This window comes from Bacillus paralicheniformis, assembly GCF_002993925.1.
GTDB classification, from domain to species: domain Bacteria; phylum Bacillota; class Bacilli; order Bacillales; family Bacillaceae; genus Bacillus; species Bacillus paralicheniformis.
Map to the genome: position 1 here is coordinate 2,221,104 of NZ_CP023665.1, position 57,671 is coordinate 2,278,774.

52 protein-coding genes, 1 tRNA gene and 2 pseudogenes (1 of these 55 only partly in view) are annotated in these 57,671 nt (G+C 44.4%); 16 read left to right on the plus strand and 39 right to left on the minus strand.

Features of this window, described 5'->3' with window-relative positions:
• The 3 genes from ppsA to CP943_RS11225 all read left to right on the plus strand — a co-directional run.
• Positions 1-2,547, plus strand: the 3' portion of a protein-coding gene (gene ppsA / locus CP943_RS11215; RefSeq protein WP_105981009.1) for a phosphoenolpyruvate synthase. It extends 48 nt beyond the left edge of the window; 2,547 of the gene's 2,595 nt are visible here — the last part of the coding sequence; its start codon lies off the left edge, out of view; the stop codon is at positions 2,545-2,547.
• A gap of 438 nt (positions 2,548-2,985) precedes the next feature.
• Positions 2,986-4,410, plus strand: coding sequence for an MDR family MFS transporter (locus CP943_RS11220; RefSeq protein ID WP_026579590.1), 1,425 nt, complete (start codon positions 2,986-2,988; stop codon positions 4,408-4,410).
• A gap of 146 nt (positions 4,411-4,556) precedes the next feature.
• Complete coding sequence (locus tag CP943_RS11225; RefSeq protein ID WP_023855732.1) at positions 4,557-6,596, plus strand: molybdopterin-containing oxidoreductase family protein; 2,040 nt, start codon at positions 4,557-4,559, stop codon at positions 6,594-6,596.
• A gap of 40 nt (positions 6,597-6,636) precedes the next feature.
• Here the strand turns inward: CP943_RS11225 and CP943_RS11230 are convergent, their stop codons facing one another.
• Positions 6,637-7,113 (minus strand): MarR family winged helix-turn-helix transcriptional regulator, encoded by a 477-nt coding sequence (locus tag CP943_RS11230; protein ID WP_023855731.1) that lies wholly within the window; start codon positions 7,111-7,113, stop codon positions 6,637-6,639.
• Between the two features lie 201 nt (positions 7,114-7,314).
• Here CP943_RS11230 and CP943_RS11235 point away from each other — a divergent pair, with 201 nt between their 5' ends.
• Complete coding sequence (locus tag CP943_RS11235; protein WP_051303789.1) at positions 7,315-8,772, plus strand: MDR family MFS transporter; 1,458 nt, start codon at positions 7,315-7,317, stop codon at positions 8,770-8,772.
• A gap of 4 nt (positions 8,773-8,776) precedes the next feature.
• Here the strand turns inward: CP943_RS11235 and CP943_RS11240 are convergent, their stop codons facing one another.
• The 7 genes from CP943_RS11240 to abc-f form a co-directional block, all read right to left on the minus strand.
• Positions 8,777-9,874, minus strand: a complete 1,098-nt coding sequence (locus CP943_RS11240; RefSeq protein WP_095292028.1) for a spore germination protein — start codon at positions 9,872-9,874, stop codon at positions 8,777-8,779.
• Positions 9,875-9,913: 39 nt separating this feature from the next.
• On the minus strand, positions 9,914-11,110 hold the full coding sequence (locus CP943_RS11245) for a Ger(x)C family spore germination protein (RefSeq protein WP_105981010.1): 1,197 nt from the start codon (positions 11,108-11,110) through the stop codon (positions 9,914-9,916).
• Positions 11,097-12,197, minus strand: a complete 1,101-nt coding sequence (locus tag CP943_RS11250; protein ID WP_105981011.1) for a spore germination protein — start codon at positions 12,195-12,197, stop codon at positions 11,097-11,099. Before CP943_RS11250 ends, CP943_RS11245 begins: the two co-directional genes overlap by 14 nt.
• 30 nt (positions 12,198-12,227) lie before the next feature.
• A complete protein-coding gene (locus CP943_RS11255; RefSeq protein ID WP_105981012.1) occupies positions 12,228-13,334 on the minus strand; it encodes a spore germination protein in 1,107 nt (368 codons plus the stop codon).
• 21 nt (positions 13,335-13,355) lie between these two features.
• The gene (locus tag CP943_RS11260; RefSeq protein WP_023855725.1) at positions 13,356-14,924 is read right to left on the minus strand and encodes a spore germination protein; all 1,569 of its coding nucleotides are present in this window, start codon (positions 14,922-14,924) and stop codon (positions 13,356-13,358) included.
• A gap of 1 nt (position 14,925) precedes the next feature.
• Positions 14,926-15,051, minus strand: coding sequence for a hypothetical protein (locus CP943_RS22835; RefSeq protein ID WP_023855724.1), 126 nt, complete (start codon positions 15,049-15,051; stop codon positions 14,926-14,928).
• A 146-nt stretch (positions 15,052-15,197) separates the two neighbouring features.
• On the minus strand, positions 15,198-16,925 hold the full coding sequence (gene abc-f / locus CP943_RS11265; RefSeq protein ID WP_105981364.1) for a ribosomal protection-like ABC-F family protein: 1,728 nt from the start codon (positions 16,923-16,925) through the stop codon (positions 15,198-15,200).
• Positions 16,926-17,389: 464 nt separating this feature from the next.
• Here abc-f and tlpB point away from each other — a divergent pair, with 464 nt between their 5' ends.
• Complete coding sequence (tlpB, locus tag CP943_RS23090; RefSeq protein ID WP_105981013.1) at positions 17,390-19,375, plus strand: methyl-accepting chemotaxis protein; 1,986 nt, start codon at positions 17,390-17,392, stop codon at positions 19,373-19,375.
• Positions 19,376-19,419: 44 nt separating this feature from the next.
• Here the strand turns inward: tlpB and csaA are convergent, their stop codons facing one another.
• The gene (gene csaA / locus CP943_RS11275) at positions 19,420-19,752 is read right to left on the minus strand and encodes a chaperone CsaA (protein ID WP_020451742.1); all 333 of its coding nucleotides are present in this window, start codon (positions 19,750-19,752) and stop codon (positions 19,420-19,422) included.
• A gap of 222 nt (positions 19,753-19,974) precedes the next feature.
• Here csaA and CP943_RS11280 point away from each other — a divergent pair, with 222 nt between their 5' ends.
• Positions 19,975-21,303, plus strand: a complete 1,329-nt coding sequence (locus tag CP943_RS11280; protein WP_101560970.1) for a serine protease AprX — start codon at positions 19,975-19,977, stop codon at positions 21,301-21,303.
• A gap of 50 nt (positions 21,304-21,353) precedes the next feature.
• Here the strand turns inward: CP943_RS11280 and CP943_RS11285 are convergent, their stop codons facing one another.
• The 3 genes from CP943_RS11285 to CP943_RS11295 form a co-directional block, all read right to left on the minus strand.
• Positions 21,354-21,764, minus strand: a complete 411-nt coding sequence (locus CP943_RS11285; RefSeq protein WP_101560971.1) for a DUF5367 family protein — start codon at positions 21,762-21,764, stop codon at positions 21,354-21,356.
• A 6-nt stretch (positions 21,765-21,770) separates the two neighbouring features.
• Positions 21,771-22,370: a TetR/AcrR family transcriptional regulator gene (locus tag CP943_RS11290; RefSeq protein ID WP_020451745.1), complete on the minus strand. Its 600-nt coding sequence runs from the start codon at positions 22,368-22,370 to the stop codon at positions 21,771-21,773.
• Between the two features lie 100 nt (positions 22,371-22,470).
• On the minus strand, positions 22,471-22,956 hold the full coding sequence (locus tag CP943_RS11295; RefSeq protein ID WP_026579582.1) for a MarR family transcriptional regulator: 486 nt from the start codon (positions 22,954-22,956) through the stop codon (positions 22,471-22,473).
• Between the two features lie 149 nt (positions 22,957-23,105).
• Between CP943_RS11295 and yqeK the strand changes: the two genes are divergently transcribed.
• Complete coding sequence (gene yqeK, locus CP943_RS11300; RefSeq protein ID WP_023855716.1) at positions 23,106-23,720, plus strand: bis(5'-nucleosyl)-tetraphosphatase (symmetrical) YqeK; 615 nt, start codon at positions 23,106-23,108, stop codon at positions 23,718-23,720.
• A gap of 69 nt (positions 23,721-23,789) precedes the next feature.
• Here the strand turns inward: yqeK and CP943_RS11305 are convergent, their stop codons facing one another.
• The 8 genes from CP943_RS11305 to CP943_RS11345 all read right to left on the minus strand — a co-directional run bounded on the left by CP943_RS11305 (position 23,790) and on the right by CP943_RS11345 (position 30,821).
• Complete coding sequence (locus CP943_RS11305; protein WP_020451748.1) at positions 23,790-24,275, minus strand: DinB family protein; 486 nt, start codon at positions 24,273-24,275, stop codon at positions 23,790-23,792.
• Positions 24,276-24,305: 30 nt separating this feature from the next.
• Entirely contained in the window at positions 24,306-25,952 is a 1,647-nt protein-coding gene (locus tag CP943_RS11310) for a YndJ family protein (protein WP_105981014.1), read from the minus strand.
• Positions 25,949-26,566, minus strand: a complete 618-nt coding sequence (locus CP943_RS11315; RefSeq protein WP_026579579.1) for a DUF4166 domain-containing protein — start codon at positions 26,564-26,566, stop codon at positions 25,949-25,951. The genes CP943_RS11310 and CP943_RS11315 overlap by 4 nt, the downstream gene beginning before the upstream one ends.
• A gap of 1 nt (position 26,567) precedes the next feature.
• Positions 26,568-27,467, minus strand: a complete 900-nt coding sequence (locus CP943_RS11320) for a DoxX-like family protein (RefSeq protein ID WP_039072779.1) — start codon at positions 27,465-27,467, stop codon at positions 26,568-26,570.
• A gap of 243 nt (positions 27,468-27,710) precedes the next feature.
• Positions 27,711-28,283 (minus strand): TetR/AcrR family transcriptional regulator, encoded by a 573-nt coding sequence (locus tag CP943_RS11325; RefSeq protein ID WP_023855711.1) that lies wholly within the window; start codon positions 28,281-28,283, stop codon positions 27,711-27,713.
• A gap of 7 nt (positions 28,284-28,290) precedes the next feature.
• Positions 28,291-29,004, minus strand: coding sequence for an MBL fold metallo-hydrolase (locus tag CP943_RS11330; protein WP_023855710.1), 714 nt, complete (start codon positions 29,002-29,004; stop codon positions 28,291-28,293).
• Positions 29,005-29,085: 81 nt separating this feature from the next.
• Entirely contained in the window at positions 29,086-29,832 is a 747-nt protein-coding gene (locus tag CP943_RS22675; protein ID WP_229105474.1) for a zinc ribbon domain-containing protein, read from the minus strand.
• 53 nt (positions 29,833-29,885) lie between these two features.
• On the minus strand, positions 29,886-30,821 hold the full coding sequence (locus CP943_RS11345; RefSeq protein WP_039072780.1) for a helix-turn-helix transcriptional regulator: 936 nt from the start codon (positions 30,819-30,821) through the stop codon (positions 29,886-29,888).
• A 208-nt stretch (positions 30,822-31,029) separates the two neighbouring features.
• Between CP943_RS11345 and CP943_RS11350 the strand changes: the two genes are divergently transcribed.
• On the plus strand, positions 31,030-31,509 hold the full coding sequence (locus tag CP943_RS11350) for a CcdC protein domain-containing protein (protein WP_189396870.1): 480 nt from the start codon (positions 31,030-31,032) through the stop codon (positions 31,507-31,509).
• 40 nt (positions 31,510-31,549) lie between these two features.
• Here CP943_RS11350 and czrA read toward each other — a convergent pair whose 3' ends face one another.
• From czrA to CP943_RS22680, 3 genes and pseudogenes are all read right to left on the minus strand, one after another.
• Positions 31,550-31,882 carry a Zn(II)-responsive metalloregulatory transcriptional repressor CzrA gene (gene czrA, locus CP943_RS11355; RefSeq protein WP_003182557.1) on the minus strand — a complete coding sequence of 111 codons (333 nt, stop codon included), beginning with the start codon at positions 31,880-31,882 and terminating at the stop codon, positions 31,550-31,552.
• A gap of 85 nt (positions 31,883-31,967) precedes the next feature.
• Positions 31,968-32,792, minus strand: a pseudogene (locus CP943_RS11360) (hypothetical protein).
• 140 nt (positions 32,793-32,932) lie between these two features.
• Complete coding sequence (locus CP943_RS22680; RefSeq protein ID WP_023855704.1) at positions 32,933-33,184, minus strand: YnfE family protein; 252 nt, start codon at positions 33,182-33,184, stop codon at positions 32,933-32,935.
• A gap of 152 nt (positions 33,185-33,336) precedes the next feature.
• Between CP943_RS22680 and CP943_RS11370 the strand changes: the two genes are divergently transcribed.
• Positions 33,337-34,674, plus strand: coding sequence for an APC family permease (locus tag CP943_RS11370; RefSeq protein WP_023855703.1), 1,338 nt, complete (start codon positions 33,337-33,339; stop codon positions 34,672-34,674).
• A 90-nt stretch (positions 34,675-34,764) separates the two neighbouring features.
• Entirely contained in the window at positions 34,765-35,415 is a 651-nt protein-coding gene (locus CP943_RS11375) for a lysozyme family protein (RefSeq protein ID WP_023855702.1), read from the plus strand.
• A 133-nt stretch (positions 35,416-35,548) separates the two neighbouring features.
• On the opposite strand, the gene CP943_RS11380 is transcribed toward CP943_RS11375, so the two are convergent.
• The 6 genes from CP943_RS11380 to CP943_RS11405 form a co-directional block, all read right to left on the minus strand.
• A complete protein-coding gene (locus CP943_RS11380) occupies positions 35,549-36,535 on the minus strand; it encodes a polysaccharide biosynthesis protein (RefSeq protein WP_020451761.1) in 987 nt (328 codons plus the stop codon).
• Between the two features lie 38 nt (positions 36,536-36,573).
• Entirely contained in the window at positions 36,574-37,221 is a 648-nt protein-coding gene (locus CP943_RS11385) for a DUF1796 family putative cysteine peptidase (RefSeq protein ID WP_025811320.1), read from the minus strand.
• Positions 37,222-37,596: 375 nt separating this feature from the next.
• Positions 37,597-38,139 (minus strand): hypothetical protein, encoded by a 543-nt coding sequence (locus CP943_RS11390; RefSeq protein ID WP_020451763.1) that lies wholly within the window; start codon positions 38,137-38,139, stop codon positions 37,597-37,599.
• Positions 38,140-38,145: 6 nt separating this feature from the next.
• On the minus strand, positions 38,146-39,363 hold the full coding sequence (locus CP943_RS11395; RefSeq protein WP_020451764.1) for a glycosyltransferase family 4 protein: 1,218 nt from the start codon (positions 39,361-39,363) through the stop codon (positions 38,146-38,148).
• 169 nt (positions 39,364-39,532) lie between these two features.
• Positions 39,533-40,066: a DUF420 domain-containing protein gene (locus CP943_RS11400; RefSeq protein ID WP_039072782.1), complete on the minus strand. Its 534-nt coding sequence runs from the start codon at positions 40,064-40,066 to the stop codon at positions 39,533-39,535.
• 152 nt (positions 40,067-40,218) lie between these two features.
• A complete protein-coding gene (locus CP943_RS11405) occupies positions 40,219-41,199 on the minus strand; it encodes a hypothetical protein (protein ID WP_020451766.1) in 981 nt (326 codons plus the stop codon).
• Between the two features lie 229 nt (positions 41,200-41,428).
• Between CP943_RS11405 and CP943_RS11410 the strand changes: the two genes are divergently transcribed.
• Positions 41,429-41,938 (plus strand): GNAT family protein, encoded by a 510-nt coding sequence (locus CP943_RS11410; protein ID WP_023855698.1) that lies wholly within the window; start codon positions 41,429-41,431, stop codon positions 41,936-41,938.
• Between the two features lie 44 nt (positions 41,939-41,982).
• Positions 41,983-42,948, plus strand: a complete 966-nt coding sequence (locus CP943_RS11415) for a S66 family peptidase (protein WP_020451768.1) — start codon at positions 41,983-41,985, stop codon at positions 42,946-42,948.
• 31 nt (positions 42,949-42,979) lie between these two features.
• Here CP943_RS11415 and CP943_RS11420 read toward each other — a convergent pair whose 3' ends face one another.
• The 4 genes from CP943_RS11420 to CP943_RS11435 all read right to left on the minus strand — a co-directional run bounded on the left by CP943_RS11420 (position 42,980) and on the right by CP943_RS11435 (position 48,263).
• Positions 42,980-44,569: a solute:sodium symporter family transporter gene (locus tag CP943_RS11420; RefSeq protein ID WP_020451769.1), complete on the minus strand. Its 1,590-nt coding sequence runs from the start codon at positions 44,567-44,569 to the stop codon at positions 42,980-42,982.
• Between the two features lie 160 nt (positions 44,570-44,729).
• Entirely contained in the window at positions 44,730-45,539 is an 810-nt protein-coding gene (locus CP943_RS11425; protein WP_023855696.1) for a 3D domain-containing protein, read from the minus strand.
• A gap of 236 nt (positions 45,540-45,775) precedes the next feature.
• Positions 45,776-47,557, minus strand: a complete 1,782-nt coding sequence (gene recQ / locus CP943_RS11430; protein ID WP_020451771.1) for a DNA helicase RecQ — start codon at positions 47,555-47,557, stop codon at positions 45,776-45,778.
• Positions 47,558-47,741: 184 nt separating this feature from the next.
• Positions 47,742-48,263: a hypothetical protein gene (locus tag CP943_RS11435; protein ID WP_079289251.1), complete on the minus strand. Its 522-nt coding sequence runs from the start codon at positions 48,261-48,263 to the stop codon at positions 47,742-47,744.
• Positions 48,264-48,363: 100 nt separating this feature from the next.
• Here CP943_RS11435 and CP943_RS22840 point away from each other — a divergent pair, with 100 nt between their 5' ends.
• The 3 genes from CP943_RS22840 to CP943_RS11445 all read left to right on the plus strand — a co-directional run bounded on the left by CP943_RS22840 (position 48,364) and on the right by CP943_RS11445 (position 49,102).
• Positions 48,364-48,498, plus strand: coding sequence for a hypothetical protein (locus CP943_RS22840; protein WP_023855695.1), 135 nt, complete (start codon positions 48,364-48,366; stop codon positions 48,496-48,498).
• Positions 48,499-48,727: 229 nt separating this feature from the next.
• Positions 48,728-48,904 (plus strand): YjfB family protein, encoded by a 177-nt coding sequence (locus CP943_RS11440; RefSeq protein ID WP_003182594.1) that lies wholly within the window; start codon positions 48,728-48,730, stop codon positions 48,902-48,904.
• Between the two features lie 124 nt (positions 48,905-49,028).
• Positions 49,029-49,102, plus strand: a tRNA-Arg gene (locus tag CP943_RS11445).
• A gap of 244 nt (positions 49,103-49,346) precedes the next feature.
• On the opposite strand, the gene CP943_RS11450 is transcribed toward CP943_RS11445, so the two are convergent.
• The 6 genes and pseudogenes from CP943_RS11450 to CP943_RS11480 form a co-directional block, all read right to left on the minus strand.
• Positions 49,347-49,703 (minus strand): MmcQ/YjbR family DNA-binding protein, encoded by a 357-nt coding sequence (locus tag CP943_RS11450; protein WP_023855693.1) that lies wholly within the window; start codon positions 49,701-49,703, stop codon positions 49,347-49,349.
• Positions 49,697-49,966 (minus strand): pre-toxin TG domain-containing protein, encoded by a 270-nt coding sequence (locus tag CP943_RS11455; RefSeq protein WP_025811318.1) that lies wholly within the window; start codon positions 49,964-49,966, stop codon positions 49,697-49,699. The genes CP943_RS11450 and CP943_RS11455 overlap by 7 nt, the downstream gene beginning before the upstream one ends.
• A gap of 96 nt (positions 49,967-50,062) precedes the next feature.
• The gene (locus CP943_RS11460) at positions 50,063-50,623 is read right to left on the minus strand and encodes a helical membrane plugin domain-containing protein (RefSeq protein WP_023855691.1); all 561 of its coding nucleotides are present in this window, start codon (positions 50,621-50,623) and stop codon (positions 50,063-50,065) included.
• Entirely contained in the window at positions 50,616-53,573 is a 2,958-nt protein-coding gene (gene fdhF / locus CP943_RS11465; RefSeq protein ID WP_103750505.1) for a formate dehydrogenase subunit alpha, read from the minus strand. The genes CP943_RS11460 and fdhF overlap by 8 nt, the downstream gene beginning before the upstream one ends.
• 601 nt (positions 53,574-54,174) lie before the next feature.
• Complete coding sequence (locus tag CP943_RS11475) at positions 54,175-54,639, minus strand: SMI1/KNR4 family protein (protein WP_080131423.1); 465 nt, start codon at positions 54,637-54,639, stop codon at positions 54,175-54,177.
• A gap of 15 nt (positions 54,640-54,654) precedes the next feature.
• Positions 54,655-56,543: pseudogene (locus CP943_RS11480) on the minus strand (T7SS effector LXG polymorphic toxin).
• Positions 56,544-56,852: 309 nt separating this feature from the next.
• Between CP943_RS11480 and CP943_RS22685 the strand changes: the two are divergent.
• Positions 56,853-57,062 (plus strand): response regulator aspartate phosphatase, encoded by a 210-nt coding sequence (locus CP943_RS22685; protein WP_224146215.1) that lies wholly within the window; start codon positions 56,853-56,855, stop codon positions 57,060-57,062.
• The last annotated feature ends 609 nt before the right edge of the window (positions 57,063-57,671 follow it).

Consider the following 57,671-nt stretch of genomic DNA (forward strand, 5'->3'; position numbering starts at 1 on the left):
TTGCTTGTCGGGGGAAAAGGGTTAAATTTAGGGGAATTATCAAAAATTCAAGGAATACAAGTACCAGAAGGCTTTTGCGTCACGACAGCAGGATTTCAAAAAGCCGTCAAGGGAAACGAAACGTTCCAAGCGTTGCTGGCTCAACTGGCCATGCTAAAAGTTGAGGATCGGGATCAAATTAGTGACATCAGCAGGAAGATTCGGCAAATCATTATGGAAGCAGAAATTCCTGCTGATGTTGTGAAAGCAGTTGCTCACTATCTCTCTCAATTTGGCGAGAAACATGCTTATGCAGTGCGTTCTAGCGCGACTGCCGAGGATTTGCCGCATGCTTCTTTTGCGGGTCAACAAGATACCTATTTAAATGTTATCGGCAAGGATGCGATCTTGCAGCATATCAGCAAATGCTGGGCTTCCCTGTTTACGGAGCGCGCGGTCATCTACCGTATGCAGAATGGATTCGATCACAGGCAAGTTTATTTATCCGTTATCATTCAAAAGATGGTTTTCCCGCATGCTTCAGGGATTTTATTTACCGCTGATCCGATGACTTCCAACCGGAAACTGCTTTCAATCGATGCCGGTTTTGGACTTGGAGAAGCTCTGGTCTCCGGCTTGGTCTCTGCCGATTGTTATAAAGTGCAAAACGGACAAATCGCCGATAAGAGAATAGCGGCCAAGAAATTAGCGATTTATGGACGAGCACAAGGCGGAACAGAGACAAAGCAGATCGATCCTGATCAGCAGATGTCTCAAGCACTCACTGATGGGCAAATTTTACAGCTGGCACGTATCGGAAGACAGATCGAAGCTCATTTCGGCCAGCCGCAAGATATCGAATGGTGTTTGGCTGATGATACATTTTATATTGTTCAGAGCCGGCCGATCACGACTTTATTCCCGATCCCTGAAGCGAATGATCAAGAAAATCACGTCTATCTATCTGTTGGTCATCAGCAAATGATGACTGATCCCATTAAACCGTTGGGATTGTCTTTTTATCTGTTAATTACTCCTGCACCTATGCGTAAAGCCGGCGGGAGATTGTTTGTTGATGTTGCGCCTAGGCTGACGACACGTGCCGGCCGGGAAGCTTTATTAAACACCGTGGGAGCAGATCCGCTTACAAAAGACGCAATCATGACCGTAATCGAGCGAGATTTTATAAAATTGATGCCAAATGATCAAACAGCACCGATTCCGGGCAACGGTCAAACAGATATGCCGGTGCAATTCGAGAACGATCCGACAATCGTTTCTGATTTGATGAAGCGCAATCAAACGTCGATCGAAGAGTTAAAGCAAAACATCCAAGCGAAATCGGGATCGGATTTGTTTGATTTTATTCTTGAAGATATTCAGCAATTAAAGAAGATCTTATTTGACCCGCAAAGTACGGCTGTGTTTATGGCTGCGATGAATGCTTCAGCATGGATCAATGAAAACATGAACGAGTGGCTAGGCGAAAAAAACGCCGCTGATACCCTTTCTCAATCTGTACCGGGCAATATTACTTCGGAAATGGGTCTGGAGCTGATGGATGTCGCGGATGTGATTCGCCCTTATCCAGAAGTGATTGATTATTTGCAGCATGCAAAAGAAGATAACTTTCTCGATGAACTGGTTAAGTTTGATGGTGGAAAGGAAATTCAAGACGCTATTTATGATTATCTCAGCAAATACGGAATGCGGTGTCCCGGAGAAATTGATATTACAAGACCTCGCTGGAGTGAAAAACCAATAACACTTGTCCCCATGATTCTTAGTCATATCAAAAACTTCGAGCCTAACGCCGGCAATCGAAAGTTTGAGCAAGGGCGGCGGGCTGCTTTGGAAAAAGAACAAGAGTTAATTGATCGATTGAAGCAATTGCCGGATGGTGAACAAAAAGCTAAAGAAACAAAACGAATGATCGATCTCATCCGGAATTTCATCGGCTACCGGGAATATCCAAAATACGGCATAGTCAGTCGCTACTTCGTATATAAGCAGGCATTGCTGAAAGAAGCCGAACAACTCGTACAAGCGGGCGTTATTCATGAAAAAGAAGATATATACTACCTCACTTTTGAAGAGCTTTACGAAGTCGCACGCACAAAAAAAATAGATAACCAGATCATCAGCAAACGGAAAGACGAGTACAAATTATATGAAAAACTAACTCCACCGCGTGTGATCACGTCTGATGGCGAAATCATTACAAGTGCGTACAAACGAGAAAATTTGCCGCCTAATGCGATTGCAGGCCTGCCTGTTTCTTCCGGGGTGATAGAAGGAAGAGCACGTGTCATTTTAAACATGGAAAATGCCGATCTGGAAGATGGAGATATATTAGTCACCTCCTTTACCGACCCAGGCTGGACACCATTATTTGTATCCATAAAAGGCCTGGTCACCGAAGTCGGCGGATTGATGACCCACGGAGCAGTGATCGCACGCGAATATGGCCTGCCGGCAGTCGTCGGAGTGGAGAATGCGACTGGGCTGATAAAAGATGGGCAACAAATTCGCGTGCATGGCACAGAGGGATATATCGAAATATTGTAATGGTGTCTGTTGCCCAAATAAATACGGGAGTCGACAGTGCATTTAAAAGAACTCTTCAGATTTAGTATCTATCAGGGAAAGGATCCGGAGATAATTTTCTTCAGTCAGAACAGCTGCCAGCAATACAGGTAAATTATACCTGTAATAATCGGCTGATTTGACTGAAAAGATGATCTATGTCCTTCCCTCCCTGTCTTTTCATAATCATCCATACGTTAACTTCAAAAGATGAACCTGACAATTTTATTGTAAATATGGGTGAAACCGAGTATACTCATATAGTTGCCAATCATGAAGAAAAACAATGAACGGCGGTGGAGACACGTTATTATATAAGATGAAAAACGAAAGAAACAAATTGGGACTCCGGATATCTGGGAATCCTACATATCATTTGTCGTCATGTTTTTGGGTAAATTGTATTACAGGAGGTTTGATATGGAGAAAAAGTTTAATTCCAAAGCAATATTAGTCACCTTCATGATTGGTGCATTTTTTGCAATATTAAATGAAACGCTGTTGAACATCGCATTAACAGAGCTGATGGAAGTCTTTCACGTTGATGCCCCGACTGTTCAATGGCTGGCAACCGGATTTATGCTTGTCATGGGTGTTTTAATGCCTATTTCCGCTTTACTGATTCAATGGTTCACGACAAGACAGATGTTTATCGGCGTCATGTCGATTTTTTTAGTCGGAACCATCATCGCCGCTTGTGCAGTGAATTTTCCGATGCTCTTGACGGGGCGCATGATTCAGGCGGTCGGTACAGGTCTCTTGATCCCTATTATTATGAACGCGCTCTTGCTCATTTATCGGCCTGAAGTCCGCGGGAAAATCATGGGGACGTTCGGTTTGGTCATCATGTTTGCTCCGGCGATCGGCCCCACTCTTTCGGGCGTCATTGTTGACATCCTCGGCTGGCGCTGGCTGTTTATTATCGTCATCCCTTTTGCAGTATTTTCAATCTTGTTTGCGGTGAAGTATTTGCAAAATGTCGGAGAAGCGACGCGCCCGCGGGCTGATTTTTTATCGATCGTTCTCTCAACCATCGGGATCGGCGGAATCGTATACGGATTCAGCAGTGCCGGAGAGGCTCCGGAAGGGTTTCAGTCCCCTCTGATCATCGGTGTAATCATCGTCAGCCTGATCAGTATCGTGTTGTTCGTGCTTCGTCAGCTGAAGCTTGAACAACCGTTGCTCGATGTGCGTGTGTTCGCCTATAAAAATTACACGCGCGGGGTCTGCCTATTTGTGATTGTCATTATGGCGATGTTCGCTTCCGAAATCGTGATGCCGATGTATTTGCAAGGACCGCTTGGTTTTACAGCCAAAGCAGCAGGGCTTTTACTTTTGCCCGGGGCCTTGCTAAACGGTCTCATGTCACCGGCCATGGGCGCTTTATTCGATAAGTTCGGGCCGAGAAAACTCATCATTCCGGGTACGATCGTTCTCGTCGGCGTGATGTTTTTCTTCAGCAGGATCAATCCTTCTGTGCCGGTCTGGGCGTTTATTATTGTGTACATCATCTTGATGCTGTCGATCTCAGCCATCATGATGCCTGCGCAGACGAATGCATTAAACGAATTGCCGAAACATTTATATCCTCATGGAACGGCAATCGCCAACACGCTTCAGCCTGTTGCAGGCGCACTCGGTGTTTCGGTGTTCGTCAGCATCATGAGCCAAGGCCAGAAAAGCTATCTTGCCGGACAAGAAGCCGCAAGCCCACAAATCGTGCATGAAGCGATGACACACGGTGTTCACCATGCCTACTGGTTTGCGCTTGCTTTATGCTGTATCGCTTTCTTTACCGCTTTATTTATTAAAAAAGCGGTCGCGCCTGATTTTGATAAAGAATAAACAAAAACTTAAAGGATGTCCTTCCAGGGGCATCCTTTTTTATCGTTGTTCTGCCGCGATTCTTTCGGCTCTTATTTTCAGAATTGACGAGATTTTGTGATATAATGCTAGAATCATATTCATTTTATCGGAAAGGAACGGATTCCATGGAGTCATTTGTTGATCAAAAAGACGGGATTTTCAAATCCGTATGTTCGCTCGACTGCCCGGATCAATGCGGGCTGCTCGTTCATAAAAAAGACGGAAAAATCGTTAAAATACAAGGCGACCCGGATCATCCGGTCACACAGGGCAATATTTGCAATAAAGTCCGCAATATGACGGAGCGTATTTATGATCCCAAACGGCTGAAAACTCCGCTGAAACGGACGGGTCCAAAAGGTGACGGGATTTTTGAACCGATCAGCTGGGATGAAGCAATTGAAACGATTCGCTCCCGCTGGCAGTCGCTCATTGAACAGGAAGGCCCCGAAAGCATTCTGCCCTACAGCTTTTACGGCAATATGGGGAATTTGACGGCTGAAGGAATGGACAGGCGCTTTTTTCACCGCCTCGGGTCGAGCCAGCTTGACCGGGCGATTTGCACTCCTGCCGGTTCTGTCGGCTATAAATACACGATGGGCGGAAGCATCGGCACAGACCCTGAAGATACAACGGAAACAAAACTGTTTATCTTTTGGGGAATCAATGCAGTCTCAACCAACATGCATCAAATCACTATTGCTCAAAAAGCCCGGAAAAACGGTGCAAAAATCGTTGTGATCGACGTTCATAAAAATCAGACAGGGCGGATGGCGGATTGGTTTATTCCGATTCGTCCCGGCACGGACAGCGCGCTTGCGCTTGGCATTATGCATGTCTTATTCGAGGAAAATTTGGCTGATGAACCATTTCTGAAAGAATTTACAGTCGGCCATGAAGAGCTCCGTCGCCATGTACTGCAATACGATCCCGCCACTGTAGAGGCAATCACCGGCGTATCCCGGAATGATATTATCGAGCTCGCCCGCTTGTACGGCCGCACCTCCCCTTCCCTGATCCGGATCGGCAACGGTCTTCAGCATCATGACAATGGAGGAATGATTGTTCGCACCATCGCGTGCCTGCCCGCGATCACGGGCCAATGGACGAAAAAAGGAGGCGGAGCGATCAAAGGCAACACGGCATTTTTGGCCTATAATACAAAAGCTTTGCAGCGTCCCGATTTACTAAAAGGCAGAACGCCGAGAGTCATCAACATGAATCAGCTCGGCAAAGCTCTCCTAGAAACCGAGCCTCCGATCCGTTCGCTGTTTGTGTACAGCAGCAATCCGGCCGTCGTCGCGCCGGAGGCGAACAAAGTCAGGAAAGGGCTTGAGCGCGAAGATTTATTCACGGTTGTTCACGATTTATTCCTGACGGAAACGGCACGGTATGCCGATATCGTCCTGCCGGCTTCTTCCGCTTTCGAAAATACGGATTTCTATACATCATATTGGCACCATTATGCGCAAATTCAGCAGCCTGTTATTGAAAAATACGGTGAGAGCAAGTCAAATACAGAAGTATTCAGACTTTTGGCTGAGGCGCTGGGCTTTGATGATGAACCGCTGAAAGATTCCGACGAAGAGATGATCAGACAGGCGCTTGACTACCCTGATAATCCGTGGCTCGACGGCATTGACTACGACAGCCTGACTGAAAAGCATTTTGTCAAAGCCAATCGGAAAACGATTTTTCCTGATAAACTGCCAACGCCCAGCGGAAAAATTGAATTGTACTCAAAACTGATGGAACAGCACGGCTATCCGGGCCTGCCGACTCATACCCCGCTTGTTGAAACTGACAAGTATCCGTTTTTATTTGTACCCGGACCGAATCATAATTTTTTAAATTCGACCTTTTCAAACAATGAAAAGCATATCAAACTAGAAAAGGAGCCGAAACTTCACTTAAATAGAAAGGATGCCGAAGAAAAAGGCATCGAAAACGGAGATTTGGTGAAGGTTTGGAATGACCGCGGATCATGTATCCTGCCCGCTGCGGTCGGAGAACACGTCCTTCCGGGTGTGGCCGTCAGCCAAGGATTATGGGCGGATGCAGATGGGAAGCATTATCTCGTCAATGCGCTGACGCCTGATCGATTAGCTGATATGGGCGGTGGAGCAACTTTCTTTTCCGGAAGAGTTCAAATTGAAAAAATATGAACGTGTACAAAAGACCGGTTGAAACAAAACCGGTCTTTTGTCACTTTGTCTTCTTTAAAGTTTTGGCATAATCGGCGGCGAACGCCGTGCTGTTTTTCAAAAATTTGATAATGGTTTGCAGTTCCCCCTCTGAATATCGGCTTAAAAATCCGGCAGATTCTTGCGCCAAGTCTTGAAAGATATGAGAGATCTTCTCCATGTTTTCCGGGATCAGCTCGACTAAAAGACGCCTTCTGTCGGACGAATCCCTGATGCGTCTGACATAGCCCGTTTTCTCAAGGCGGTCGATCACGCCTGTGATCGCTCCCGTTGTCAGCCCGCTTTTTGCGGCAAGCTCCCCCGCTGTTACTTTCCCTTCCCGCGCGATAATCTCAAGGCATTTATGATCCGTGGCGTTCAGTCCGATTTTCTCGCCGATCGCCTCGTGCAGAAAAATGGTTGCGGTGCTGTGAAATCTCAACTGCTGTATCAGCTCGTTGAGCAGCCCTTCTCCTTCAATATGATTTGTTCTTGACATCGGTAACACCCTTCTATAAAATCATTATGTCTTAGCAGCTAAGATATTTATTTCCTGATATAAATGATCATAACAGGATGAAGCGTCCATGCCAAACGCTGCTTTAGAACGAATTTATTTAAAGGAGAATAGATTGATTTGTCACAAACTCAAAATCGAAAATTAGGATTTGTTGTAGCAGGGCTTTTGCTTGCTATTTTGATGGCTTCGATGGACAATACCATCGTTGTCACGGCAATGGGAACAATTGTCGGCGATCTTGGCGGACTCGACAGCTTTGTCTGGGTTGTATCTGCCTTTATGGTCGCTGAAATGGCCGGCATGCCGATATTCGGCAAGCTGTCGGATATGTATGGAAGAAAACGTTTTTTTCTTTTTGGCAGCATCGTGTTCATGGCGGGATCAGCATTGTGCGGAACGGCTACAACCATTGAGCAGCTCAGCATTTACCGCGCGATCCAAGGAATTGGCGGAGGCGCGCTCATTCCGATTGCTTTTACCATCATTTTTGATATTTTCCCGCTGGAAAAACGCGGTAAGATCACTGGACTTTTCGGCGCTGTTTTTGGCCTTTCGAGCATTTTCGGACCGCTCATCGGCGCCTATGTCACTGACTACATCAGCTGGCACTGGATTTTTTATATGAATCTGCCGCTCGGTATGGTTTCTTTTGTTTTCATTCTTCTATTTTACAAAGAAACGAAACAGCATGAAAAGCATCGCATTGATTGGCTAGGGGCGATCACGCTCGTAGGAGCGGTCGTCTGCCTCATGTTTGCGTTGGAGCTCGGCGGCGAGAAATACGCCTGGGATTCGAATGTCATCCTTACTCTTTTCGGAAGTGCAGCCGTCTTATTGGTTTGCTTCCTCATGATCGAACGTAAGGCCAGTGAACCGATCATTTCGTTTCATATGTTTAAAAACCGGCTGTTTGCCGGCAGCACGCTTGTCGCTTTATTTTACGGCGGGACATTTATTTCAGCTACCATCCAGATTCCGATCTTTGTTCAGGGTGTTTACGGAGATTCTGCGACAAACTCCGGGCTTGTTCTTTTGCCGATGATGCTCGGCTCTGTCGTATCAGCCCAGCTTGGCGGATTCTTAACGACAAAAATGAGCTACCGGAACATTATGCTCATCTCCGGACTGGTTCTCGTCAGCGGGTTTTCTTTATTAAGCACGCTTAACATTGACACTCCGCGTTTATTATTAACCATTTATATGATTGTTGTCGGCTTGGGAGTCGGTTTTTCTTTCTCTGTATTAAGCATGGCGGCTATCCATCATTTCGGCCCGGAACAGCGCGGCTCAGCGACTTCTACGAGCAACTTTATGCGCTCTCTCGGCATGACGATCGGCGCCAGTATGTTCGGCATGATTCAAAAAAACCAATTTTCAGAACAGATGGAAGATATGTTTAAAAGCACAGGCGCTTCAAATCTCGCCTCACCGAATGATGCCAACCAGATTTTGTCTAGTGCCCGGGCATCAATGCCGCCGGATATTTTAAATCACATCACCGAGGCGCTTTCACATTCGATTGTTCATACGTTTACTTGGGCAATTTTCCCCGCAGCGGCCGCCTTTTTGCTCGTGTTTTTCATGCCGAATGACAGGGTGAAACCGAGAGCTAAGAAGCAAGTGAACAAAGCGGGCTGAACATCTAGCTTTGCAAAGGTTTCTTTTTCCTCATTTTCGAAATCAATAAAAGCGGAATCGGCACAATACCGAATAAAACAGCCGCTTGATAGCCGACCATGTCGCCGAGAGAAAATACATTATCGATATTTTTTGGCGTCATTGCGAGCAAATACATCACCGGAAGCAGACCGAACATGATCGGTCTGCTCTTTTTTTTGAAAATTTGCGACAACCCCAGCGATGCGGCGTAAAATGAGACGGAAAAAGTCGCAAACAACTGCATAATCCAGATGACAAGGAGCAGCGATTCAAAACGTTCAAATATTAAGCCGGGCATTTCAAAACTGCGGATGAGATCAAGCGTCGGCCATGTCAACGCGGTTACCCCGTCGACTGACAGCCCTCCGATCACGAATACGACCGTCGTTAAGTAAAAGAGTATCGCAATGCCGATTCCCATGACAACGACTTTGACACCATCTTTCGGCTTTTTCATAAACGCCAAAAGAAACATCATCACTTCTGCGCTGATAAATGAAAGCATTGTCGCTTTTGTCCCCTTTAATGCCGGCATGATGCCTTCCCCGAGGACTGGCCGCAGGTTATCCAGTTCGAATATGCCAAAACTCATAAATACGACGGTTAAAAAGAAAAGGATTGTAATCGGAAAAATGATTTCAAATAAACGGGCAAGCGATCCCATACCGTCTTTTATCGAATAAAATCCGACCCACATCATCGACATGACGATCGCCCAAATCGGTGTTTGCTGCAGCAAAAAAAAGGTGATGACTTCTGCCATAATTCTTGCTTCAAAAGCCGCAATCATCACAAAATGCTCAATAAACAGCAGGCTGATCACAATACTGAGCCACTTTCCGACAATGTTTCCCCCATATTGAAAAAATGTTTGCCCGGGATAATCCTGGCTTAATTTTGTCATCACCACTCCGGCTGCCATTGTGATAATTCCGCCTAATAGGACGGAAATCCATACATCCGGCGTACCGGCTTCTTCTGCAGCGGTTCTTGGCAAGGTGAGAATCCCGGCAGCCATAATATAACTGACTAAGACAATAATGGCCTGAGAAGTCGTAATTTTATCTTCGGAACGGATCATTGCGTATTTCTCCGCCTTTCGTGATTAGAAGTGCTTCTGTTACTGATCCCCAACGGTACCGTATTCTTTAATCGTGATTTGCACATGAAATGTAATCGGTATATCGGTAAAGGTCTCATCCCAATTTTTCTTTAGTTTTTCCCAAAGCCTCGGATGCTTGATCCTCAGCTCGTTTCCGAATCCGGCAAGATCTGCTTTGTATTCGGTTTTCATTTTTTTTGTAATGTCCTCCATCGTTTTTTTTACGGTTTTCGCGGTTGTTTTTTCGACTTTTTCTAAAAATTTGTTATCAAAAGCTTTTTCATTCGTGCTCCAGTTTTCCGCAAGATACCCATCTGACTTTACGTTCACTTCAAAAGAAAGACGGTTTCCTTTGACAATGGGCTTGATGTCGCTTTTAATCGTTTCGACACCAAATGCGGTCACTTTTTTTTCTTCCGGATCATAACTTTTAACCGTGCCTCCAATTCCCATTCCGGTGATCCACATTACCCCTTCTAAGTCATGTTCATCCAAATAACCGATCAGCTTATTGGTTTTTCCGTTGATCGCGGCTGCTCCTGCATATTTGACTTCCCCATCGGTACCAATAACATTTTGAAGCAGATAGCTCGTTCCTGACCTCATTTTGCCTGTCAGTTTGGCAAGTGTCACAGGAGGAAGAATTTTTTTCGCTTTATATTCATTTTCGACAATTTTGCGCAGTCGAAACGCCGGCATTTCACCGGTTTCCTTCAGCTCAAGCGTGTCTCTCGCCCGCCCTCTTGTGACGATCACCATACTGCTCGGCCTGATTTCATTATCGCGGAGAGGCTGATCAAGCAGTTCTGCCAGCGAATAGGTGCGGAGAAGCTCAGCGGCGATGACAATTACCTTTAAATGAGGACTGAATACAGGCCTGTCCTGTCTCAATGCTACTTCAGAGTTAATTTGCTGAAGCGAGTCCCCCGTTTCATAAACGTTAATATACGATTTTTGATCAGTGCTTCCTCCAGTCGATTTTGAACCGGCCGCCTGTTCGTTCACGTATTGATAGATCATCGTGATCCGATCTTTTTTCGGGTAATCACCTCCCATTTCGTCAAATTTTTTTTCAAGTTCGGTTTCTTTGCCTTTGTCAATCCCCATCGCAAATGTGAGACCCAGCTCTTCAATTTCGTGGCTGCTCCAGCATCCGGTTAATAAAAACAAAAGTAAAGCAATCGTTAAGTAGCGAATGGTGTTAATTTTTTCCAAACTTTCTCCTCCTTACTTTCGATATCACCAAAAACATGAGCGGAATGAGCCCGACTAAAAAGATGGCGCTGTTGCCGATCAGATCTCCCATTTGAAAGAGCTGGTCGATATTTTTAGGCGTCATCGCAATGAGATAAATAACCGGAAGCAAGCCGAATAATATCGGTTCCATCCTCCTCTTCAAGAGTTGTGACAGCCCTATAGCAGCAGCAAAATAGCTGATCGTAAAATTGGAGAATATTTGCATGATCCAGATGACCAGCAGCAAGGACTCAAATCGTTCAAAAATCAGCCCTCGTATTTCAAAGCTTCTCATTAAATCAATCGTCGGCCAGGTCCGGGATGTCACTCCATCGATCGACAGTGCACCGATGACCATAATAACGGTGATCATATAAAAGACAATCGGGAAAGAAATACCTATTAAAGTAGCTTTTAACGCTTGCTCGGGCTTTCTCATAAAAGGAACGATGATCAGCAGAACTTCTATGCCTGTATAAGCAAAAGACGTTGTCTTGACTCCTTGCATCACCGGCACGATCCCTTTCCCGAGAACCGGACGCAAATTGTCGGTCTCGAATATGCTTGCACTCATAAATATGACGACAAGAAAAATAAGAACTGTAATCGGAAAAATGATTTCATAAAGTCGGGCAACCGGATTGATACCGCCGGTTATTAAATAGATCCCGCTCCATAAAAAAACCATCGCCATCGCCCAAAGCGGCGTGTCTTCCAGTAAGTAAAATCCCATAACCTCTGTAACAGAACGGACTTGGAAACTCGACGTTGCGAGAAAATAGCAAATCAAAAGCAGGCTGAAAAGCCCTCCCGGCCACTTGCCAATAATATCGCGGCTGTATTGATATAACGTTTTTTCGGGGTATTCCATGCTTAATTTCACCATGATGAAACCTGCCAATAGAGCAATCAATCCTCCAAATACAACAGACAGCCAGACATCCGGCGTCTTAACCGCTTCCACAGATGTCCGCGGCAGTGTCAAGATACCAGTTCCCAGCAGAAAATTCGTGATGACGATGACGGTTTGCGAAACGGTAATTTTGTCTTGCTGACTCACCATCATGGAGAAATCCCCCCTTTCCTTTTTCAATCATCAGCCTCTGTCAGTTCCTTGTTTCCTCCTTTTTATTTTTGAAATCACCAGCAGGACGAGCGGTGTCATGCCGCCTAAATAAACGCCGCTGTTTCCAATAAAATCTCCGAATGCAAACATGTTGTTGATATTTTTCGGGATCATGGCCATGAGATAAATCACCGGAAGTAAAGCAAACAGCATCGGCCGAATATTTGTTTTAAAGAGCTGGGCCAGGCCTAATGCTGCACCATAAAAAGAAATGACAAAGGTGGAGAACAGCTGCATGATCCAGATGACCAGCAGCAAAGACTCAAACCGTTCAAATATCAGACCGGGTATTTCAAAGCTTCTCATCAAATCAATCGTCGGCCAGGTTCGTGATACCACCCCGTCTATAGACAGGGCGCCGATTACCATAACGACGGTGATCATATAGAAAAGCAAAGGGATGGCGATCCCGATCACAACCGTATGAATGGCCTTGCGAGGCTGATACATGAAGGGCATCAGGATCAAAATGATTTCAATACCTGAAAAAGACAATGCGGTCACCTTTATTCCTTTTAAGACAGGCCCTATTCCCTTGCCAAGTACAGGACGCAAGTTGTCCGCATCAAAAATTCCGATACCCATAAACACGACCAGCAGAAAAAGAATAAATGTAATGGGGAGCACGATTTGGAACAATCGGGCGATCGAACTTAAACCGCCAACGATCAAGTATAATCCCACCCATAAAAAAATCATGACAATGGCCCAGCGGGGTGTTCCTTCCAGTAAAAAAAAGCGGATGATTTCAAGCATCGAGCGGACCTGAAAACCGGAATGGGCCAATAGATAAGATACGAAAAACAAGCTGATCAGGCTGCCGATCCATTTGCCGATGATGTCCTGACTGTATTCATAAAAGGTTTTATCAGGATATTGATGGTTGAGCTTTACCATGATGACCGCGGCCAAGAGAGCGACTAAGCCGCCTAATATAAGCGTGATCCAAACATCAGGGGTTCCGACCTCGTCAACAGACGTTCGCGGAAGTGTCAGGATCCCTGTCCCAAGCAGGAAATTGGTGATGATAACAGCTGTTTGCGAAGTGGTAATGCGCTCTTCTTGCCTGACCATCATAAGCGTTTTCTCCTTTCTCTGCTACTGACGTGTCGAATCGTCTGTTTTTAGCATTTTCGGCCGCTTTTTCATCATCTGTATCGGCATGCGAACGATGAAATCTTTCCAATCTTGCAAACGATAAGGGACAGCCGGGCTTGCGTATGGAACACCAAAGCTTTTCAGCTTCACCGCGTGGCTGGCAAGCATGAGGAAAAACATAATCACCCCGTACAAACCGAACGTGGCTGCACAAAACATCGCCACAAATCTCAACATGCGCAGCGAAATACCGGCGCTGTATTGCGGAATGGCGAATGAAGAAATCGCGGTAACGGCGACAACAATGACCATAATCGGGCTGACAATGCCTGCCTGCACGGCAGCCTCCCCGATGATGATACCGCCGACGATTCCCATCGCCGGACCGATTGGTTTTGGCAGCCGGAGGCCGGCTTCGCGCAAAATTTCGATCGCCACTTCCATAATGAGCGCTTCGATCAGCGATGGAAAAGGTACACCCACCCTCGTTCCGGTAATGGAAATCGCAAGTTCACTCGGAATCAGCCCGGGATGAAACGAAATAAAGGAAATATATAAAGCGGGTCCAAGAAGCGAGATCATCGCTGCGCCAATTCGCATGATGCGGATCAGTGAACTCGGGAGCCAGCGTTCATAATAATCCTCGGGCGATTGCAGGAGCATACTGAATGTAACAGGAACGATTAAAACAAAAGGCGTCCCGTCCAATAAGATGGCCACTCTGCCCTCCATTAACGCACTCATCACCCTGTCAAGACGTTCAGTGCTTTGCACCTGCGGAAATGGACTGAGATAATTGTCTTCGATCAGCTGCTCGACAAAACCTGATTCGAGCACATCATCGATATCAATCTTTTCGATTCTTTTTTTGACTTCTTCCACCAGTCCTGGTTCAGCCACGTCTTTAATATAGGCGACGACAAGATTTTTGACAGCTCGCTTCCCAACTTGAAATTGAACCATAGACAAATTTTGATTTTTGCCGTGCTGCCTCAAAAGGGCTGTATTTGTGCCAATCGTTTCCGTAAAGCCGATGCGCGCCCCTCTGACCAAGGATTCAGATACGGGCTCTTCAATGTTCCTTGTATTTTTTTTAACGGTTCCCAGCAATAAAACTTCCGCTGAACCGTCGATCAGCAGTATGGCCGTACCCATCAACACTTCCGGCACCACTTCGCTGACATGCTTTGCCACTGATACTCCGCTGATTGATAAAATCTGCTTTTGGATTAAGTCCGGTATATTGCTGCTTAATGAAGAAAGCTCAATGTTATATTCTTTGGAGAAATCATCCATAAGGGATTTCATAATATGTTTGTCAATCAGGTCTTGATCTGCAAGCATTTCAACAAAAACAATCGCCGCCCGGATGCCGGTGCGCCCTAAGTTGAATTCTCGGAAATGAACGTCTGAGTTATTCTCCAAGGCTGTTTTGACCGCTTGCAGGTCGTGATCAAAATCGCCGGTCAAATACCCCGTTGATTCCAAAGCCGGCACTTCATTTTTAGGTTTTTCCGGCTTGTTGGACGATTGTATCAATCTGCGCGTTTTTGCTTTCCACCATCTCATATCAATCATCCCCTGCCGTACGAAGCCACAGAAATACTTTTGATATGGCAAACGGGACGAAAAAAACAAAAAAAGCCTGCATCAGGACCATCCAGTCCGGAAAATAGGAAACAATCGTTTTCCACATGTTGATCACCCTTTTTTATTGCTGTAGTAAGTCCATCATTTTTATCCTATTATTACCTTGGGTGCCATCTCTAATGGGTGGTAATTTAAACCACGTCAAACAAAAAAGAACCATCTGTGTTAAAAAACACAAATGGTTCTTTCCATTTATTCTTTTTCTAAAAACGCCCGTTTGCGTTTGGCCAGCTCTGAAAATTCCTGATCCAATTCATGATATCTCGGGTCTTGGGGGGTGAGTCCGGCTAATTCTCCGAGAACGGCGGTCATCCGATTTTCGATACGAAGCCGTTCCTCTTCATCGCGTTTTGCATGTCGCTGTTTCTTTCTGCTCCGATAATCTTTCAATCCGGTTTCGACGCGGGTGATGCGCCCATTTTCAAATACGAGAAGTTTGTTACACAATTGATCTGTAAAATACAGGTCATGCGACACAATGATGATCGTGCCTTGAAACTCAAGCAATGTCTGTTCAAGCTGCTCTCTGCTTGGCAAATCAAGGTGGTTGGTCGGTTCATCCAGAATCAGCAGATCATAATCCTTTAAAATCATACCTGCCAGTTTAATCCGGGTCCGCTCCCCGAGGCTGAATGTCCCGATTTCATTATGAAAGCGGTTTTCTTTGATTCCCATATTGGCCAAAATGGTCCGCGCATTTGCGATTTCGGCTCTGTCAGACAAATTCAGTACTTCAGCCACTGTTTGATCAACGCTTAAATCACTGACATCCTGGCTTAAATATGCGGCCTTTACAGATCGGCTCTTCCATAGCGTTCCGGCTGTTGCAGGTTCAGCATCCAACATCATCTTCACAAGGGTCGTTTTGCCGCAGCCATTGTCTCCGATAAGCCCTATTCTCTCGCCATGTTTGACATAAAAATGGCTGTCTTTGAATAAGGTGCGTCCGTCAAACGCTTTTGTCAGGCCTTTCGCTTCGATAATCCGCTTGCCCCTTTTTTCTCCCGATGAAAATTGAAAATTGACAGATTCTGCTTCTTGTGGCTTTTCCGCTTTGTTTTTTTCAAGTTCCTGTTCAAGGCGTCTAAGCTTTGATTTGACTTGGTTATCGAGCTTTTTGGCTTTTACCCGGTGGTATTCTTTAAAGCCCAGCTGCCTTCGTTCTGACCGTGATCCCTGTTTTGTTGAGTCACGGTGGGCTTTCTGTGACCAATTTTGGAGCGTTGCAATCTGTGACTCGATTCTTTCTTTTTGCTTTTGCTGGACTTCATATTGGTGCAGACGTTCTTCATATAACCGTTTTTTCTCCTGCCGGTATGCACTATAGTTTCCTTGATAAGTGTGCAACTTCCCATCTTCCAGCTCAAGTATTTTGGAAACGGATTGATCCAAGAAATAACGGTCATGAGAAATAATCAATACAGCCCCTCGATATTGTTGCAGTTCTTCAAGGAGCCAGCTGATTCCTTTTAAATCCAAGTGATTGGTGGGCTCATCTAAGATGAGGAGGTCAGGCATCGTTTTCCAGACGTGCGCCAGCGCAAGCTTTAGTTTTTCTCCCCCGCTCAAATGACTGAGCCGCTCGGAATTCCAGCTTTGAACCTTTGATAAGCCAAGACGGCTGGTCAACTGATATAATTTCCCGCCCTGATCGTCTGTTAATATGCTGTTGAAGTCATGAACGGAGTACTCAATCGACTGGAGCAGATAGCCGATTTTAAGCGTCCGGTCTGTTTGAACAGTGCCTTTGTCAGCTTTTATATGACCGCTCAATATATTTGCGAGCGTTGTTTTCCCCGCTCCATTGTATCCGACCAACCCAATCCGCTCTTGATTGGAAATGTCAAAATCGATGTTTTTTAAAATCGTTTGCTCTCCAAAGCTTTTTTGCAAACCTCTTATTTTCATTAAGATCGTCATACCGTTCACCTCTGTTTTTATTTTGGCTGACAACAAAAAACCTCTCGCGGAAACCCGGAGAGGATATCATGCCAAAATATGCACCGTGAAAGCGGTATGAACCGATCCCATTTCTTTGCACGACAAAAAACATGCAAATTTCAGAAATTGATGCAAGGTATAAAAGGGCATACTCATCCTATTCTCCAAGTTTCCGTTTTTTCATATTAAAAAAAACGATGGAAAATAAGATTACTGCTTCATGTCCCCTATACCTATTCCTTTCACTGTATTTACCGATTAGTATATAAACGAAGGTAAACTTTGTCAACAGTTATGCAGCCCTTTTTTCAGCCAATCCCGAAAACTGTTGCCTTCGCCTTAGTTGAGCATTTTATTTTGAAGTCTAAATTTTAAAATTTGATGCAAAAGTGTGAAAATTGTCCGATATTAATCTCGTAACCTATAAAAAGGAGTTTTGGCGAATGAAAAAAATAGTAAATTGGATCAAGCATCCATCTCTTTCCAAAAGATTAGCGGTCTCATTTTTATTGATTTTAACACTCCCTGTTTTAATCCTTTCAGGTGTTTCCTATTATACGGCGGGAAGTTCGATTGAAGATGAAATCATGAGAAGCGCAAGAAACAGCGTGGATCAATTAAACGAAACGATCGATCAAAATATCGAAAAAAAAGCGGATGCTATTACATATTTCAGTGAAGTGATCAAAGAAAAAACATACAAGGATAAAGGCCAGACTTCGTTAAGACAACAGTTTGAACAATACGCCAGACAAAATAAAGATGTAGAAGCCGTGTTCACAGGCTCTGTAGACGGTGTCTACGTGCAGCATCCTTATACGAAAATGCCTGACGGCTATAATCCCGCGGAAAGGCCATGGTTCCAAGAAGCGGTTGAGAAAAAAGGCGAAATCATCGTCACTGATCCATACACCTCTGCCGCTACCGGCAACACGGTCATTACCATCGCCAAGCAGAATGAAGACGGGTCAGGCGTCGCGGCGCTCAGCTTGAATATCGATGAGCTGATTAAAGCGACAAATGATGTCAAAGTCGGAAAAGACGGCTTTGCTTTTATCTCAAGTGCATCTAAAAAATATATCGCCCATCCGAAGATTAAAGCCGGAACTGAAGGTGAAGGCGGTTGGGTTGACCAAGTTTACGGCAAAGAAAAAGGTGAATTCAAATATACTTTTGAAGGAAAAGAAAAGCAAATGGCGTTTGCAACAAACAAACTGACAGGCTGGAAAATTGCCGGGACAATGTTTTCCGATGAGATAACAAACGCCACAAAGCCCGTCTTTTATATGGCTCTGATCGTCTTTTCAGGGGCTTTGGTGCTAGGCGGAATTCTCATTTTCTTTATCGTCCGCGCGATCAGTAAACCATTGAATCAGCTCGTTCAATCTGCAAAAAACATCAGCAGCGGCGACTTGACACAGCAAATTAAAGTCCGTTCAAATGACGAATTCGGGCAGCTCGGCACAAGCTTCAATGATATGGCGGAATCGCTCCGCACACTGATCGGCACCATTCAGGAATCGGTTGAGAATGTCGCCTCATCATCAGAGCAGCTGACAGCAAGCGCGGAACAGACGAGCCAAGCGACAGAACATATTACTTCCGCGATCGAACAGTTCTCGAACGGGGCAGAAAGCCAGAATGAAAAAGTCGAAACCAGCTCGCAGCAGCTCAGCCAAATGAATGATCATCTGAGCGAAATGACCGAAGTGTCGGAATCGATTACTGAATCATCGATCAAATCGACAGAAATCGCCGAAACCGGCGGAGAACTCGTTCAGAAAACGGTCGGCCAGATGAACTCCATCGATCGATCTGTCAAACAAGCTGAGAGCGTCGTCAAAGGTCTCGAAGGCAAATCGAAAGATATCACATCAATTCTCAGGGTCATTAACGGAATTGCCGATCAAACGAATCTATTGGCATTGAACGCCGCGATTGAAGCGGCCCGCGCCGGCGAGTCAGGCAGAGGCTTTTCCGTCGTCGCCGAAGAAGTTCGAAAGCTTGCTGCCCAATCAGCGGAATCGGCAAAAGAAATCGAAGCGCTGATTCAGGAAATCGTCAAAGAAATCGAACATTCTCTCAAGATGTTTCAATCGGTCAACCATGAAGTCCAATCCGGACTCAAAATTACCGAGAAAACAGAAACGAGCTTTCACGAAATCAGCGGCATGACGAATGAGATCGCCGGCAAGCTGCAAACGCTCAATGCAGCGGTCGAACAATTGTCGAAAGGCTCAGAGGAAGTCTCCGGTGCCGTTCAGGAAATCGCCGATGTTTCAAGGGAAAACACAGCTGGAATACAAGATATTGCAGCATCAGCGGAAGAACAGCTGGCTTCAATGGAAGAAATCAGTACGTCTTCTGCCACACTTGAACAAATGGCGGAAGATCTGCGAGATTTAACGAAAAAATTCAAGGTGAAATAAAAAAAGAGGCTTCCTTCTGGTAGAGGGAGCCTCTCTTTTATGTATCAGCTGATCTTCGTTCCATTGGGCGCTTCTTGATCAGGCGCCAGCAAAATAACGTCGCCTTTTTCCGGCACGCCGCCAAGAACGAGAACTTCCGATTTAAACCCGGCAATCCGCCGCGGCGGAAAATTGACGACTGCCGTCACCTGCCGGCCTATAAGCTTTTCAGGTGTATAACGCTTTGTGATTTGAGCGCTCGAACGTTTGACGCCAATCTCTTCTCCGAAATCGATCTCAAGCTTAATAGCCGGCACTTTCGCTTCAGGAAACTCTTCCGCTTTTAAAATTGTCCCAATCCGAATATCCAGCTCTAAAAAATCTTCGATTGTTGCCATGAATTCAGCTCCTTTGGCCGCTTTCTAGAGGGTGATATTGACATGTCTAGAATATCATGTATTTTGGTTCGTTTAAACCCTGGACTTCCGTTACCACTTTCAGAAGCGAATGGGAAACAGGCCTCTTTTGCCGCCGTTTTAGGACAGCCAACTTTACGGGAACCCCCTTTCATTCATAGATTAAGAGGAAGAATAAACTATAAGAGATGAGGTGGAACTAGGATGTTCGGTTCCTATATGGTTCAAATGGTAAGGTCCAACGCCCATAAACTGGACCGGCCGCTGAGAGAAAGCGTGCTGAAACTCTATAAACCTTTTAAATGGACGCCTTGCTTTTTACACGGATTTTTTGAAAAAATATTAATGAAGAACAAAAAAATACCGGTCATTATTGAATTTGAAAAAGACAGCCACCATAAAGGCTATCAATTAGTCAATGAAATGATCGGCAGCAAGAGAAGAAACAAAATCAAGCATCGCTTTTCCAACATTAGCTGCTGCAGCGCGGAAGTCACCCCTTCTTCTTTGCAATCGCTTCTATCTCAATGCGGTGACATTCGCAAAATTTATTTAAATCGCAAAGTGAAAGCGCTCCTCGACGTAGCGGTTGAATCAAGCCGTGCCAAAGAGGTGATCAGAAACAACCAGACGCTGACAGGCAAAGGTGTTACAATCGCTGTCATTGATACGGGCATATACCCTCACAAAGATCTTGAAGGCAGGATCAGGGCTTTTCAAGACTTTGTCAACCAAAGGACAGAACCGTATGATGACAATGGCCATGGCACACACTGCGCCGGCGATGCTTGTGGAAACGGAGCTGCCTCATCGGGTCAGTACCGGGGGCCTGCTCCTGAAGCGGAACTTGTCGGTGTAAAAGTATTGGACAAAATGGGATCCGGCACGCTGGAAACTGTCATTCAAGGGATCGATTGGTGCATTCAATTCAATGAGGAAAACCCTGATGATCCGATCGACATTCTTTCAATGTCATTGGGGGCAGATGCGTTACGCTACGAGAATGAGGAAGAAGATCCGGTCGTTAAAGCTGTTCATGCAGCATGGGACGCAGGCATTGTTGTATGTGCGGCAGCCGGAAATTCCGGTCCTGATGCGCAAACGATTGCCAGCCCTGGCGTCAGCAGCAAGATTATTACAGTCGGAGCTTTGGATGACCGGGATACAGTCAGCCGGGAGGATGATGATGTTGCCTCTTATTCAAGCAGAGGGCCGACGATCTACGGTCAAGTTAAACCGGACTTGCTGGGACCGGGCACAAATATTACATCGCTTCGTTCACCTGGATCTTTCCTCGATAAGATGCAAAAAGCAAACAGAGTCGGCACAGATTATATGATATTATCCGGAACCTCGATGGCCACGCCGATCTGCGCAGGCATTGCAGCCCTTATTCTTCAGCAAGCCCCAGGGACAGGACCTGATGAAATCAAACAACTGTTAATAAACGGAACCGATTTATGGAAAGATCGCGATCCAAATGTTTACGGTGCTGGATACATCAATGCAGAACAATCGGTTCCGCAAGATTAAAGACCGTTCGCCCGTTTTAGCATAAAGCGGGCGAATCTTACATAAAAGATTTAAACCGCAGACCTTCTTTTTTCAAGTATGAGCGGTATCGTCAAATACATGGCATACGCGAAGACCATCCAAACCGCAAATCCAATCACCTGGCCCTTTGAAAGCGCCGGGAAGATCAATGAATGATGCCATAAAGAAAATGTGTCGAGAAACAAACCGACTGCCGACCCTACAATGCCAAACTTAACCGCAGCAAACCTCGATTTGTCAACTCGCCGGTAAGCGAGGATCACGGCATATAGTAGGCCAAAAGTTCCGGCTTCAAGAAGCAAAAAGCGGAGCATAAAAGAATCTTGGCCGGGTTCGGCAAGAACCGCACTGCCGAACAGCATAAAAAACACGGTGGCGCCAAGCCAGACAACGAACGAAAAAACAAGAGCCAAACCGAGTTTTTCAGTTAACATCTCCATCTCCCTTTACTCCCCTCCATGCTGTTTTACGGCGGTTTCCGTCAGCATCTGCAGCACCGCCTCTAATTCCCCGTAGACTTTTTCAGAGGAAAATCCCGAAGACATCAGCGACTGAAGAGCAAGACCGTCGATTAGTGCGTTTAAAAGAATGCCCCACGTGCTGAAAGAAACCCCGTCAACAGGAGAACGCTTCCACATCTCGGAAAGCTGTTCTGCCAACACCGCATTTTCCTCTTCGAGAAGTTCTCCAAGCTGCTCGTTTATCTTTTCATTTCGAAAACCTAAAACGGCCAATTCTAAAAAAAGCTGATGGTAATACGCATCTTTTCGTGTTCTTGATTTCGCCGATGACAATCCGTCTTTTATCCTTTCGGCAGCGGGTCTATCATTTGCTTTCAACCGTTCCCACGACGCGCGGCAAAGGTCGCGAACCACTTCAAACACAAGCTGCTCTTTTGTCCGGAAATGATAGTAAACCGTTCCCTGTGTCACCTTTGCTTCTTCAGCAACCGCCTTTAACGTCAGTTTGTCCAGACCCTGTCCGGCAATGCGGCGCTTAGCTGCCTCAATCAACGTTTCTTTTGAAGTCACATTCGGCCTCGCCATTCACTTCACCTCTTAGTTATCTAAATAACTAACTCATTAATTCAACTATAATCTGGAAGGGGTTTCTTGTCAATCGCTCATTCAAGTTAACATAATACTATTATTGTTTCCTAACCGTTTCTGTCATAAGTGTCAGACCTTGAAGAAATTTCAAAATAGCTCCCTGTTCTGCTGTTGAAAACGAATCGAGAAACCTCTGAAACTGTTCCGCTTTTTGCTGATGGAGCTTTTCATGAAGTTCATACACTTGTTTTCCGCTGGGCGTCAGCCTGAAGTAGATCTCTTTTTTATTGTCCGTCAATTGAAACCGTTTAATGAGGCCTTCTTTCAGCAGCTTTGAACTGATTTTTGTAATATTTGCTTTTGATAAATTCATTTTTTTGGCGATGCCTGTATTATTAATCGGTTCATCATGACCGATACAGCTGATGACATGGATGGTCGTCATATTCCCCGGGAGCCGTTTAACATCAGATTCTGCCGCCTGCTTTAAAAATGCCTTGAGATCAGTATCCGCTTTTTGTTCGTTCAGGTGCAGGAGTTTAACATACATATCATAGATCAGCTGTTTTGTCAGTTCAGACATAGTCAATGGACAGTCCCTTCTTTTTATTTTCCGGTTAACAAAATATTTTAATGGTATGTTTTAGAGTTTGTCAATGTTATGATAAGGTAAAATCAGATAACGAATGTGTTTTGTTTATCATGAAACAACCTCAAAAAGGAGAATCTCTGATGAATATTGAAGGAATAGAGATGGAAGTTCGTTGCACAGGTGATGTATGTTCAGATGCCCTTGAATTTTTGAGACGCCATAACCACGAAAAAACAGCCGAACATTCGATAAGAGTGAAAAAAGCGGCGGAAGAATTGGCAAAGCGTTTTCATGTTCCTGCACAAAAAGCGGGAATAGCCGGTATTATGCATGACATCAGCGGTGTCATCCCTAATGAAAAAAGAATTGCGGCTGCTGAGGCGCTCGGTATTGATATTCTGCCCGAAGAACGGATATTTCCGATGATTATCCATCAAAAACTGTCGAAAGTGATGGCGCGGGACCTGTTTCAGGTGGCGGATCAAGATATTTTAGATGCAATAGAATGCCATACAACGCTTAAAAAAAATCCCTCCCAGCTCGACCTTGTCCTGTTTTCAGCGGACAAAATAGAATGGGATCAGACAGGGACTCCGCCTTATATCAAGGAGCTTTGTGAAGCGCTTGAAATTTCTCTGGAGCACGGGGCGTTTGTTTATATTCAGTATTTGTGGAAACAAAAAGATAAACTGAAAGTTGTCCATCCCTGGCTAAAAGATGCCTATTATCACCTGAAAGCAATAATCGAAGCTTGACCCAGGCAAAATGAACTGCGGCTTAGGGTGGGTGACCGCCTTAAGCCGCCATCTTGCCTGACAACACCGTTAGTTGACGCCTTTTGAAGGGTCCCACGATTTCTGCTGTTTTCGGATCGTGACGATTTGTCCCAGATGGTAAGCGTTATGAAGAATGAGAAGGGACAAAATCTCCGCCCAGGTGGAATGCGGATCATGCTGGGCCGGCTCCTTCAGCATCTTCTCTTCGCATGCCGAAAGCGCATCGATCCATTCGTTATAGATCGTATTCAGTTCCTGCCGGCTTTCTTCCCAGCCCAGTCCGCTTTTGTTTACAAACGTATCATCGATCGTATAATCAAAAGCCGGAACGGGAATTCCTTTAAACCACTTTAAATAGCGCTCGTTGTAAAAAATCAAATGGTTGGCAATTTCTAAAATCGAATTTTCCGAACCTTCCCCTTTTTGCCTTGCCTGGCTTTCCGTAAGATCAGCGGAAGCCGTTTGAAAACAAACAAACCAAGTCGTTTCGTTAAAGCATGCTTTAAACTGTTCAAGCAAAATGTTTTTTAGCATAAATACCCTCCAGTTCGATTCGATTTTTGCCTAGCTTTCTTTTGCTATTTTCGCCCTATTGACGGCAGAATCCTTTTTTTCAATATGATATTGAATGTCGAGAAACCGTATGCCGAACAGCCACATGCAGTGATGAGCGCAGAGCCTCTTTCGTCCCTGCTTTTTGATGATAAAGCGTTCGGCAAGCGGCAGTTTAAACGTACCTGTTCCGGTCGAAAGGAAAATGCCTTCATCACCCCGGTCAGATCGTTTGTCACTGCTCGTCAAAATCAGGCAGCCGTCCTCTGCTTTCGGCTTTAAAATGCCTGTCATATTGGAAAACGGCAATGGCAGTGCAATATTCATATATGTGATGTCATCATGGGTATGAGCAGAATAAAGCGCCACGAACACAGTCTCGCCTTCCTCGTTCGTTCTGACCCAGGCGCGCACATTCTTCCTGCCGTCTTTGGCTGAATCAACACCGATAATCTCGCCCTCCATCGTTTGCCGCCCGGTCTTTGTCCCCAAATGAATTTGCCCTGTCATTTTTGAAATCAGCTGATACATGTGCGCAAGCGGCTTAAACCATGGACGCCAGGCGATCTCCGCTGTTAACGAATAATCGGCAGTATGCTCATAGAAATCGAGAATGAGAGGAGAAACCGTCTCAAGCTGAAATCCGTTTCTCTGAAATGCGCTCATATCATCGGCAAGACCTTGGTAAGACGAATCGCTTTGTAATCGGTGCCGTTGTAAAAAATCGGCTCCGATTCTCCATGACCCGTAAATGTTGCTCATCATTTCGCCTTGCCTCCTTTCACAGTCCGGCTCAGGAGATTCAAGACGCCAGCCGGTCAGCGCTGGAATAATGACGCCAAAAGCGTTGACAAGCCCGTGAATCCAAATCATTTCCTGAATTGTAAAAGTCGGCCGGCCGCGATAAACACCGTAAGAGTAAATAAGTGAAAAAGCAATGGTAATCATCAATGTAAAAGACGAAAAGATCACAAAGCGGCGAGCCGCGCTGTTTTTGAAGGCCGCGATCGAGACGAGAAAGCCGCTGCCGTATATGGCCGCCAAATACAGCGCAACGGCGAAGACATCAATGGTTTTCGAAAACGATATGCCGACCGCAATGAAAAGCGGAGACAGCATGATGAGCCATGTCACCGCTGTATAAAAAAGGCCTTTCTTTTTCAGCTTCCTTCCGAGCATTCCATTAAAAATCGGAATGAGAAATGCAGAATAATGAAAATGCACCGCTGTCAGCAGCACGATCAGCGGGCTGAAATCCATGACCTGGAGATTCAGCGTATAAGCAAAAAGCCAACCCCCTCCGAAAGGAAGGTAAAGCAGACCGCTGTCAATCGATGCCTCTTCAAGGCCCTTTCCTCCTCTTTCCCAGAGACGAAGGACGCCGTATAAGGCGATCATCCCCGTATAGCATAGCCAAATCGCTGAAAAAAGCGGGGAATGGAACAACAGGGATAACGAAGCCGCACAAGCCGCATAAGGAAAGCACGCGCTGATCAGCCGAAACATTCCGTTTTCATGCTGAGTAAGATCGAGTGCGGCCGGAACAAAAAATAGCATCGCTAATAAAAGCAGCGCCTCTGCTGGCGGGATGTCCGGCGCTTTGCCGGCGAAAAAAACCGCATAGCAAAGAACGCTTACAAAAAAGCGGCGGAATTTCATGCCATCTCCTCCTCCCTGTTAAACGTTCCTCTGTAGGCAAACAGCGTTCCGAACAGCGGATTTTTCACATGAACATCAATCGTAAAACAGCCTTTTTCTTCGTCATACGATTCATTCACCCTGGAAATACCGTATAAACACTTTGTAAGGGGCAGCTTTTTACTGAATAAAGGCAGCCATTGTCTGACAGAAGTAATCGACAGTGATCCGTCAGCTTCCGCCTTAAACCGCAGGCTTGAAATTAAGATTGGCGGATGTCCGAAATAGTCGATGATTTCTCCCCGGCTTTCATCATAGATCATGACAGCATCAAAATACCTTTGTTTATCACGAAAAAAGAAAGTCCTGTTCCAAACGGCTGCCGGTGTATCATTTTTCGTCAGCCGAATGTGATTTTCAATCGTGAACGGAATGTTCCTCCCTCTTTCGGGAAAAAAACAGCGGAAGACCGTTCCCGCTTTAAACAACAGCCTGATCCAGTACGAACCGCCGGATATTTCCGTCATCACTCCTTTTCCTCTGAACGCGCTTTCTTGGGTGAGGTGATACCGTTCCTTGAGTTTTGGGTGAAGAAGATGAAAATCCTCGATCACCCGTTCATACATCGAAACCAAATCAACGCCTCTTTCTGATCGTATTACCCGCGTTTGGAATGCCGCAAGCGCTCACATAGCCGACAACGGACAAGATGATAAGCGCGGCATTAAGCACGACCGGGTTAAAAGGTTGGGCAAAAGATGCGAGATCAGCCATTCCTGCAGATACCGAAAGCAGCACAAGCAGGGCGATATGCAAAAGAAACCACTTCCTTTTCCGACCTGGATAAAGCCATAACACGCCGGCTATCACCTCGGCCATGCCGATCAGTTTCAGGAGCATTTCGGGATGAAAACGGCCGCCCGTGAAAGTCGAAAGCATGCTGATTTCCTCAGGATGAACCATCATGAGCTTTGGCACAAGCCCCTGGTAAATCCAGACGAAAGAAAACAGCAGACAAACGAGCCAATAGATCAATGTTTTTTGAAAAAGCAGCCTTGGATGGTGTCCTTTTTCAAGCCAGATCTTCAGCGCAGCAAAGCTCCAGGCCGTCGCCCAGCCGATGAGCGGCCTGAATGCCTTATCTGCAAGCCGGCCCAGCCTCCCGTAACGGGTGTCATAATCGTATTGTGTCATAAACGTGATCCCGGTTTCGCTTTCGCTGTATTTCCAATATCCTCGGCCTTCGCGAATGACAGAAAGCGGGTGGTTTGTAGCGAACTTGAGTGACGAGACTCTGTCTCCCGTGTCTTGATATACGTTTCCGACAGACACTCCTGTACCGGAAATTTTTAAACCGAAGCCGATTCTCGTTTCGTATAAAAACCTTTGCGGTTCACCCGGTCTGCGCTTTAAATAGGTAATGTCCGTAAATCGCAAGTCCCATTGCCGATGGAGTGCAGGATCTTGAGTATAGCGCCATAGCCGCTCCATATCTGTCTGGATAGATATTTCTACGTAAATCGGAGTTTTTTTCATTGCGCACGCCCTTTTGTGAATATATTCACAATAACAGCATAACATGGAACACATCATGTGTGAACCAATTTTTGCATATCCAGTCTCTCTTTGCCGACATAAAAAAATCCTCGGCTGTTAGGCCAAGGCAATTAATGGCTGGTTAAGCCTTCTCATACCTATGACTCAAAAAATGGAAGAGCCATACGACAATCATACTAAATTTTCGAAAAAATGTAAACAATTAAGGAAAAATTCCCTTGTTTATTCGGTCTGATAGATAGCGATGCCTTTTAGGAAGGCACGGATTGTCAAATCAAAACTTTCTTCCACATCATAAGGAAGACCGAACGCATCGTGTTGCCTGAGTGTTGCAAATCCATGCATGATGCTTCTCAAGCCTCTGACCGCATGGATCGCGGAGTCATTGTCTAAATGATAGTCTTTCAGAACGGAAAGCACCAAGGCGAGGATTCTGTCTCCAGCTTCGTCAAGCCGTTCATCTTCATCAGGCATTGCAATAAAAGTTGCTTCATAAAGCCCCGGCCTGTTTTTGGCAAAAGTGACATAGGCGTGAGCCATTCTGCTGACAGCCTGATCCTCTTCGGCTCCCTGGACAGCAGAAGCCATGTTTTCATAAAGTATCGTCAAGCCGTAAAGTGCGAGTTCTTTCCGTAAGTCGTTCAATCCTTTTATATGATTGTACAGAGACGGAGATTTGACATTCAGCCTTTTGGAAAGAGAAGCAAGCGTCACTTCATGAATGCCTTCCTCATCAGCCAGAAATGCCGCAGCTTCCAATACTGCTTCTTTATTCAAACCGATTCGTGGAGACACGATTTCTTCATCCTTTCCTGTTCAATTTGATATGTGCTTCGTTCACCGCTTTTGTCATCGCTTGAACCGGATCATGGACAAGATTGCCGTGGCCGGCGGCAAGCGCCTTCGGTTTTAAATCTAACAGCTTTTGCGCGCTTTCTAAAGCGATTTCTTTGTCCCACGTGGCCAAAGCCGGAAAAGGAAATGAAAGCTTTAAATGTCCTGATACCGTCATGCCGCTTCGCGTATGGTACGCGTCACCGACTATGAGAAGACCGCTTCTTTCATCCAAAAACGAAATGCTGCCAGGCGTATGCCCAGGTGATGAAACAGTCAGCAATGAACCGATCCTGTCTCCTTCCTTTAAAAGGATATCAGGATTTGTCTTGATGTTTTTCGGAACGCCTCCTCTGATTGTTCCGCGCTCCCCTTCCAGCATCTTTGTATCACCTTTTAACAGACGCGCATCCCGTTCAGATATGGACACTTTCACACCGGGAAGGCTGTAGTACAGCGCGTCAAGCGAACCGACATGGTCGCTGTGGGCATGGGTCAGCAAAATCCGTTTAATCGGCTTACGGAGATGATCCGCAGCCTTTAAAATCCCTGTTTTGCTGATCGGAATCCCTGTATCAATTAATGTAAGGCCGTCTTCTTCATCTGCTAAATAACAGTTGACAGGAAATAGGCGCGGAAAAAAAGTCAGCTGGTAGACCGATTCAAATCGGGTAATCCTCATCGCTTTCACCTCTTCGATCAAAATAAAAAACTAATACCGTTAGTTTTCATTTTAAAACTAATGGTATTAGTTTTGCAAGCATTATTTTTTTCGATCGACAGCAACATAGATGACAACTTGGGCATTTTCGGGATTTTCTGCTTGTTCATCATAAACTTCAAAATCTCCGGTATAAGTACGAAGATTTTTTTCATCCCATGTCCAAATCTCTTGCCAAGTTTCAAACACGACCTCCGCGATCCTCCCCCGCTTTGAAACAAAAACGGCATATTCGGATGCAGGGAGCGAAATGAGATTGGCCGTTTTTTCTTGCTGATCAACGAACGTTCCGATTGAAAATGTATATGTCCCGTGTTCGTCCGTCTCATAATCTGAATAAAGTGCGATCGTGTCTCTCCTAATGTCCTGGCGTTCAGTATGCGGAAATTTTTCGCGATATAAACTCCACATGGAAGGAATTTTACCTTTTTCAGATACTTCATCCCGGTTGCTTGTCACGGTCGATATCCCGCTGAATAACTTTGCCTTCTGTTTTTCGAAATGAGAAAAGCTCATCTTCTCAGCCCGCCTTTCGTTTGCGTATCCGACGCCCACCGTTTTAAATGAGGGAGCGTCCGCTCCAAGAACGATCTCGCTTCGGCCTCCCTCTTCTTTTATATAAGGAACACAGATGTCAATCATCTCTTTCAATGTCGCATCCGGATGTGTATATGCTCCGTTTTCATAGCAGTACATACAGTAGTCGCGATTCTTCCCCCCGTCTTTTTCTGTGCCGAAAAGTTCGCTTGTCATCGGCATGCCGCAGCTTTGGCAAATATGATGTTCCATGTTTCATTCCTCCTTTTTCTTCATCATACAAAAAGAAACCTGACAGCATCGTGTCAGGTTTCGTATAAATGTACAATTTGATTAGCCAAGTTTTTTATTTTTTGACGGATGCGGGGAGGTGTGAGAACTTCAATATGTGTTCCAAATTGGAGGAGAAATCCGTACAGCCATTGATCTTCCGGATAAGAAACGGTTGCCACGCATTGTCCGTTTTCATAAGTGAGAGCTTCTGAGCCAAACCATTCTCTCGCCAAAGGCTCTCCCGACGGTTTAATGAGAAGGGTCAACTCGGTCATATTGTCCGGTTTGTACCATGATGTTTCCCAAGGAAGTGAAGACAGATCAACTTCCTTTCTTTCAAACTTTTCTTCAAGCATCTGCACGTCTTTCATACGCAACAGTTTAAAGAAGCGAAACGCCTGTCTCTTTAGGCAAAACGCATATAAATACCAGTGCCTTCCCTTTAGGACGAGGGTATGCGGCTCAGCTTTCCTTGTTCCGGTTTGCCCCTCTCTGTTCACGTATGTAAATGAGACCGCCCGCGTGCTGTCTGCCGCTTCATCCAACAAACGGATCTTTTCTTTGATGACAGGACTTTCTCCCCAGGAAGAGATGTCAACAAACCATTTTTCCGTTTTCTTGCGGAATTCCGGCATTTCTTCTTCGGAAACGAGAAGCCGGATTTTTTCAAGGGCAGAACCGTGATGAAGGACTTCATACGTTGAAGAAACGCTTTCCAAAGCCGTAGTAATGGCAGCCAGTTCGTCTGCAGAAAGCAGTTTATTTTCGAGCCGAAATCGCTCCATGATGCTGATCCCGCCTCCCGCTCCCTGTGAGGTGACAATCGGAATGCCCGCCTGGTTGATCGCCTCGATATCCCGGTAAATCGTTCTGACAGAGACTTCGAACATGCCGGCAAGCTCCTTTGCCTGCACTTGGCGTTTATTAATCAATAAAATCACGATGGCCAATAGCCGGTCAATTTTCACCGCAGATCCCTCACATTCATCTTACGCTGCCTATTTTCATTCTAAAGCACACACCATTTTGGAATATCATGACAAAAAAGGGGATCTCATCACCCAATTATTTAGAAAATCACTTTTCCTGTTACGATTTATACAGTTTGGACATATACTCCTTAAAAAAGGAGGTTTTAAAAACATCATATATTATTTTTTACAGTTTTTCGTCATTGTGTCCTTCGTCTATATCAAGTTCAAACGCTCAGTCGGCTATCAGCCTCTAAAGCCGGCACGCATGCTGTTCCGGATCATCCTCTTTTCGGGAATTTTCGTTTTTCTGCTGACGATGAGCGCACTTCACCCTTTATCATACTTCTATGATCTGATTGGGATCGCGCTCGGACTCATCTTGACCGCCTATGCGCTGAAGCATGTGTCAATTGAAAATCGGGACGGCATCCTTTATTTCAGAACGCATTTATGGATTGAATTGATCGTACTTTTGTTATTTTTATACCGGTTTCTTTACCGGATCGCCGAGATCGGCCAGCTCCAGACTGCGGTTTCAAACGGGGGTTCAGCAGCGTACGGCGCCCTTTTTGCGCAGGACCCGGCCACGATGATCGGTTTTTTTGTACTGGCCGTTTATTATGTCGGTTTCTCTTTTTTTGTTTTAAAAAAAGGAAGAAACGAAGAAAAACGCTCAGCGTAAAAGGCAAACTCGGGATGTGGAGTTTGCCTTTTCATAAGCTTTAGTCATGCTGTGTATGATCGATCATCTGCTGAAGTACATCGAGGACATGCTGGTCTTCCGGAGAATAAAAAATGGAAGTCCCTGCCCTTCTTGATTTAACGAGACGAAGATTTTTTAAAAACCTGAGCTGGTGCGAAACGGTTGACTGCAGCAGACTCAGCTTCTCTGCTATTTCATTGACCGAATGTTCGCCTTGTGAGAGCAGATGAAGAATTTTGATTCTCGTAGGGTCTGAGAGCGCTTTAAACGTCTGTGAAACGAGAAATAAAGTTTCTTCATCTAACTCGGCCCGCACCTGTTTTTCTGTTGTTTCCTGATTGTGCTCACTCATGCTTTTCACCTTTTCCGCGCAACTTTTACCTTCATATCATATACCAAAACATACCGGTTGAAAAGTTTTATAGCCAGGGAACAGATCAAGTCGAAAACAGCGTTCCCTGAAGCGCTTCTGCATACCTTGCGGCTGACAGCTGTACACATTCTCCGGCATGGTTTTCCACAGAGCGGCGAAAAGCGCCGTACAGCCGGTTGAATGGAACATTTTTTAATTGATCAGCTATTTGCTCCACTTTGCCGGCGGGAAGAGGAATCAAATTTGGATAGCTGTACATAAAACTCACCCATCTGCGATCTTGAACGACTTGGATAATGTCTCCTGAAAGGAGGATTCCCTTGCCTCCGTTTCCGTTTGCCCAATGGCAGACCGCTCCCCCTTTAAAATGGCCGCCAAGCCTGTGCAAGGTCAACCCGCTTGACAGCTTGAGGGAATCGCCGGACCAAAACACAATCCGGCTGCTCGGCCGCTGCACCCATTGTTTGTCATCTTCATGAATGTAGATCGGAGCATCAAACATTTCAGCCCATTCCGTTTGTGCAGTATAATAATGCGGATGTGATAAAGCGATCGCTTGGACTCAGCCCATCCGCTCGATATTCTCAATCGTCCGCTGATCCAGGTATGTGATACAATCCCACAGTAAGTTAAAACCGGGCTCCTGTATCAGGTATGCCGATTGACCGATGCCGAATTCGGGGGTTGTCGTCAAACTGTATAATCGCTCTACTTCCAATGCGATTTCGTTTTGAAACCTTCCGCATTGCTTCATTTCTTCCAGCGTTGTCCAAGCTTGCCCTGAATGATTGACATACTGTCTTTCTTCATTGCAAATAATGCATTCCGCCGGCTCTTTCGGAGCAGCGTCATATTGAACACCGCACGTCGTGCAAATATAGTTAGTCAAAATTGCTCCTCCCCTTTCAAACTATATTTTACCATCTCCTTCACATGTACATGATTTTTTCGCTTCTATATATTTCGCTATCCAGGCTGATCTGTCCGCATCATCCTGAAACGCGAAAAAAGCGTCCGCTGATCCGGACGCTAGCTGCCTTCTTGCTGATACATATGTTCAAGCTGTGAAAATGAAATATCGCCGGCCGCACAATCTACAGCGGCATCGACTACCTGATCAAAGCGATCGGCCGAAGCGCTTTTCTCTTTTAACCGTTGTTCATAGCGTTCGAGCTCTTCCTGCTGTCTTCTTAGATCCTCTTCTTTTCCATCATAATCAGATGCATTCATCGTCTCCATATTTCTTTTGACGGCTTCAACATAGCCTCTCAATATATCCATACCTTCATACTCCTTGCCTTTTTTCAAAGGGTTTGCAACATTTGCTATTTTTATACGAAAAAAAGAGGTTTTATACAGTTGCTCAAGCGCAAAAAAACAGATAAAATATGTCTTAATTTCTGTATTTTTTACATAAGGGGATTTAGAAGTCATTGAAAAACGAAACTGCGCTTAAACGAAGCCTTACACTCGGCCCGCTTGTTGTGATCGGCCTTGCTTATATGGACCCGCTCGTCGTATTTGATTCATACGGAGTGGTCGCACAACTGACAAAGGGGCACGTTCCGGCGGCATACATATTCACTGTTGCCGCACTCCTTTTGACCGCTTTGAGCTACGGCAGCATGGTCAAAGCCTATCCAAAAGCGGGATCGGTTTATACATATGCATATGAAAGCATTCATCCGCACGCAGGATTTTTAGCCGGCTGGACGATCATGCTAGACTATTTATTTTTGCCGATGGTCAATTTTGCGATCGGCAGCGCTTATTTGACGGCGGCTTTTCCTGAAGTGCCGCATGGCTTTTGGGTCGTTCTGCTCGCTTTATCGATTACCGTTGTCAATATTTTAGGCATCAGACTAACCGCAAATATTACAGGGCTGTTCGTCGCTTTTCAAGTGATCGTCGCCCTGACTTTTGCCGGATTTATGATCGCCGGGCTCGCAGACGGCCTCGGGACGGGCGAGCTGGTTTCAGCCGATCCGTTTTTCCGTTCTGATATCGAGCCTTCCCTGATTGTATCAGGAGCGACGATTTTGTGTTTTTCGTTTCTTGGCTTTGATGCGATTTCCACCATGTCTGAAGAAACGGTCAACCCGAAGAAGAACATTCCGTTAGCCATCTTTTTAACAGTAGCGATCGGCGGAACGCTGTTTACGGCGATTTCTTACTTGATGCAGCAAATCTATCCGTCCTATGATAGCTTCCAGCATGCCGATTCGGCATCGCTGGAAATAGCCCTATATACAGGAGGCGCTTTTTTAAAGTCCTTCTTTTTGGCGGGCACGATGGTCGCTGTCGTTTCATCCTCGCTTTCTTCGCATGCGAGCGCTTCGAGGCTTTTGTATGCGATGGGGCGGGACAGCTCTCTTCCGAAACGCTTTTTCGGCTATGTGCATCCGACTTTAAAGACGCCGGTGTTTAACATTATGTTCATCGGGCTGATTTCATTGACGGCCATGATCGGGGAACTCGAGGTCATCTATTCATTCATCAGTTTCGGCGCGCTGATCGGATTCATTTTTGTCCACCTGTCTGTCATCGGCCATTACTACATTCGAAAACAGGAAAGAGGCTTTTTAAAAACGCTTCGCTATTTGGTTCTGCCCTTTTTGGGAGCCTCTTTCTGCGGCTGGCTGCTGCTTAGCATCAGCAAAAATGCGCTCATGATTGGAGCCGGCTGGCTGATTGCCGGTTTTATATACTTTTTGTTCAGAATCCGTACTCTTCCGAACGTCACATTCGGCTTTGACCGCGATCCAAGATAGAAGGATATCGCTTGGTCTTCTTGAAGATATATGTCATAATAAATGAGGCTGTATACTGTTTTGCATCAGGGCGCTACAGAGGTGAAACCATTGAAGAAAAAGAAATCGGGATGTTTAGCCGGAGCTGGCTGTTTGTCTTTTTTTGTGTTTGTTCCCTTGATCATTTTCTTTGCCATCTCCGGTCTGGAACAATTAAAATGGCTTCCTCTTGACACTGAATCTAACATTCTTGAGAGATTAAAAGATTACAAACCTCTTGTTGAAGAAGAACTCGATGAACAGGATCTTTCACAATACACCGCTCTTTTATTGGGCATGATGTATCAGGAGTCGAAAGGCAGAGGCGGTGATCCGATGCAGTCGTCGGAATCTCTCGGTATGAAGCGAAATGAGATTGACGATCCAAAAGCAAGCATTAAGCAGGGTGTGCGCCACTTTACAGCAATGTATAAAAAGGGACAGAAAAAAGGCGTCGATATTGAAACGATTATCCAAAGCTATAATATGGGATCGGGTTATATCGATTACGTCTCAAAACACGGCGGAAAGCACTCAGAGAAGCTGGCAAAGGCATTTTCCGAGGAACAAGTCAAAAAGAACCCCGATCTGTATAATTGCGGCGGAGATACAAACAATTTCCGCTACCCTTATTGCTACGGGGATTATTCTTACACGGAAAAAGTAATGGAACGCACAAAAAAAGTCGAAGAACATATCGAAGGGTTAACACTTGAACATTGACAAAACGGCAAGCCGGGTGAATTTTCGTCCGGCTTGTCTTGTTTTCGAGGAGCGAACAGAAGCATCGCCTGCAGCCGCATGCCATGCCTGTCATCAGTTCGCGTATTCTCCGTGAACGCTTCGGTCCATCCTTCTACTCCAAAAAACCGCCTTCTTTCAGCATTTCTTTTACTTCCTTTTTTGAGATTAAAAAGTCTTTTGAGCTCAAATGATCAGTTTCTAAAGGCTGACAATCCGCATACTTTTTATGAAGTTCAGGCATTTTGATTGCAGGAAGCACCACCGCGAGGTCATTTGTAAATGAAACAGCATGCTGCCGTTCATGAGGTGAAATCAGCAGTTCATGAAGCTTCTCCCCCGGCCTTGCCCCCGTTTCTGCAATGGACGTTTTTTCGTTTCCGTAAGCTTCGATCAGCACTTCAGCCATGTCTAAAATTCTGCAGGCCGGCGAATTCATAATGAAAATTTCCCCGCCTTGACCGCTTTCAGCCGCTTTTAATAAAAGCCGGATCGTTTTTTCCTTCGTGAGGAAGAAACGGGTCATTCTTTTGTCTGTGATGGAGACCTGGTTCTTTTTCCTGATCTGGTCTTTAAAAAGCTGAAGAACACTTCCGCTGCTTCCGAGCACATTTCCTCCCCTTACACAAATAAAATCCGTGTCTGAATAGAGATGGTTCGCATATACGATCAACTTCTCGCCGATCGCTTTCGTCATTCCGTAAAAGTTGGCAGGGTCAGCCGCTTTGTCAGTCGAGACGTTGATGACTTTTTTAACCCCGTTTTCGATCGCTGCTTCAATAACGTTTTCCGTCCCTGTGACATTCGTTTTTAATGCTTCAAGCGGCTGTTCTTCACAAACCGGCACATGCTTCAGCGCAGCTAAATGAAAGACATAGTCGACACCTTTTAATCCTGTATTCAGCGCTTTCCGATCTCTGATATCCCCGATGAAAAACGTCAGCCTCGGATCTTCAATCTGCCTTCTCATTTGAACTTGTCTTTCTTCATTTCTGGAAAATACAATGAGCTTTTTAGGATTTAAGGATAGCAGCTGAAGAATGAGTTCCTGGCCCCATGAGCCTGTTCCTCCAGTAATGAATATCGTTTTATTTTCAAACATTTCTTTTCCTCCTCTGGTAAACTCCAAAAAAATCCGGTTTAAACGAGAGTGATTCCTTTAAACAACGATGCCCATAGATCATTGTTTGACTCCCATATCTCTTTGTCCGGCAGTTCAACAGTGCAAGTCTTTTCTAATGGCCAATTTTTCTCTACAATCCCATTCACCTTCGAGTGCTTCACCAGAAGAACGCTAAAGTCGTGCTGAACCAAATCTGATAATACAAGTTCAAGTTCCTGTGCTTCTTTAAAGCTGCCTTCTCCTTCTGTCCTGACAAATAGGATGCGTTTACTAGTTGACATTTTTTCTATAAAGCGATCGATTCTTCTATTGTATTTTTCTATTACCTCAGGATAGGTAGCCAAATGGTCGAGCGTATTTTGATTTGCATCAAAATCATGAACAGAGCCAATGTTATAAAAATCATCTGAAACATAGATAGTAGATCCTTCTTCTTTTTTTTTACCGGTATTATATCCGATTACCCTGAGGTTTTTTGGTTCCATAAAGCCGGTAAACCGATTTCGAAGAAGGAGATTGAGGTCTGTCAAGGAATGAATAGTCACCCAGTCAAGAGGGCCTGAAAACGGTCTTAGGTCATTGTTTTTCAGCTGTATAGCTGTCAAACAAAGATGCCCTAAACTAAACACGGCATTATATTGTCCTTTAATCTCCTTTAAATTCACCTATCTAACACCCCATTGTTCCCGGTTTTGTTCATTAATAGTTATAGTTAAGAATCCGCTGTTTTTTAGTATTGTATGCCGCATTACAAAGAAAGGTAAAAGACAACCACCTACTCCTTTTTAATTTGAATCAGAGAAAAAAGATGGCGGCGTTTTGTTTCCCGTTTTGCTATTAACCTAGCTGTGCGTGAGCCGTCTTGCAAACTCTTTCTGCTTTGTCTTGCTTATATTTTCCCTTGCAGCAGCTGGATCAATGTGTAATAGGGGTCTCCGCGTCCGCCGAAAAGCCAGCAAGAAACAAACGCTTGGCACGACGCAGGATTCTTTTCCAAAATAAAAAGCCTTCGAGTTGCGAAGGCTGACAAGATTTCAGTATTAATTGTTTTCGTTTTCCTCATGTTTCTCTTGAACCGCTCTAAGGACCTCTACCGTTTCAGTTCTCGGGATCGTGTGGTCTTCAGGCAGCGATTCTTTTAGCGTTTCTACAACTGACCGCTCGACACTTTTCGTAGAGCCGGCGGCCGTCCCACTATCAGACAGCGATTCTTTTAGCGTTCCCAAAGACTCTGCCGTTTCGGTGTTGGATAATTGAGCTTCTGAACGCACCGACTCGATAATTTCTTCTAAAACTTGGCGATCCATTCCTTGAGCAGCAGCTCCTAAAATATCTTTTAAAACCTTATTATTGTTTTCTAAAATATTATTGTTTATACTCTCAAAAATAGATTTCAGCTCCGATATTAAAGGCTTCAGACTTTCATCGATGGATTCTTCCGCTGAATCTGAAGAGCTATCCTGCTCCTGCAGAGCCCGCTCCTCGGCAAACTCGACGAGCAGATCCAAATATTTTGCCCACCAGTCGGCATCCATTTCTTTATTCAAGCTGTCAAACAAATGATTAACAATTAAAGATTTCATATGATCTCACTCCTCTTTCCCATTCGTATTTTGATAGATATCAAGAATTCTCGTAACCGCTTGATCCATATCCCAATGTTTCTTAGCAAACTCCTTGGCGTTAATTCCTAATTTATTTCTGAAATCATCGTCTTTCAACAATCGTTCCAAACTGCTTGACAGTGCAGCTGCATCCCCTTTTGGAACGATAAGGCCGGTCTCTTCATGCTCCACCATTTCCGGCAATCCCCCGGCATCACTGACAACTGCAGGAACTCCGGCTATTTGGGCTTCAATTAAAGATAACGGCTGATTATCCAAAAGGCTTGGAAGAACGTATATATCAGCAAGCGACAGCAAATAAGGAACATCCTCCCGGTTTTTCAGAAAGACTACGTCATCAACAAGGCCTAGCTGCTCGCTTTGAATTTTGAGTCCAGCCAGCTTCTCCCCTTCTCCTGCCATCCAGCAAACCCAGTCATTGCGGGTGTCCTTTAATTGGGAGAGTGCTTCGATTAGGTAATGGATGCCTTTATTCCCGATCATTCTGCTGGTAAAAAGGATCACTTTCTTGTCTGTCTCAGGCGTATCGGCAGTCTTTGTGTTCATCCGCGCAAGGAATCCGTCAATATCATAGCCGTACTGGGAAACGTGAATCTTTCCGTCTGGTACCGCAAATTCTTCTGTCAAAATGTCTTTCAACCAATTGTTTGCAACAATCACTGTTTCTGCAGACATCGCCCCCGTATGTTCAAGGTGGTCAAAATATTCCTTGGCAATATAGGAGGTCGGTGATCTGTGAATATTGTTGAGCTGATCTCTGATTTCATATGTGACACTGCCGTGAATTGACGTGACAAGCACCTTATCTTTCGGCATAATACGCTTGATGCACGCACTTGATATGACATCCTGCGCGTGAATAATATCATATTTGTCAAGCCCCAAATAGGCAGCGCCCAGCTCATAGGCATTCCGCTGAAGCTCAGTATAGCTGACCAATTGATTTGCGTATATTTCCGGAAAATCCTCTTCGCTCATCATTGCTTTCACTAATGGAAGCAGCTGATCTTTCGCGATACTCCGGTTTTCATTTACAATATGAATGATGCTGTTCTCTTCTCCGTATCCGAGCAAATCTACTTCATGTCCTAATGACTCCAGCTTTTCTTTTAATTGGACCATATATGTCCATACACCACCTACATGGGGTATGCTCCAATAAGTGGCAAGCAAAATTTTCATATCCATCTCCCTTTTTCATTTCTATAAAAAGCTCTAATTATTTATATTCCTATTTCCATATCTTGTGTAGACGATCATCTATTTCAGGATATATTTTTGTACCAGAGGAAAATCGCTTTTAAAAGAGAAGAATGTTGCAAGAACAAAAAAAAGCCGGATTCTCCGGCTTTTAATAGTATGGGGAAATCATCATATAGACGAGAACACCTGTCAGGCTGACATACAGCCAAAGCGGCATCGTCCAGCGGGCGATTTTGCGGTGGCGTTCCACCTGCATGCTCAGGCCTCTGAACAACGTAAACAAGGCCAAGGGAACGATTAAAGCGGACAAGACAATGTGTGTGATCAAAATAAAATAGTAGATCGGTCTTATAATCCCTTCCCCGCCAAAATGAGTGTCAGGCATTAATGAATGGTAAGTTAAGTATGAAACAAGAAAGATGAACGTTGTCGTAAAAGCGGCAAAAATAAACCGCTTGTGCGCCTTAATGTTTTTCTGTTTAATCATGATCAGTGCAGCCACTAAGAAAATGAATGTGAAGCTGTTGCAGACTGCGTTCAAAAGCGGCAGAAAAGTCAAATCCAAATGAGTGAATTTGTCGCTTTTCGGCATGAAAAACAAGAGGGCAATGACACCGTTTATGATAATCGTCAGAGCAACAACAATGCCTGTATAGTTTTTATTTTTTTGTGTATGTGTCATATCGGGCAATCTCTCCTATTTGTGCAAGCTATCAAAATCGTATTCAAATTCAGGAGGAATGTCAACGTTTTCGGCTTTTCGTCAGAATTTAGTCACAGAATATACAAAAATTCCCCTCCTCTAGAACGAGGAAGGGAACCAAGGCGGATGCCTTAGAAATTCATAGCATCTTTAGCCATTAATTTTTCGAATTCTTCTTCAGTTACGATATCTTCTTTATTCGGTTTATGCTCAAACTTTACGTCACCATCGATATTTTTGTAAGTTGTAGATGCCGTGATGCCTAAAGATTGAGGTGCTTTTTTGCTGTCAACAGACAAAGAGATATCCGCATTTTCAGTCAGAAGATTTTCTTTGTCATCGATTGTTGATGTCACATCGAACTTTTTGAATGTGACGTCTTTCAGTCCGTCTTTAATCTTGTTCAGCTCGCTCTTCGGAACAGCTTCTCCGCTCGCTTTTCCGGCGATTTCGATGAACTTGACGACCGCAGCTTTAATTTCTTTGTCACTAAAGCTGAAAGCGACTTTTTGAGCAGCACCCTGCTCTTTTTCTTTATCTGTCAGATCCGCTTTTTCAAACTTATCTGCAGGCAAATTGTCTGCAGCTTCTTTGATGGATTCCATCAATTGTTTTTGAAGTTCATCCGTGTCTTGAGATGAAGTTTTGTCATCTTCAAGCGGGAATTCAAGGTACTTGCCTTTGACGCTGTCAAAATTCATGCCGGCTGTTCCAAGGAAGAAGCCGAAGCTGTCAAGAACGCTGTCAATTTTGATGTAGCCGACTTGTTTCTTTTCGTCCATATAAACCGGAATATCGAAATCAAGCGACATGTTTTGGACTTTCAGCTTCGCTTTAATCACAGCCTCAGACTGTTTCGTTTCAGCATTCGTTTTTCCGCTGATCGTTAATGTTGCATCGTTCAGCATATCAGCAACTTGCTTATCTTCCGCTCCAAGGTTGGATGCGTCAACTTTCAAGCCGATATCACTTGAAAATTCGTATGATTTCGCAGAAATCAGCTTTTTATAAGCCGTTGCGTAAGATCCTTTTGGATCAGCCTGCTGACATGCAGCTAATACAAGAACAAAAGCTGACATCAGCATCAATAGAGAAAAAATTCTTTTCTTCAAAATCGTACGCTCCTTTTGTCATGGTTTTTCTGGGATTAGGAGGATCCATTGTCTCGTATCCTAGGTAAATATACCAGAAGTCATATGAATTCTATCACAAAAAAATCGTAGAATGTGAAATTTTTGTTTAAAATTACATTAAAATTTAATTCTAGCAACCCATTTGCAAATTGCCGTTCTTTTTACTATAATCGAAAACTGTATGTTTTAATGGAAAGGAGCAAGTTTTATGATAACGGATGAAGAACTGCAAAAAGACAGCTCCGGCTTGCAGAAGGAATTGAACGAATTGCAATTTCAACTGTTTCGGATGCGTGAAAATATGAAGGATATCTCCAAAGATTCGCGAGTGCTCGGTATTGATCAATCGAAAGACGATGAATGGATGATTGTCCATTCGATTGATGATGGCCGGACATGCAAGATTATGTTAAGCGATTGCCAGTCGCCGTACCGCGGAAGATGTGATTTTTCTCTTGTCGCTTCCTACAAAGAAGAAAAATGCGCGATCCATATCGGGGATATTAAAGGGCCGGCAGGCTACGGTTATGGTTCCATCTGCATGAAATATTTAAAAGAAAAAGCCCGCGAGCACAACATACCGGTCATCACGGGGGACATTGCTGAAAGGGATTGGGACCATGTGGACCGGCTGATCCATTTTTATGAAAAGCATCATTTTGAAGTAACGATCGACCCCGGTTTAAAATCCGGTGAAATTCAGTGGCAGGATCTTTAAAAGTATGGTGAAATAGATAGAAACAATGAAAGGTGTGCCCGTTCATGTTTCCAGAAAAACTACAGCCCGGTGACGAAATCAGGGTGATTGCCCCATCGAGAAGCCTGTCACTTCTCAACACCGATAAGATCGAAAAAGCGAGAACGGTTTTAAACAATCTCGGATTTCGAATCTCTTTTTCCGCACATGCTAATGAAATTGATGAATGTTCTTCCTCCAGCATTCAATCGAGAGTAAGCGATCTCCATGATGCCTTTTCCGATCAACGCGTCAAAGGAATACTCACTGTGCTCGGCGGGTATAACAGCAATCAGCTGTTATCACATTTGAATTATGAACTCATAAAAGCCAACCCAAAAGTGTTCTGCGGCTTTTCAGATATTACCGCTCTTTCAGCGGCGATCTATGCAAAAACCGGGCTTGTCACCTATTCGGGACCTCATTTTTCAAGCTTTTCAATGGGGTATGGACTGAACTATATGACAGATTACTTTTTGAAGTGCTGTTGCGCAAGCGGTGTCTACGATGTTGAACCATCATCGATGTGGTGTGAAGAAATCGAAACTGAAGAATGTCCCAAACAAAACAGCGGCCCTGTTGTGATCAACGAAGGCTCAGCAGACGGAAAGATCATAGGAGGGAATTTGTGCACATTGAACCTATTGCAAGGTACGGAATATTTCCCTGACATCAAGAACGCCGTATTGTTTCTTGAGGATGATTGGGAATCGCCGGCAGCGTTTTTTGACCGCGATCTGCAGTCCTTGCTTCATCTGCCCGATTTTTCCGGTGTCAAAGCCGTTCTCATTGGCCGTTTTCAGACAGCATCAGCCGTAACGCTTGAGCGCCTTAAACAAATTGTGCAAACAAAAAAAGAGCTTTCTCAAATACCCGTTATCGCAAATATAGATTTCGGCCATACAACCCCTTTCTTTACATTTCCGATTGGCGGACGGTGCCGGATCGACGCACAGAAAGAACATGTATCACTTTGTATCACAAAACATTAAGGCAGAGGATGAACACATCCTCTGCCTTTTTTTATTTGGCAAGACCCCAAGGCGAAAATAACAGATAAATGCAGGCCATCAGACAAATCACAAGAATAGAAGCAAGTTTGGCATGCTTCCATGGCCGCAAGTCAACCTTTGCATTTTTCTCAAGCTTGAATTCTGACGGCCTTGGCTTCAATTTTCCGATGAAAAGCATCAAGAGGACGGAAAACGGAAACAAAACGGCCAATATATAGAGAAAATGAATATGGCCAAAATAGATTTTTGAGATGGTATACAAAACAATGTGTGCGAATATCGCCCATTTCACGGCAAGCGCCGGCACTTTTTTCGTAAAGAATCCAACAACGACGGCAGCCAATACAGGGACATTGAAAAATCCGAACATTTCCTGCAAATAATTGTAAAGTCCGGACGGCGCAAACAGAATAAAAGGCGCGATGATAATTGACACCGCGGCAAGGATCACCACAAAGATCCTTCCCGTTTTCACAAGCTCTTCTTCTTTTGCCTCAGGCTTGAAGATCGGTTTGTACAAATCCAATGTAAACAACGTGATCGTGCTGTTCAGCGAACCGTTAAACGAGCTGAGAATCGCTCCGAATAAAATCGCGGCAAAGACACCGATAAGTGCAGTCGGCAGCAAATCAACGATCAGCTTAGGGTAAACGGTGTCAGCATTTTCAATATGACCTCCGTAAAGATGGTAAGCAATAACCCCGGGAAGAACGAGATAAAACACACCGATTGTCTTAAATACACCGGCCAGCAACGCGCCTTTCTGCCCTTCAGCCAAGTTTTTCGCCCCGAGCGCCCGCTGAACGATCGACTGATTAACAGCCCAATAAAATAAGTTGTTCACAAGCAGTCCCGTAAAAATCGTCGGCCACGGGACTTCTGCAGCGTTGTCGGCTGTAATGGCATTCAGCTTTTCCTTATGTACACTCGTCAGCTCAGTATAGCCGTTTAAGAGACTGCCGTCGCCGATTGCCATGATTCCAAGCACAAAAATAAACAGACCGCCAAGAATTAAACCGGCGCCATAAATGGCATCAGCCGATGCCGCAGCTTTTAGTCCCCCAAAAAATATGTAGCAGCAGCTTGCGGCCCCGATCACAAGCGAGATGAAAAAAACAGTCGCAAACGTACTGATTCCAAGCGCAGAGGAAATATTAAACACTTGATCGAGAACGAGCGCCCCGGAGTACAATACGGTTGGCAGAAACGAGGTCGCATATCCCAGAAGCAGGAGAATCGAGACGATTTGCCGCGTTCTTTGATCATAGCGTTTTTCAAGAAAGTCAGGTATCGTCGTAACCCCAGAACTGAGATACCTCGGTAAAAAAACGAATGCCAGCATAATGAGCGCAAGCGGTGCTGTAACCTCCCAAGCCATCGCACTCATCGTTCCCGAATAGCTTTGACCGTTTAACCCTACCATTTGTTCTGTTGACAAATTGGTTAAAAGCAGCGAACTTCCAATATAGAGAGCAGTGAGACTGCGCCCGCCGAGAAAATAACCGTCTGACGTCTTCAAATTAATATCTTTTGTCCTCAGATAAGAAAAAATAAAAATCCCTGCATTAATCAATAAAAATGTCATGATAATCCACAGCAATACTCCTACATCTCCTTTTCTAAATCAGCTGATATGTACATATCTATTGAACTACCCATTTGCCAATCTAAAAAAACATCTAAATCGAAAAAAAGATGCAGAAAACAGAAAAAAGACACTGATCATCTCCATGGTCAGTGTCCATCAATGGTAAAACTTCTTATTTTAAAACTTTTACTTTAACCGTTTTAACGCCCCAGTTTTTTGCCGCGGATTTGCTTGGAACAAATACGTCGATTTTGTTCCCTTTGATCGCACCGCCGGTGTCGGCAGCAGTCGCTTCTCCGTAGCCTTCAACATACACCTTGGATCCAAGCGGGATCACGTTTGGATCCACCGCAATAATCTTGGCGTTTTTATTGGCATTGAGATCAAAACCCGTAGCTGTCACGCCTGTCATTCCGCCGTCATTGGCAGTGTATGCCGTTGCGGTAACCGTCAGTTCTTTTGCAGCGCTTTGAGAGCTTTGAGATTCGTTTGAACGGGAAGCCGTTTCTTTTTCCTGCTTAGGTGCAGGCGCAGCTTTCTCAACTTTCGCTTCTTTTTGTACGGCAGGCTTTGTTTCCGCAGGCTGCGCCGCAGCAGCTTGAACCGTCGCCTGTCCGTCAACAGTTATGGATGTATTCGGGTAAATGATATCTGATTTTATGTTGTTCCAATTTTTAAGGTCGTTCACGGAAACGCCGAATTGTTGAGCGATTTTCCAGAGAGTGTCTCCCTTTTTAATGGTATATTGTTTCTTTTCTTCTGTCTGTTTTTCAGAAACGTTCAGCTTTTGTCCTGGAATAATCAGGTCTGAGGAAAGCTGATTCCATTCTTTTAAGTCCTGCAGATTTACCCCTTGTTTTTGCGAGATTCCCCAAAGGGTGTCACCTTTTTGGACTGTTACTTCTTTTGCAGAGGCACTCGCTCCGAATGCAGTTGAAGATAGTGCTGCAACTGCAACAAAGGACATAAACGTCTTCTTCATAAGTAAATCCTCCCTTGTTAGCTTTTTATTGTCCGGCTAACAGGAGCAATCGTAACATATGAAAATGTCAAATCAATAACAAAACAATTTGTTTTTGATTACAGTTATTTTACGAGGAGGATTTTCAGCCGTCCAAAAATCGGCATAAATTCAGGTGGATCAAGGGTTCCAATCTTTTTTTATCTGCAATAGGAGATTTACTAAAAAAACTTTTTACATATGATGTTTTTGGGTTTTTATGCTTCTTTCTCAGTTTTATAGGCTTGAAGCTCCTGTAGAAATACAGCGCCGTATTTTACTCTTTTTTGTTCTCCCACTCCTTTGACTGACAAAAGTTCTTCGTCTGTCAGGGGAACTTTCCCGCTCATTTCCCGCAGCGTTTCGTCAGAGAATATGACAAAAGGAGGCACGCCTTGTTCCTGGGCAAGTTTTCTGCGCAGCGCTCTTAACCGTTCAAACAATTCGTCATCTTTAACAATTTGACTTGTCTGCATTTTTTCTTTGCGCATCACCGCTTCCCGGCCGAGCAAAACGTTTCGCCCCTTGTTGGCGACAAAGAGAACGGGATATGTTCCGTCGGACATCTGGATGTACTCATCTGCGATTAAAAACTCTATAAAATCGCTGATGTCGGCAATAGACCGGTTCTTTAAAATTCCGTAAGTCGATAATTGCTGGAAGCCGTTTTCGGTCACTTTCTTATTTTTCGAACCTGCCAGAACTTGCGCCACCATGGTTTTTCCGAACCTTTCTCCCATGCGGATGATGCAGGACAGTACCATCTGTGCTTCCTTCGTCACATCGGTGATGCTTCGGGTGTCGAGACAGCTGCTGCACCTGCCGCAGTCTTCAGTCGAAACTTCGCCAAAATAAGAAAGAATAAACCGCTCAAGACAGCCTTCAGTATGGCAAAAATCAACCATTTGCCTCAGCTTTTTCACGTCTTGCGCCCGAATGTCTTCATCTTCTGTCGACTGTTCGATTAAAAACCGCTGAAGCCGGATGTCCTGAGGAGAAAATAGCAGGATACACTCGCTGTCAAGACCGTCGCGTCCGGCTCGTCCTGCTTCTTGATAATAGCTCTCCATGTTCTTTGGAATTTGAGCATGAATCACATAGCGGATATTGGATTTATCGATGCCCATTCCGAATGCTGAGGTCGCTGTCATCACACTGATCTCGTCATTTAAAAAGAGATCCTGCTGCCGGTCTCTTTCTTCATCATTCATCCCGCCGTGATAGCACCCGGCCGCAATTCCTTTTTGAGACAGGCGGCTTGATATTCTTTCGGCTTCCTTTCTTGTCGCTGTATAAATAATTCCCGCCTCTGAGCGGTTTTTCTCCACATATGATTCGATAAAACGATCCTTGTTTTCGCCTTTTAAAATTTTAAACGTCAAATTATCCCGTGAAAAACCGGTGAAAACCGTGCTCTCTTTTTCGATCCCGAGCTGTGTGCAAATATCCTCATGAACCTCGGGCGTTGCGGTAGCCGTCAATGCCAATACGACCGGACGGGTGCCGAGGCTATTTAAAAAGCTTTCAATATGTCTGTAGCTCGGCCTGAAATCGTGGCCCCACTGTGAAATGCAATGAGCTTCATCAATCGCTGTCAGCGGGATATGAATGCGGGAAAGCACGCGAATAAAATCGGGAGACGTCAGCCGCTCAGGTGTGACATAAAACAGCTTGTAGCCGCCTTCCTTTAAAACGGAAAGCCGCTCAGCGATTTCGCCATGGCCTAAAGAACTGTTCACGTACGCAGCTTGAATTCCAAGCTGATTTAACGCATCCACCTGGTCCTTCATCAAGGAAATTAAAGGAGAGATCACAATGGTTGTCCCCTCCATAAGGAGCGCGGGAATTTGGTAGCAGATTGATTTCCCTCCGCCCGTAGGCATAATGCATGCTGTATCCCGTTTTTCAGAAACGACCGATTGAATGGCTTTCTTCTGACCCGGACGCAGTGAAGGATAGCCATAATAGTGCTGCAATAAAGCTTCAGCTTTCTCTAGCATATAAATGAAACCCTCTCTTATCATAAACTTCTTCCTGTCCACCATGATATCATATTTAAACCGGCAATCAGCCTCTCTCCGTAAAATCGTCTATTCGATAAAGAAAATTCATTTTTAGCTCAAATACAAAAAAACTCCGGCGCTGATGTAAAGCGTCAGAGTATCAAATGAATCGTTTCGCCTTTCATTTAATCGCAGTTTGTTGTTCAGCTAATAATTGCAAACGCTTCGCTTCCTCCAAGCAAAGTGTTTTGTATGCCAGGGCTCCGGTAATGCTCACTCTGTCCGATGCATCCCGACGCAGAGCGGAAAGCTCTGAAAGCACAGATGCCGCGTCGTCTTGTATCATTCCGCGGTCATGCAGCATTTGAATCAATTCATCGCCTTCAAGGCGGATCGCATTTTGATCAAATGTCGAGGCTGTTTCCCGCAGAACATTGTGAACATCAGACCAAGCGCTTTCGATCATGTTCTCCCCTGCCGGCGCTGACCGTACAGATGTCAGTCCCGATAACCTTTTTTCCCGTACGGAGACGAGCTTCTGAAGCCTTTTGTCAAACTCCAATTCAAAGTCCTTGTATTTCAGTTTGATCAATTCCTTCATCCGTTCAGACAAAGGTTCCTTTAACAGCAAAACGCACATCATCAAAGTAGCTGGCCATGCCAATGATTGAACCGTCGCAGAAACAAATTCAAGCCAATCCATAAAATCAGCCTCCGTTTCAAAAGGAAAGTTGTTTTGTGAAAGACCAGGTGGTAATGTTGAATCGAAAGGAAAATTTTGTGCAAAAGGGGTGTGGTTTACCATGTGGATCATCATCATATTAATGATCATATTGATCGGATTTGCAGGAAACATTGTTGCCATGTTGCGAACGATTGTCAAGCAGAATGATAGAATCATCAGCCTCTTCGAGAATGAAATCAACAAAAAACATTAGACAAATGCTCAGGAAGTGAAGAATCGCGGAAGATACAAAACAGCCCCTCTCCTTATTCGAAGACAAACAAGGAACCGGTCAGTGGCGGTATTGAGAGACGGCTTCTTTTTCATGGTGTTTAAGATGCCGCTGGGATCGGTTTACAACTATATTAAATTGAATATTCTGATTAGTAAATATGAGTAAAGTCCTCACCTCTCTAACCGATACACATGTTAAGGAGGTGGTTATGTTGGATATTGCTGTTTTATCAATGGCCATGAGTCAGGCCGCTCTTTATCAAAACGTGCAAATGTCGCTGACAAAGACGGCTTTGGACACCGCCGAACAAAGCGCACAGCAGCTCGTTGACATGGTTCAGGCGCCACATCCCGTTTCAGGACATCATATTGACCTGAAAGGTTAAGGCCAAAACATACATTCAGCAGGCTGCAAAGTCTGCCGGATGTATGTTTTCCCGAAGAAATTTTCAAAAAAACCGCTGCAACCTCTTTATTTTTTCTGATTTTTGCACTATAATATTGTTCTGTGTCCCAGTAGCTCAGGTGGATAGAGCAACAGCCTCCTAAGCTGTGTGTCGGGAGTTCGAATCTCTCCTGGGACGTTTTAAATGAGAAGAGGCAAACCCTTGGTGCGTAAGGGTTTGCCTCTTTTGTTAATGGCCGTGTTGTTGTTGCTTTAAAATAAAGTTGATTAAAAACATCATGAGAACCCATATATTATAGAAAGAACCCGTTTTGAAAAAAAGATTGATCAAAACGGATTCCTATCCAACGAATTTAAGTTTCGGTTTTATAAAAAAGTTTGAACATTTTCTGGTTCCTTTTGCGAAACGATCATTTCATGATTTACTTGGTTAAATTAAAGCTTTGCTCAATTAAGTTATAAACTTCTTCTTCTGAATCTATACGTTCTAAAACAAGTGATATCCAATTTTCCTTATCCATATGATATCCAGGTAAAATGCTCTTTCCATTTCTTAAACTGCCGCTTATTTCGGGAGGGCATTTTAAATTCAGAATATCTATTTCGTCATTTCCATCTAAGCCTAACTTTTCTGGGAGAACATTCATTACAAGACCATACCATTTTTCGTTAGATTCATGTCTTAAAGCGGCATAGTTTGGAAATTTTTGGAATGGGTAATCTGGCGATGTACCGAATTTTTCTTTGACATGCTTAAAGATATCTTCTCTTGTTAACATACTGAATCATTCCTCCAACAACTTAAATAGATTTTCGGCATTTGCCGATCCAGATGGAACAATGGTGAATTTTTTGAAGTCATGATGTGAAGGAGACATGTTTCTCCTGTAACGGGATTAACACCCTCAGTGGCTTTCTTGTAATCATAATATCCGGTGATGTTTCCTGCAAATGTGCTGCCTGCATCCAACACTTTTTCATACCACTCCCGCTCGCAAGATCTTCCTGTTTTTTGAGTGAGCTCTTTTTGCTTCGATTTCATATGATTAGCCGGCTGCCTCGTATTTGATCATTTTTAACTAGTTCATGAGATCTTTTCACCAAAAACCCGAGCTGGCAACAGCCGGCTCGGGCGGGGTCAATCCCTCTTATTCATTCCTCTTTTCTCTCGGGGTTCCTGATGATGTTTTTGGTGCTCCGGAGGCTGAGTCGTGCGTTCCAGCTCCTCTGTATCTTGTCCCATTCCTTTTAAAAAGGAGAATAGCAGTGTAACTGCTTTGTTGATTTCCGGGTCTTTGAGTGAGCGGATGACATCAAAATAACCTGTTTTCTCTTCGCTGTCCTTTTGTTCCACCGCGTTTGCCACCCCCGCATTCACTTTCAAAATGAGAGGTTCCAGCTGTTTCACGTCTAACATGCCGAGCGTCCCAAACAGAAGAAGCAGATTTTTAAGCGTGTTGGCCGTTTCCTCTGTATCTGCCTTTTTCACTAAGATGTCCAGAACTTTATCTCCTTGGCCAAAAAGGCCGCGGAGCATTGGCAAAACACCGCGCTCGTTCATGTGCCCAATCATATGCAGCGTTTCAAGAATGGCTTCCTTATTTTCGACTAATGCATCTTCTATTTCTTTCATATCACGCTTTCTCTGATCCTCTTCGGTTATCTCGATTTTCTGAATTCGTTTAATCGCTTTAGCCATTATACCCAATCCCCCTTTTCACAGCATCGCCAGGGAAAATATAATCCTTCCGCGCCCATTTCTTTTGTACCTGCACACCGATTTGCGGCTGCGGATTGCCGTTGCGGTGATTGATCTTAGGCAACGGATTGGTTCCATCGCGCTTCAAAATTTCCAATTTGGCCGATGTTTCTTTGTATGCAGGCGTATCGGTATCCTTATCAGCATGGCTGCCTGTTAACAGGTTGATCGCTGCTTCCCCTGAATCGTTCATTGGCAGATACACTTCCTTCCCTTTGACACGATCAGTGATCAAGCACTTCACTTTGACATTTCCGAAAGGCGATGTGAGTCTGACAAGGGTTCCGTCCTGAATTCCCCGCTCTGACGCCAGTTCAGGAGAAATTTCTAAGAACACTTCCGGCGTTTTTTTCGAAATCCCTTTTGATTTGTAGGTCAGGTTCCCTTCGTGGAAATGCTCTAAGAGCCGCCCATTGTTGACGTGGATGTCATATTCCTTACCGAACTCTTCAGGCTCTGTCCACTGAACAGGGTAGAGTTTGGCCTTGCCGTCCGGGAAAGGGAAGCGCTCTGTAAAGAGTAAAGGCGAATCCTTTCCATCAGCGCTTACAGGCCATTGCAGGGAATTGTAGCCTTCAAGGCGTTCATAGGTGACGCCGGCATAAATCGGCGACAGCATGGCTGCTTCCTCCATAATCTCTCCAGGGTGCTCATAGTGCCAGCCGGCGCCAAGCTTATTGGCTACCTCCATAATAATCTGCCAATCAGGCTTTGATTCGCCCAGCGGTTCAAACACCTGATACAGCCGCTGAATACGGCGTTCTGTGTTTGTAAAGGTTCCTTCTTTTTCAAGGCTCGGGCTCGCAGGAAGAACAACATCAGCAAACTCGGCTGTTCGTGAAAAGAAAATGTCCTGCACTACAAAGAAATCAAGCTTTTCATATGCGGCGTGTACATGATTGATATTGGAATCGACCAGACCCATTTCTTCACCTTTTACATACATCGCTTTCAGCTGGCCAGAATGGATTTTTTCGATCATTTCGTGGTTGGTCATGCCCGGCTCCTTCGGCAGCGGCACACCCCACGCCCGCTCGTATTTTTGGCGGACTTGTTCGTCCGTCACTTTTTCATACCCCGGCATTCTGTCAGGCATGCTGCCGAAATCACTTGCCCCCTGCACGTTGTTATGGCCGCGCAATGGGTAAGAGCCTGCTCCCGGTTTACCGTAGTTTCCTGTCACAAGCAGCAGATTAGAAATTGCCGTGCTCGTGTCGCTTCCGCCAATATGCTGTGTCACGCCCATTGCCCACAATGCGCACACACTGTCAGCCTGACCAATCATCTCCGCCATTTGGATGAGGGTTTCTTGATCAATTCCGGTTTTCTCCTCGGCATATTCAAGGGTATACGGCGTTAGGCTTTTCACATATTCGTCCCGTCCGTTCACTCTTTCCTGCAAAAAGCGTTCATCTGCCTTGCCGTTTTCAATTAAATATTTGGCGATGGCATTCAGCCAGACGATATCTGATCCGGCACGCGGCTGGACAAATAAATCAGAGCGCTCTGCCATTTCGTGTTTTCTGATATCCGCTACGATCACTTTCTGTCCCCTCAGCTTATGAGCCCGTTTAATGCGAGTGGACAAGACCGGATGCGATTCAGACGTGTTCGAACCGATAATCAACACAAGGTCCGCTTCCGCGATATCTGTAATCGACCCTGAGTCACCGCCATAGCCGACTGTCCGGAACAGGCCGGCAGTCGCAGGAGATTGGCAATAGCGCGAACAGTTGTCGACATTATTTGTGCCGATGATCCCTCTGGCCAGCTTTTGCATGAGGTAAGATTCTTCGTTTGTACATTTAGAAGATGTAATAAAGGCAAGCGAATCCGGGCCAAACTCCTCTTTTAAATCCGTGAACTTACTGGCGATCAGCGATAACGCCTCTTCCCATTCAGCTTCGCGGAAATGGTCGCCTTCTCGGATCAGCGGCTTTGTCAGGCGTTCCTCGCTGTTGACGAAATCCCAGCCGAACTTTCCTTTTACACAAGTAGAAATGCCGTTGGCCGGCGCTTCCTCCTGCGGCTCGACTTTCAGAATGTCTCTGCCCTTTGTCCAGACATCAAAGCTGCAGCCGACGCCGCAGTATGTGCAGACGGTTTTCGTTTTTTTGATTCGTTCATCACGCATGGCAGATTCCATATCGGAAATGGCGAGAATCGAGCCGTACCCTGTTTCTACGCCTTTTGTGATCTCGATCATCGGACGCAGCGTTTCGTCATCGATTCCTGTTAAATATCCGGCTTCCCCCTCCATTCCTTTTTCCATCATCGCATTACATGGACAGACGGTAGAACAGTGTCCGCATGATACACAAGATGACTCATTGATCGGCACATCATTATCCCAAATGACGCGCGGGCGTTTCCGCTCCCAGTCTATGGTCAGTGTTTCAGTTACCTGAACATCCTGACACGCTTCGACACAGCGTCCGCACAAAATACATTGATCCGGATCGTACCGGTAAAACGGATTTGATTCATCCTTATGGTAAGGCTTCTGATCAAACGGGATGCTTTGGTGATTGACTTTCATTTCTTTCACCGTATTATGTATTTCACATCCCCCATTGTTGTAATCGCAAACTGTACAATAAAGCTCATGATTATATAAAATCTTGTCCATCCCGATAACCTGCGCTTTTTTCACATCAGACGAAAGCGTATCAATGACGTCGCCATCCTTTAATTCAGCGGAGCACGACCTCTTCAGCTCGCCATTGATGCTGACGATGCACGTATCGCATGTTTCAATCGGCCCTAAGCTAGGATGATAGCAAACTTGCGGCACTTCAATCGAGCTGTTATTCAAAAGCTGCAGCACCGTCTGTTCCTCGGACGCTTCCATTTCAACGCCGTTTATTGTGATTTTTTTCTTGTCAGCCATCTCCATTCCCCTTTCTTGCTTGTGTATATACCGAATTACCCATTTCTCTTCCCTTGCAAGGGATCAATAAAACATACAAAGCGCACTCACATGTTTTATTGCATCCTCACCGGGAAACGAGAGGGTAGATGAAAAAGAGGGATCAGCATGAAAAAAACAATGTCTGTTCTAACCGTGGCAGCAGCACTGACAGGCTCTCTTTCCGGCTTTGGGGCGCCGTCCTTTTCAACACCGACAAACACCGTAACTGAAGGCGCGCAATCCTGCATAGACTCCAGCCGCTCCTCCTGTGAAGCTGACGACCTTCATCATCATTCGATACATCCGAGTTCACCCTTGATAAGGGAAAGGTGCGTCTCCCATTCTGGCCAATAAAAAAGCGGCCACCAATCAGCTGCACAACATCCGTGTGCAAAAGATCAGTGTCCGCAGGCTCTCCTTCTTGGACTCAGGTATACGTTCATTTTTCTTGTCTCTATCGTATGACAAAGTGGAATAGAAAAAGTCCCCCATTTTATCCCCCTTTTTGTCGGATTTTTCTCGGAAATTGAACAATAAAAAAAAGCACTCAATCAGAGATTAAGTGCTTGAATATATTAAATTATTCTTCATCGTCCCAATCTTCGTCTTCTTCCCAAATTTCTTTTTTCTCTTTTAGTCTTTCAAAAAGAAAAGTTAAGAAATCTTGTTCAACAGTTCTTCCATAACCTCCTTGAGTTGCCCAAACAACTACAGGACATTCTCCATCAATCATTTTATTCGTATCTAGGCAGTAGGCAAAGATATCGATATCCTCTATCACTACTAATCCTTCATTTAGGTTGTAAAGCTCTCTATACTCTTTAGTTTTTTCAACTACAGATGCACTTACCAGATCGTAGCCTAAAATGTTAGCAGCGTAGATCCCTCCAGAACCATATTTTTTTAAAAACCATCTATAGCTCTCCGGAAGATTAACATTAAGTTCATTTTCAATAAATTTAACCTTTTCTTCAGAAACTCCTCCTGTAATTGTCGCATGGTCTTTGTTCTCATCAATTAATTTTTCTACTTTTTCGGTTAACAATTACAACACCTCTAATCATTTTAAATATTGTTTAGCTCTCCATTTCCAGTACCTATCCCGAAACCTATCATACTGACTTTCTAAAACAGGATCATTTCGAAAACTCTCTCCATTTCCTTTTAGCCCGTGTAATACCTTGCTATATTTAGTATGCCAGCTATTTGGAATCTCTGCCATAGCGCCAGGTTCTTCTTGTATTAGGTGGTGTAGGTTAATTTGAGTACCATCATTTGCAAAAGGTGGTCTTCCTTCCTTCATTAACTGTAAATTTGTCTTTCCACTTTTAGGATCAATTCTATTAATATCAACATCCTTAAACATATACACTCTCCGGCTTACATTTTTAGTCTCTCCTTTTGTCTTTACGTGTCCTTCTATTTCAACAGCTTCATACCGTTTTTTATTTAACCAAGGTAGATTTATATTTTTTCCTGTAAACGGTTTTCTGCTTATATCAGAGACTTTCTTCGCAAACTGAATAAGACTGTCTTTTATATGCTCCCCATTAAGTGCATGATAAGGAACTTTCCCTCCGCCTGCAAGCTGAATTTGCGGCGCAAAAGGGTTGTGTATTTGAATCCCTTTTATGTTTGAAGCAACCCTTTGCATCGATTTCTTGAAAGACGCTACGCTTTTTTCCAAAGCTTGTTTCGATACTTTTTTAGAAGCTTTAGTTGCTTTGGCAGCGACCTGCCCTACCTTCCCCGCTTTGGCGGCTTTTGCTGCTTTGTCAACGCCTTTAGAACCAACAATCGATGTCCCGACCATTCCAACGGCATAGCTAAACCATCTGGCTTGGGTGTAAGAATCACCATTGACGACATCTCGTTGATACGAGTCTTCAATTCCTTTTTTTATAATATTGAATGTGACATCAGGATGATGAAGTGTAAAGTTAATGCCCTCAATCGTTTCGTCTGCGTGAACGACCATGTCCCATAGGCCTACCGCAGTATCGACGACTGCATTTTTGAGTCCTTCAGCACTTCCTTTAATTGCGTTGCCAAAATCACGAGCGCCTTCAATTTGATTGAAATATCGCTGTTGCCAAGGGGAAAGGTTTTCGTACCCTATTTCCGCAGCCATCTCATAAAACTCTGAAGCCGTTGAAAAATTGAAATCATCAAGCTTCTTCTTGAGTTCAGAAATTTTATTATCCTGTTTGCTAACCTCGCTAACTTCTTTTTCAAGCTTTGATCTCTTATCCAGCTTATCCAACATGACGCCCATCGCTGTGTCTTGGCCACCACGTAAAGCATCCATCTCATCTGGCTTTAAAATCGAGCCCTTTTGGTAACCGGTGATTTCAATTTTAGGGCCTGTGTACATCTTTTCAAGCCTACTTATGTATCTCTGCATCGTTTCCAGGTCGTTTTCTGCGGTTTTTAGAGCGCTTGTCTGTTCCCTGTCGAACGTATGCAGCTTTTCAATTGTCTGATTGATTTCCTTTAAGGATTCTGATTCTGTTCATGAAAATCGGTGTCATTCAAATCAGGCAAATCGACAATATGACTGACCTTCGCGATCGTGGCGTTCGATTTAGACACCAGGTGTTTGGTTGTTCGATTGGCCGCATTCAATCCTTGTTCTAGCTCGTGCTCAAGAAAGGTTTGCGAAATAAACCCGTTATGGTTTGGTTCCAGCGAATTCAATGCGGTTTTCATTTTCTTCAGCGTGGAACTGTATTTCTCTATGAAAGTATCATAGAACTGTAGAAAAGGGGTGTGGCACTCTTTGTAAAAGGCACGGATCGCGTCGCCACCTTTTCCTTTTAAAGCATCATCTAGTGATGCGATTTCCTCAACGCTTTTTTGGACTTTGTCGAATTCGTCTGATTGATGTTTTAATTGTTCCAACGTTTGATCAATAGCTTTGTGCAACGCCTGAACATCAAGAGTCTTCATAGCATTCTCCTCTAATACTAAAGTGACATACCACAAAATATTTTACCACTTTATAGAAAAGAATTGGTGAATAAATCCTGCCAATCCATGAAAATGAATCTTATTGAGCAGGTCTTATACCCTGACACGTTCGGCATAACCTTTTTCAGATTCCAAAAAAGGAAAATCATTGTAAAAAAATGATCCTTTATGTAAAATGAATCATATGCAGAAAAAGACAAGGTTTAATTTTTCGAATATTTAAAATCAACTATATGAAAGGATGCTGGGGGCATTGGAAGCTAAGTTGCGTTTGAGAAAGTCGGTAAAATGCTTAATGATTGGTATTGCTTTATTAGACAAAACAATATTCAAAATGCTACTAAACTGCGGGAAGAAATTAAAAATATACTGCCTAATATGAAAGAAAATCAAAATGTGCTGTTATATTTTAACCTTATAGATTCACGTTTTAAACTGATGACCGAGAATTACAAAGAATCTGGAGATCTGTTAAACGATATAAAATCAATAGCTTAGAATCCTGTACTGATGAAATGATTCAGTACTATTTCTCTTTCTTTTCCGGGTTGTATGAGTTTTATAAGAAAAGATTCACCCAAACTATTAATTTTTATAGAATTGCTGAAAGTCATCTACATAAAATCCCTGATGAAATCGAAAGGGCAGAGTTCAATTATCAAGTTGCCATTGCATACTATGAAATTCGGCAAAATTATTTTTCCTTAAATCATGCTGAAAGAGCATTAGAGAGTTTTAAAGCAAACGGTATGTATTCCAATAGAGCAGCAACGTGTCAAATGGTTATTGCATGTAACAAAATCGCAAAGTTTTCCTCTCCCCCCATTATATCAACTTTTAGACCTTCTGAACTAAAATGTAGTTTCAATTCTTTTAGTCTCAAAATATTACCTCCAAAATTTAATTAATATAATAAATAATCATCTTTAATGAACAATGACATCATACGATTGGAATATGCAGCTCTGTTTTCGTGTCAAAGTGAACCACAAAGCCATTGAACAAACCAAAGAATTTTTTCTGTAATCCTCAAAGCAGTAGCCCCATCTTTAAATCCCATTTGGGGGCATGGTTCGCCCACAATAAGGTATTTGAATTAACGATGAT

What these genes read in the sequence shown, in the direction of transcription:
- CP943_RS11220 (WP_026579590.1), top strand. Translation starts at nt 2,986, where the DNA reads ATGGAGAAAAAGTTTAATTCCAAAGCAATATTAGTCACCTTCATGATT.
- CP943_RS11225 (WP_023855732.1), top strand. Translation starts at nt 4,557, where the DNA reads ATGGAGTCATTTGTTGATCAAAAAGACGGGATTTTCAAATCCGTATGT.
- CP943_RS11230 (WP_023855731.1), bottom strand. Translation starts at nt 7,113, where the DNA reads ATGTCAAGAACAAATCATATTGAAGGAGAAGGGCTGCTCAACGAGCTG.
- CP943_RS11235 (WP_051303789.1), top strand. Translation starts at nt 7,315, where the DNA reads ATGGCTTCGATGGACAATACCATCGTTGTCACGGCAATGGGAACAATT.
- CP943_RS11240 (WP_095292028.1), bottom strand. Translation starts at nt 9,874, where the DNA reads ATGATCCGTTCCGAAGATAAAATTACGACTTCTCAGGCCATTATTGTC.
- CP943_RS11250 (WP_105981011.1), bottom strand. Translation starts at nt 12,197, where the DNA reads ATGATGGTGAGTCAGCAAGACAAAATTACCGTTTCGCAAACCGTCATC.
- CP943_RS11255 (WP_105981012.1), bottom strand. Translation starts at nt 13,334, where the DNA reads ATGATGGTCAGGCAAGAAGAGCGCATTACCACTTCGCAAACAGCTGTT.
- CP943_RS11260 (WP_023855725.1), bottom strand. Translation starts at nt 14,924, where the DNA reads ATGAGATGGTGGAAAGCAAAAACGCGCAGATTGATACAATCGTCCAAC.
- CP943_RS22835 (WP_023855724.1), bottom strand. Translation starts at nt 15,051, where the DNA reads ATGTGGAAAACGATTGTTTCCTATTTTCCGGACTGGATGGTCCTGATG.
- abc-f (WP_105981364.1), bottom strand. Translation starts at nt 16,925, where the DNA reads ATGACGATCTTAATGAAAATAAGAGGTTTGCAAAAAAGCTTTGGAGAG.
- tlpB (WP_105981013.1), top strand. Translation starts at nt 17,390, where the DNA reads ATGAAAAAAATAGTAAATTGGATCAAGCATCCATCTCTTTCCAAAAGA.
- csaA (WP_020451742.1), bottom strand. Translation starts at nt 19,752, where the DNA reads ATGGCAACAATCGAAGATTTTTTAGAGCTGGATATTCGGATTGGGACA.
- CP943_RS11280 (WP_101560970.1), top strand. Translation starts at nt 19,975, where the DNA reads ATGTTCGGTTCCTATATGGTTCAAATGGTAAGGTCCAACGCCCATAAA.
- CP943_RS11285 (WP_101560971.1), bottom strand. Translation starts at nt 21,764, where the DNA reads ATGGAGATGTTAACTGAAAAACTCGGTTTGGCTCTTGTTTTTTCGTTC.
- CP943_RS11290 (WP_020451745.1), bottom strand. Translation starts at nt 22,370, where the DNA reads ATGGCGAGGCCGAATGTGACTTCAAAAGAAACGTTGATTGAGGCAGCT.
- CP943_RS11295 (WP_026579582.1), bottom strand. Translation starts at nt 22,956, where the DNA reads ATGTCTGAACTGACAAAACAGCTGATCTATGATATGTATGTTAAACTC.
- yqeK (WP_023855716.1), top strand. Translation starts at nt 23,106, where the DNA reads ATGAATATTGAAGGAATAGAGATGGAAGTTCGTTGCACAGGTGATGTA.
- CP943_RS11305 (WP_020451748.1), bottom strand. Translation starts at nt 24,275, where the DNA reads ATGCTAAAAAACATTTTGCTTGAACAGTTTAAAGCATGCTTTAACGAA.
- CP943_RS11310 (WP_105981014.1), bottom strand. Translation starts at nt 25,952, where the DNA reads ATGAAATTCCGCCGCTTTTTTGTAAGCGTTCTTTGCTATGCGGTTTTT.
- CP943_RS11320 (WP_039072779.1), bottom strand. Translation starts at nt 27,467, where the DNA reads ATGAAAAAAACTCCGATTTACGTAGAAATATCTATCCAGACAGATATG.
- CP943_RS11330 (WP_023855710.1), bottom strand. Translation starts at nt 29,004, where the DNA reads ATGAGGATTACCCGATTTGAATCGGTCTACCAGCTGACTTTTTTTCCG.
- CP943_RS22675 (WP_229105474.1), bottom strand. Translation starts at nt 29,832, where the DNA reads ATGGAACATCATATTTGCCAAAGCTGCGGCATGCCGATGACAAGCGAA.
- czrA (WP_003182557.1), bottom strand. Translation starts at nt 31,882, where the DNA reads ATGAGTGAGCACAATCAGGAAACAACAGAAAAACAGGTGCGGGCCGAG.
- CP943_RS22680 (WP_023855704.1), bottom strand. Translation starts at nt 33,184, where the DNA reads ATGGATATATTGAGAGGCTATGTTGAAGCCGTCAAAAGAAATATGGAG.
- CP943_RS11380 (WP_020451761.1), bottom strand. Translation starts at nt 36,535, where the DNA reads ATGTTTGAAAATAAAACGATATTCATTACTGGAGGAACAGGCTCATGG.
- CP943_RS11390 (WP_020451763.1), bottom strand. Translation starts at nt 38,139, where the DNA reads ATGAAATCTTTAATTGTTAATCATTTGTTTGACAGCTTGAATAAAGAA.
- CP943_RS11395 (WP_020451764.1), bottom strand. Translation starts at nt 39,363, where the DNA reads ATGAAAATTTTGCTTGCCACTTATTGGAGCATACCCCATGTAGGTGGT.
- CP943_RS11400 (WP_039072782.1), bottom strand. Translation starts at nt 40,066, where the DNA reads ATGACACATACACAAAAAAATAAAAACTATACAGGCATTGTTGTTGCT.
- CP943_RS11410 (WP_023855698.1), top strand. Translation starts at nt 41,429, where the DNA reads ATGATAACGGATGAAGAACTGCAAAAAGACAGCTCCGGCTTGCAGAAG.
- CP943_RS11415 (WP_020451768.1), top strand. Translation starts at nt 41,983, where the DNA reads ATGTTTCCAGAAAAACTACAGCCCGGTGACGAAATCAGGGTGATTGCC.
- CP943_RS11425 (WP_023855696.1), bottom strand. Translation starts at nt 45,539, where the DNA reads ATGAAGAAGACGTTTATGTCCTTTGTTGCAGTTGCAGCACTATCTTCA.
- recQ (WP_020451771.1), bottom strand. Translation starts at nt 47,557, where the DNA reads ATGCTAGAGAAAGCTGAAGCTTTATTGCAGCACTATTATGGCTATCCT.
- CP943_RS11435 (WP_079289251.1), bottom strand. Translation starts at nt 48,263, where the DNA reads ATGGATTGGCTTGAATTTGTTTCTGCGACGGTTCAATCATTGGCATGG.
- CP943_RS22840 (WP_023855695.1), top strand. Translation starts at nt 48,364, where the DNA reads ATGTGGATCATCATCATATTAATGATCATATTGATCGGATTTGCAGGA.
- CP943_RS11440 (WP_003182594.1), top strand. Translation starts at nt 48,728, where the DNA reads ATGTTGGATATTGCTGTTTTATCAATGGCCATGAGTCAGGCCGCTCTT.
- CP943_RS11450 (WP_023855693.1), bottom strand. Translation starts at nt 49,703, where the DNA reads ATGTTAACAAGAGAAGATATCTTTAAGCATGTCAAAGAAAAATTCGGT.
- CP943_RS11455 (WP_025811318.1), bottom strand. Translation starts at nt 49,966, where the DNA reads ATGAAATCGAAGCAAAAAGAGCTCACTCAAAAAACAGGAAGATCTTGC.
- CP943_RS11460 (WP_023855691.1), bottom strand. Translation starts at nt 50,623, where the DNA reads ATGGCTAAAGCGATTAAACGAATTCAGAAAATCGAGATAACCGAAGAG.
- fdhF (WP_103750505.1), bottom strand. Translation starts at nt 53,573, where the DNA reads ATGGCTGACAAGAAAAAAATCACAATAAACGGCGTTGAAATGGAAGCG.
- CP943_RS22685 (WP_224146215.1), top strand. Translation starts at nt 56,853, where the DNA reads ATGCTTAATGATTGGTATTGCTTTATTAGACAAAACAATATTCAAAAT.